This is a genomic window from Streptomyces sp. CA-179760 (assembly GCF_050937045.1).
Classification (GTDB): Bacteria; Actinomycetota; Actinomycetes; order Streptomycetales; family Streptomycetaceae; genus Streptomyces.
Genome location: NZ_JBNJLZ010000001.1, coordinates 7,335,415 through 7,391,223, shown reverse-complemented (window position 1 = coordinate 7,391,223; position 55,809 = coordinate 7,335,415). Strand labels below are relative to the sequence as shown.

The 55,809-nt window shown below is 71.4% G+C and carries 46 protein-coding genes, 8 pseudogenes and 4 riboswitches (1 of these 58 only partly in view); of the genes and pseudogenes, 30 read left to right on the top strand and 24 right to left on the bottom strand.

Annotated features, from left to right (window positions below; all coding sequences use genetic code 11):
• The 3 genes and pseudogenes from aceB to metE all read left to right on the top strand — a co-directional run.
• Positions 1-1,292: pseudogene (gene aceB / locus ACQEV8_RS33685) on the top strand (malate synthase A) (it extends 300 nt beyond the left edge of the window).
• Complete coding sequence (locus tag ACQEV8_RS33680; protein WP_432967830.1) at positions 1,289-2,158, top strand: 3-hydroxybutyryl-CoA dehydrogenase; 870 nt, start codon at positions 1,289-1,291, stop codon at positions 2,156-2,158. The pseudogene aceB and the gene ACQEV8_RS33680 overlap by 4 nt, the downstream one beginning before the upstream one ends.
• A gap of 187 nt (positions 2,159-2,345) precedes the next feature.
• A riboswitch (cobalamin riboswitch) is annotated at positions 2,346-2,571 on the top strand.
• Between the two features lie 167 nt (positions 2,572-2,738).
• Complete coding sequence (metE, locus tag ACQEV8_RS33675) at positions 2,739-5,057, top strand: 5-methyltetrahydropteroyltriglutamate--homocysteine S-methyltransferase (protein ID WP_432967827.1); 2,319 nt, start codon at positions 2,739-2,741, stop codon at positions 5,055-5,057.
• A gap of 317 nt (positions 5,058-5,374) precedes the next feature.
• On the opposite strand, the gene ACQEV8_RS33670 is transcribed toward metE, so the two are convergent.
• Positions 5,375-5,779, bottom strand: coding sequence for a (2Fe-2S) ferredoxin domain-containing protein (locus ACQEV8_RS33670; protein WP_432967826.1), 405 nt, complete (start codon positions 5,777-5,779; stop codon positions 5,375-5,377).
• A 42-nt stretch (positions 5,780-5,821) separates the two neighbouring features.
• Positions 5,822-6,010, bottom strand: a riboswitch (cobalamin riboswitch).
• Positions 5,993-7,021 (bottom strand): ferric reductase-like transmembrane domain-containing protein, encoded by a 1,029-nt coding sequence (locus tag ACQEV8_RS33665; RefSeq protein WP_432967823.1) that lies wholly within the window; start codon positions 7,019-7,021, stop codon positions 5,993-5,995. (Overlaps the previous riboswitch by 18 nt.)
• A gap of 205 nt (positions 7,022-7,226) precedes the next feature.
• Positions 7,227-7,456: riboswitch (cobalamin riboswitch) on the top strand.
• 213 nt (positions 7,457-7,669) lie between these two features.
• Between ACQEV8_RS33665 and ACQEV8_RS33660 the strand changes: the two genes are divergently transcribed.
• The 8 genes from ACQEV8_RS33660 (at position 7,670) to ACQEV8_RS33625 (ending at position 15,992) form a co-directional block, all read left to right on the top strand.
• Positions 7,670-8,566: a hypothetical protein gene (locus ACQEV8_RS33660; RefSeq protein WP_432967820.1), complete on the top strand. Its 897-nt coding sequence runs from the start codon at positions 7,670-7,672 to the stop codon at positions 8,564-8,566.
• Positions 8,563-9,585 carry a cysteine synthase family protein gene (locus ACQEV8_RS33655; RefSeq protein ID WP_432967817.1) on the top strand — a complete coding sequence of 341 codons (1,023 nt, stop codon included), beginning with the start codon at positions 8,563-8,565 and terminating at the stop codon, positions 9,583-9,585. Before ACQEV8_RS33660 ends, ACQEV8_RS33655 begins: the two co-directional genes overlap by 4 nt.
• Complete coding sequence (locus tag ACQEV8_RS33650) at positions 9,582-10,835, top strand: ATP-grasp domain-containing protein (protein ID WP_432967814.1); 1,254 nt, start codon at positions 9,582-9,584, stop codon at positions 10,833-10,835. The genes ACQEV8_RS33655 and ACQEV8_RS33650 overlap by 4 nt, the downstream gene beginning before the upstream one ends.
• Positions 10,828-12,093, top strand: a complete 1,266-nt coding sequence (locus ACQEV8_RS33645; RefSeq protein WP_432967811.1) for an MDR family MFS transporter — start codon at positions 10,828-10,830, stop codon at positions 12,091-12,093. Before ACQEV8_RS33650 ends, ACQEV8_RS33645 begins: the two co-directional genes overlap by 8 nt.
• Complete coding sequence (locus tag ACQEV8_RS33640; RefSeq protein ID WP_432967808.1) at positions 12,062-12,811, top strand: class I SAM-dependent methyltransferase; 750 nt, start codon at positions 12,062-12,064, stop codon at positions 12,809-12,811. Before ACQEV8_RS33645 ends, ACQEV8_RS33640 begins: the two co-directional genes overlap by 32 nt.
• Before the next feature lie 55 nt (positions 12,812-12,866).
• Positions 12,867-13,044, top strand: a riboswitch (cobalamin riboswitch).
• A gap of 28 nt (positions 13,045-13,072) precedes the next feature.
• Positions 13,073-14,098 carry an ABC transporter substrate-binding protein gene (locus ACQEV8_RS33635; protein WP_432967805.1) on the top strand — a complete coding sequence of 342 codons (1,026 nt, stop codon included), beginning with the start codon at positions 13,073-13,075 and terminating at the stop codon, positions 14,096-14,098.
• Positions 14,095-15,210 (top strand): FecCD family ABC transporter permease, encoded by a 1,116-nt coding sequence (locus ACQEV8_RS33630; RefSeq protein WP_432967802.1) that lies wholly within the window; start codon positions 14,095-14,097, stop codon positions 15,208-15,210. The genes ACQEV8_RS33635 and ACQEV8_RS33630 overlap by 4 nt, the downstream gene beginning before the upstream one ends.
• Complete coding sequence (locus ACQEV8_RS33625) at positions 15,207-15,992, top strand: ABC transporter ATP-binding protein (protein WP_432967799.1); 786 nt, start codon at positions 15,207-15,209, stop codon at positions 15,990-15,992. The genes ACQEV8_RS33630 and ACQEV8_RS33625 overlap by 4 nt, the downstream gene beginning before the upstream one ends.
• 58 nt (positions 15,993-16,050) lie before the next feature.
• On the opposite strand, the gene ACQEV8_RS33620 is transcribed toward ACQEV8_RS33625, so the two are convergent.
• Entirely contained in the window at positions 16,051-16,476 is a 426-nt protein-coding gene (locus ACQEV8_RS33620; RefSeq protein ID WP_432967796.1) for a hypothetical protein, read from the bottom strand.
• On the opposite strand from ACQEV8_RS33620, the gene ACQEV8_RS33615 reads away from it, so the two are divergent.
• A complete protein-coding gene (locus ACQEV8_RS33615; protein WP_432973184.1) occupies positions 16,439-16,723 on the top strand; it encodes a hypothetical protein in 285 nt (94 codons plus the stop codon). The two genes, ACQEV8_RS33620 and ACQEV8_RS33615, sit on opposite strands and share 38 nt — an antisense overlap.
• A 187-nt stretch (positions 16,724-16,910) precedes the next feature.
• Here ACQEV8_RS33615 and ACQEV8_RS33610 read toward each other — a convergent pair whose 3' ends face one another.
• From ACQEV8_RS33610 to ACQEV8_RS33600, 3 genes are read right to left on the bottom strand one after another with little or no spacing between them, the layout of a single operon-like run.
• Positions 16,911-17,741, bottom strand: a complete 831-nt coding sequence (locus ACQEV8_RS33610) for an ABC transporter ATP-binding protein (RefSeq protein ID WP_432967793.1) — start codon at positions 17,739-17,741, stop codon at positions 16,911-16,913.
• Positions 17,742-17,744: 3 nt separating this feature from the next.
• Positions 17,745-18,710, bottom strand: coding sequence for a FecCD family ABC transporter permease (locus ACQEV8_RS33605; protein ID WP_432973181.1), 966 nt, complete (start codon positions 18,708-18,710; stop codon positions 17,745-17,747).
• Between the two features lie 56 nt (positions 18,711-18,766).
• The gene (locus ACQEV8_RS33600; RefSeq protein ID WP_432967790.1) at positions 18,767-19,807 is read right to left on the bottom strand and encodes an ABC transporter substrate-binding protein; all 1,041 of its coding nucleotides are present in this window, start codon (positions 19,805-19,807) and stop codon (positions 18,767-18,769) included.
• Between the two features lie 485 nt (positions 19,808-20,292).
• On the opposite strand from ACQEV8_RS33600, the gene ACQEV8_RS33595 reads away from it, so the two are divergent.
• Complete coding sequence (locus ACQEV8_RS33595) at positions 20,293-20,688, top strand: TOBE domain-containing protein (protein ID WP_432967787.1); 396 nt, start codon at positions 20,293-20,295, stop codon at positions 20,686-20,688.
• 44 nt (positions 20,689-20,732) lie between these two features.
• On the opposite strand, the pseudogene ACQEV8_RS33590 reads toward ACQEV8_RS33595, so the two are convergent.
• Positions 20,733-21,005 (bottom strand): annotated as a pseudogene (locus tag ACQEV8_RS33590) (NAD-dependent formate dehydrogenase); the annotation flags it as partial.
• A gap of 423 nt (positions 21,006-21,428) precedes the next feature.
• On the opposite strand from ACQEV8_RS33590, the gene ACQEV8_RS33585 reads away from it, so the two are divergent.
• The 4 genes from ACQEV8_RS33585 to ACQEV8_RS33570 are packed head-to-tail and all read left to right on the top strand — an operon-like array spanning position 21,429 to position 24,657.
• Positions 21,429-21,815 carry a TOBE domain-containing protein gene (locus ACQEV8_RS33585; protein WP_432967784.1) on the top strand — a complete coding sequence of 129 codons (387 nt, stop codon included), beginning with the start codon at positions 21,429-21,431 and terminating at the stop codon, positions 21,813-21,815.
• A gap of 36 nt (positions 21,816-21,851) precedes the next feature.
• On the top strand, positions 21,852-22,661 hold the full coding sequence (modA, locus tag ACQEV8_RS33580) for a molybdate ABC transporter substrate-binding protein (RefSeq protein WP_432967781.1): 810 nt from the start codon (positions 21,852-21,854) through the stop codon (positions 22,659-22,661).
• Between the two features lie 23 nt (positions 22,662-22,684).
• Complete coding sequence (gene modB, locus ACQEV8_RS33575; RefSeq protein WP_432973178.1) at positions 22,685-23,566, top strand: molybdate ABC transporter permease subunit; 882 nt, start codon at positions 22,685-22,687, stop codon at positions 23,564-23,566.
• A complete protein-coding gene (locus ACQEV8_RS33570) occupies positions 23,563-24,657 on the top strand; it encodes an ABC transporter ATP-binding protein (protein WP_432967778.1) in 1,095 nt (364 codons plus the stop codon). The genes modB and ACQEV8_RS33570 overlap by 4 nt, the downstream gene beginning before the upstream one ends.
• A 57-nt stretch (positions 24,658-24,714) precedes the next feature.
• Here the strand turns inward: ACQEV8_RS33570 and ACQEV8_RS33565 are convergent, their stop codons facing one another.
• Positions 24,715-25,392 (bottom strand): phosphotransferase, encoded by a 678-nt coding sequence (locus ACQEV8_RS33565; protein WP_432967775.1) that lies wholly within the window; start codon positions 25,390-25,392, stop codon positions 24,715-24,717.
• Here ACQEV8_RS33565 and ACQEV8_RS33560 point away from each other — a divergent pair.
• Positions 25,372-25,842 (top strand): TOBE domain-containing protein, encoded by a 471-nt coding sequence (locus ACQEV8_RS33560; protein ID WP_432967772.1) that lies wholly within the window; start codon positions 25,372-25,374, stop codon positions 25,840-25,842. The two genes, ACQEV8_RS33565 and ACQEV8_RS33560, sit on opposite strands and share 21 nt — an antisense overlap.
• 296 nt (positions 25,843-26,138) lie before the next feature.
• Here the strand turns inward: ACQEV8_RS33560 and ACQEV8_RS33555 are convergent, their stop codons facing one another.
• Positions 26,139-26,759, bottom strand: coding sequence for a hypothetical protein (locus ACQEV8_RS33555; RefSeq protein WP_432967769.1), 621 nt, complete (start codon positions 26,757-26,759; stop codon positions 26,139-26,141).
• 272 nt (positions 26,760-27,031) lie between these two features.
• Between ACQEV8_RS33555 and ACQEV8_RS33550 the strand changes: the two are divergent.
• From ACQEV8_RS33550 to ACQEV8_RS33520, 7 genes and pseudogenes are all read left to right on the top strand, one after another.
• Positions 27,032-28,266 (top strand): annotated as a pseudogene (locus tag ACQEV8_RS33550) (serine/threonine-protein kinase); the annotation flags it as partial.
• On the top strand, positions 28,267-28,470 hold the full coding sequence (locus ACQEV8_RS33545) for a hypothetical protein (RefSeq protein ID WP_432973448.1): 204 nt from the start codon (positions 28,267-28,269) through the stop codon (positions 28,468-28,470). It begins immediately after the preceding pseudogene.
• A gap of 98 nt (positions 28,471-28,568) precedes the next feature.
• A pseudogene (locus ACQEV8_RS33540) lies at positions 28,569-30,023 on the top strand (Y4yA family PLP-dependent enzyme); the annotation flags it as partial.
• Between the two features lie 7 nt (positions 30,024-30,030).
• Positions 30,031-31,349 (top strand): annotated as a pseudogene (locus ACQEV8_RS33535) (pyridoxal-phosphate dependent enzyme).
• 5 nt (positions 31,350-31,354) lie between these two features.
• A complete protein-coding gene (locus ACQEV8_RS33530; RefSeq protein ID WP_432973175.1) occupies positions 31,355-32,551 on the top strand; it encodes an aminotransferase class V-fold PLP-dependent enzyme in 1,197 nt (398 codons plus the stop codon).
• A gap of 91 nt (positions 32,552-32,642) precedes the next feature.
• Positions 32,643-33,407, top strand: a complete 765-nt coding sequence (locus ACQEV8_RS33525) for a class I SAM-dependent methyltransferase (protein WP_432967766.1) — start codon at positions 32,643-32,645, stop codon at positions 33,405-33,407.
• A gap of 309 nt (positions 33,408-33,716) precedes the next feature.
• Positions 33,717-34,016, top strand: a complete 300-nt coding sequence (locus ACQEV8_RS33520; protein WP_432967762.1) for a hypothetical protein — start codon at positions 33,717-33,719, stop codon at positions 34,014-34,016.
• 36 nt (positions 34,017-34,052) lie between these two features.
• Here the strand turns inward: ACQEV8_RS33520 and ACQEV8_RS33515 are convergent, their stop codons facing one another.
• The 6 genes and pseudogenes from ACQEV8_RS33515 to ACQEV8_RS33490 form a co-directional block, all read right to left on the bottom strand.
• Positions 34,053-34,706: an ABC transporter ATP-binding protein gene (locus ACQEV8_RS33515; RefSeq protein WP_432967759.1), complete on the bottom strand. Its 654-nt coding sequence runs from the start codon at positions 34,704-34,706 to the stop codon at positions 34,053-34,055.
• Positions 34,699-35,624 (bottom strand): annotated as a pseudogene (locus ACQEV8_RS33510) (ABC transporter ATP-binding protein). Before ACQEV8_RS33510 ends, ACQEV8_RS33515 begins: the two are co-directional and overlap by 8 nt.
• Positions 35,625-35,719: 95 nt before the next feature.
• Positions 35,720-36,619, bottom strand: coding sequence for an ABC transporter permease (locus ACQEV8_RS33505; protein ID WP_432967755.1), 900 nt, complete (start codon positions 36,617-36,619; stop codon positions 35,720-35,722).
• Positions 36,609-37,577, bottom strand: coding sequence for an ABC transporter permease (locus ACQEV8_RS33500; protein ID WP_432967752.1), 969 nt, complete (start codon positions 37,575-37,577; stop codon positions 36,609-36,611). The genes ACQEV8_RS33505 and ACQEV8_RS33500 overlap by 11 nt, the downstream gene beginning before the upstream one ends.
• A 20-nt stretch (positions 37,578-37,597) precedes the next feature.
• Positions 37,598-39,183, bottom strand: a pseudogene (locus tag ACQEV8_RS33495) (ABC transporter substrate-binding protein).
• Positions 39,184-39,300: 117 nt separating this feature from the next.
• Complete coding sequence (locus tag ACQEV8_RS33490; protein ID WP_432967749.1) at positions 39,301-39,741, bottom strand: DUF6299 family protein; 441 nt, start codon at positions 39,739-39,741, stop codon at positions 39,301-39,303.
• Positions 39,742-39,984: 243 nt separating this feature from the next.
• Between ACQEV8_RS33490 and ACQEV8_RS33485 the strand changes: the two genes are divergently transcribed.
• Complete coding sequence (locus ACQEV8_RS33485) at positions 39,985-40,176, top strand: DUF5999 family protein (protein ID WP_432967746.1); 192 nt, start codon at positions 39,985-39,987, stop codon at positions 40,174-40,176.
• Positions 40,177-40,183: 7 nt separating this feature from the next.
• Here the strand turns inward: ACQEV8_RS33485 and ACQEV8_RS33480 are convergent, their stop codons facing one another.
• Both ACQEV8_RS33480 and ACQEV8_RS33475 read right to left on the bottom strand, forming a co-directional pair.
• Positions 40,184-40,582 (bottom strand): RidA family protein, encoded by a 399-nt coding sequence (locus tag ACQEV8_RS33480; RefSeq protein WP_432967743.1) that lies wholly within the window; start codon positions 40,580-40,582, stop codon positions 40,184-40,186.
• Positions 40,579-41,717 (bottom strand): annotated as a pseudogene (locus ACQEV8_RS33475) (acyl-CoA dehydrogenase family protein). Before ACQEV8_RS33475 ends, ACQEV8_RS33480 begins: the two are co-directional and overlap by 4 nt.
• 127 nt (positions 41,718-41,844) lie before the next feature.
• Here ACQEV8_RS33475 and ACQEV8_RS33470 point away from each other — a divergent pair.
• From ACQEV8_RS33470 to ACQEV8_RS33460, 3 genes are all read left to right on the top strand, one after another.
• Positions 41,845-43,467, top strand: coding sequence for an AMP-binding protein (locus ACQEV8_RS33470; protein WP_432967740.1), 1,623 nt, complete (start codon positions 41,845-41,847; stop codon positions 43,465-43,467).
• 15 nt (positions 43,468-43,482) lie between these two features.
• Positions 43,483-44,295 carry a PaaX family transcriptional regulator gene (locus ACQEV8_RS33465; protein ID WP_432967737.1) on the top strand — a complete coding sequence of 271 codons (813 nt, stop codon included), beginning with the start codon at positions 43,483-43,485 and terminating at the stop codon, positions 44,293-44,295.
• Between the two features lie 80 nt (positions 44,296-44,375).
• A complete protein-coding gene (locus tag ACQEV8_RS33460; protein WP_432967734.1) occupies positions 44,376-44,945 on the top strand; it encodes a cysteine hydrolase family protein in 570 nt (189 codons plus the stop codon).
• Here ACQEV8_RS33460 and ACQEV8_RS33455 read toward each other — a convergent pair.
• Together ACQEV8_RS33455 and ACQEV8_RS33450 are read right to left on the bottom strand one after the other, a co-directional pair.
• Positions 44,942-47,356: a bifunctional salicylyl-CoA 5-hydroxylase/oxidoreductase gene (locus ACQEV8_RS33455; protein WP_432967731.1), complete on the bottom strand. Its 2,415-nt coding sequence runs from the start codon at positions 47,354-47,356 to the stop codon at positions 44,942-44,944. The two genes, ACQEV8_RS33460 and ACQEV8_RS33455, sit on opposite strands and share 4 nt — an antisense overlap.
• A complete protein-coding gene (locus ACQEV8_RS33450; RefSeq protein ID WP_432967728.1) occupies positions 47,356-48,183 on the bottom strand; it encodes an enoyl-CoA hydratase family protein in 828 nt (275 codons plus the stop codon). Before ACQEV8_RS33450 ends, ACQEV8_RS33455 begins: the two co-directional genes overlap by 1 nt.
• 309 nt (positions 48,184-48,492) lie before the next feature.
• Between ACQEV8_RS33450 and ACQEV8_RS33445 the strand changes: the two genes are divergently transcribed.
• Positions 48,493-48,960 carry an ATP-binding protein gene (locus ACQEV8_RS33445; RefSeq protein WP_432967725.1) on the top strand — a complete coding sequence of 156 codons (468 nt, stop codon included), beginning with the start codon at positions 48,493-48,495 and terminating at the stop codon, positions 48,958-48,960.
• Between the two features lie 7 nt (positions 48,961-48,967).
• Here the strand turns inward: ACQEV8_RS33445 and argF are convergent, their stop codons facing one another.
• The 5 genes from argF to ACQEV8_RS33420 form a co-directional block, all read right to left on the bottom strand.
• The gene (gene argF, locus ACQEV8_RS33440) at positions 48,968-49,975 is read right to left on the bottom strand and encodes an ornithine carbamoyltransferase (protein WP_432967722.1); all 1,008 of its coding nucleotides are present in this window, start codon (positions 49,973-49,975) and stop codon (positions 48,968-48,970) included.
• Between the two features lie 98 nt (positions 49,976-50,073).
• Positions 50,074-51,297, bottom strand: a complete 1,224-nt coding sequence (locus tag ACQEV8_RS33435; RefSeq protein ID WP_432967719.1) for an arginine deiminase — start codon at positions 51,295-51,297, stop codon at positions 50,074-50,076.
• A gap of 93 nt (positions 51,298-51,390) precedes the next feature.
• The gene (locus tag ACQEV8_RS33430) at positions 51,391-53,100 is read right to left on the bottom strand and encodes an HEXXH motif domain-containing protein (protein ID WP_432967716.1); all 1,710 of its coding nucleotides are present in this window, start codon (positions 53,098-53,100) and stop codon (positions 51,391-51,393) included.
• Positions 53,101-53,484: 384 nt separating this feature from the next.
• A complete protein-coding gene (locus ACQEV8_RS33425; RefSeq protein WP_432967713.1) occupies positions 53,485-54,594 on the bottom strand; it encodes an effector-associated domain 2-containing protein in 1,110 nt (369 codons plus the stop codon).
• A 44-nt stretch (positions 54,595-54,638) separates the two neighbouring features.
• On the bottom strand, positions 54,639-55,790 hold the full coding sequence (locus ACQEV8_RS33420) for an alpha/beta fold hydrolase (RefSeq protein ID WP_432967710.1): 1,152 nt from the start codon (positions 55,788-55,790) through the stop codon (positions 54,639-54,641).
• Between the last annotated feature and the right edge of the window lie 19 nt (positions 55,791-55,809).

Genomic DNA, 55,809 nt, shown 5'->3' with positions numbered 1-55,809 from the left:
CGCACGACCGTCAACGCGCTCAACTCCGGCGCCCAGGTCTGGCTGGCCGATTTCGAGGACGCCACCTCTCCCACATGGGACAACATCGTCGGCGGGCAGCTCAACCTGCTCGACGCCATCGAGCGGCGCATCGACTTCACGACGCCGGAGGGCAAGGAGTACCGGCTCGGCGATCAGCTCGCCACCATCGTGGTCCGCCCGCGCGGCTGGCACCTGGATGAGGAGCACCTGGAGTTCGACGGCCGGCCCGTGCCCGCCGCGCTCGTCGACTTCGGCTTGTACTTCTTCCACTGCGCACAGCGCCAGATCGAAGCCGGGTACGGCCCGTATTTCTACCTGCCGAAGCTGGAGAACCGCTACGAGGCCCGCCTCTGGAACGACGTCTTCGTCATGGCCCAGGACTTCCTCGGCGTCCCCCGCGGCACGATCCGGGCCACCGTCCTCATCGAGACGATCACCGCGGCCTTCGAAATGGAGGAGATCCTCCACGAACTGCGTGAGCACAGCGCCGGGTTGAACGCCGGTCGTTGGGACTACCTCTTCAGCCTGATCAAGACCTTCGGCCACCGCACGGACTTCCTGCTGCCCGACCGGGCCAAGGTCACCATGACCGCCCCTTCATGCGGGCCTACACCGAACTCCTCGTCCGCACCTGCCACAAGCGCGGCGCCCACGCCATCGGGGGCATGGCCGCCCAGGTGCCGAGCAAGGACCCGGCCGCCAACGAGGCCGTGCTCGCCACCGTCCGGCTGGACAAGGAGCGGGAGGCTGAGGACGGCTTCGACGGCTCCTGGGTCGCCCACCCCGGGCTGGTCCCGGTCTGCCGCGAGGCGTTCGACGCCGCCCTCGGCGACCGGCCGCACCAGCTCGACCGCTCGCGGGACGACGTGGAGGTGACGGCGGCCGAGCTGCTCTCGGTGCGCCGTATCAGCGGTCCTCCGACCCAGGAGGGCCTGCGCACCAACATCGCCGTCGCGCTGCGCTACTTCGCCGCCTGGCTGCGCGGGCGGGGCGCGGTCGCCCTGGAAGGCCTGATGGAGGACGCGGCCACCGCGGAGATCGCCCGGGTACAGATCTGGCAGTGGCTCCGGCACCGGGTCATCGACCGGGAATCGGTCCAGCGCCTCCTCGACGACGAGATCGCCGCACTCGGCGCCGAGTACCCCTGGGCTCCCGTCGACGAGATCCGCGCCCTCTTCGAACGGACCGCGCTGACCGGCGAGTTGCCGCTGTTCTTCACCCCGGGGGCGTACACGCGCCACCTCGTTCAGCGGACGGAGACCAGGGCATGAGCGACAGCATCGTACGCGTGGGGGTGGTCGGTGGCGGCCAGATGGGCGCGGGCATCGCGGAGGTGTGCGCGCGGGCCGGCCTCGACACCGTGGTGTGCGAGGCCGACACGGTCGCCGCCCGCGCCGCCCGGGACCGGGTCGCGGCATCACTCGACGGGGCGGTACGACGGGGCAAGCTGACGCCGGGAGCCGCCGGTGACGCCCTCGCCCGGCTCGTCTTCACCGGCAGCCTGGAAGCTCTGGCCGACCGGCAGCTCGTCGTCGAGGCCGTCGTCGAGAACCCCGACGCCAAGACCGAGGTCTTCGCCGCGCTCGACAAGATCGTCGAGGACCCCGCCGCCGTCCTGGCGACCAACACCTCCTCCCTCCCCGTCATGCGCCTCGGTATGGCGACCAGCAGGGCCGACCGGGTCGTGGGCCTGCACTTCTTCAACCCCGTGCCCGTGCTGCCGCTGGTGGAGGTCGTGACCTCCCTGCACACGTCCGGCACGACGACCGCAGCCGTCGAGGGCTTCGCGACCCGCACACTCGGCAAGACCGTCATCCGCTCCCAGGACCGGGCAGGCTTCGTCGTCAACGCCCTGCTCATCCCCTACCTGTTGTCCGCGATCCGGATGGCCGAGTCGGGCTTCGCCGGCGCCGCCGACATCGACACGGGTATGGAGCTCGGCTGTGCCCACCCCATGGGCCCGTTGAGGCTCGCCGACCTGATCGGACTCGACACCGTCGCCTCGATCGCGGAGTCCCTGTACGTCGAGTTCCGCGAACCGCTGTACGCGCCGCCGCCGCTGCTCCGGCGCATGGTGGAGGCTGGACTTCTCGGCCGGAAGACCGGCCGCGGGTTCCACACCTACGACCAGGACTGAGGGCCTGGTACGACGCGGGCCGAGGGTCCCGCAGCGCCACCGGGGTGAGGGTCCCGGGCGGCGTCACAGGGGAAAGGGCGGGGAGCGCGACTGCCGCTTCCCGCCCTGTGGCGTTTCCGGGCCTTGGTGTCCCGGACCACCTTCCGGATGCTGGACGCACCACTGACCTCAGACGTATCCACCCCGTAGGCTGTCCGGTGCAGCTGGTTCGCCCCGTCCGCCAGGCGGGAGCGTCGTAAGAGGGAACCCGGTGGGAATCCGGGACTGCCCCGCAGCGGTGAGCGGGAACGACCGCCGTCATACGCACTGGGACCGAGATACCGGGTCTGGGAAGCGACGGCCAGTAGGTGTCCGCCGGGAGACCGGAGGATGTGCCCGCGAGTCCGAAGACCTGCCCGTTGCCCGTGCGCGAACCATTCGCACACGGATATTCCGGTGACCTCGAGGGCGGGTCGGCGTACATACCAGGCGGAAGACCGCGCCGTGCCGCGCGAGAGTCGTTTCCGCCCGGTTCCGTCACCCTTCGCGTTCTCGTCCCGTCTCCGGGATCCCAGGGATTCATCTCGCGAAGGAGATCTCCGTGACCAGCAAGCCCGCAGCCGCGGCAGCACGGGCCACCGTGTACGGCTACCCCCGCCAGGGACAGAACCGGGAACTCAAGAAGGCCATCGAGGGCTACTGGAAGGGCCGCGTCACCGCCGACGCCCTCCGGTCCACCGCCGCCGGCCTGCGCGCCTCGAACTGGCGGCAGCTCGCCGACGCCGGCATCGACGAGGTCCCCACGGGTGACTTCTCGTACTACGACCACGTCCTCGACACCACCGTCATGGTCGGCGCGACCCCCGACCGCCACCGCGACGCCGTCGCCGCCGACGCGCTGGACGGCTACTTCGCCATGGCCCGCGGCACCCAGGACATCGCGCCGCTGGAGATGACCAAGTGGTTCGACACCAACTACCACTACCTGGTGCCCGAACTCGGCCCGGACACGGTGTTCACCGCCGACTCCACCAAGCAGATCGCTGAGCTGAAGGAGGCCCTCGCCCTGGGCCTGACCGCCCGGCCCGTGCTCGTCGGCCCGGTCACCTACCTCCTGCTCGCCAAGCCCGCCCCGGGCGTGCCCGCCGACTTCGAGCCGCTCACCCTGCTGGACCGGCTGCTGCCCGTGTACGCCGAGGTCCTCGCCGACCTGCGCGCGGCCGGCGCCGAGTGGGTCCAGCTCGACGAGCCCGCCCTGGTCCAGGACCGGACCCCGGCCGAGCTGAACGCCGCCGAGCGCGCCTACCGGGACCTCGGCGCCCTCACCGACCGGCCGAAGCTGCTGGTCGCCTCGTACTTCGACCGGCTCGGCGACGCCCTGCCGGTGCTGGCGAAGGCCCCCGTCGAAGGACTGGCCCTGGACTTCACCGAGGCCGCCGCCGCCAACCTGGACTCCCTCGCCTCCGTCGGCGGGCTGCCGGGGAAGCGGCTGGTCGCCGGTGTCGTCAACGGCCGCAACATTTGGATCAACGAACTGTCGGCCTCACTGGCCACCCTCGGCACCCTGCTCGGCCTGGCCGACCGAGTCGACGTCTCGGCCTCCTGCTCTCTGCTCCACGTGCCACTCGACACCGGTGCGGAGCGGGACATCGAGCCGCAGCTCCTGCGCTGGCTCGCCTTCGCCCGGCAGAAGACCGCCGAGGTCGTCACCCTCGCTCGCGGCATCGCCGAGGGCACCGACGCGATCACCGCCGAACTCGCCGCGAACCGGGCCGACCTCGCTTCCCGCGCCGGCTCGCCGATCACGCACGACCCCGGCGTACGGGCCCGGGCCGCCGCCGTCACCGAGGCCGACGCCCGCCGCTCCCAGCCGTACGCCGAACGCGCCACGGCCCAGCGCGCCCACCTCGGACTGCCGCTGCTGCCGACCACCACGATCGGCTCCTTCCCGCAGACCGGCGAGCTGCGCACCGCCCGAGCCGACCTGCGAGCGGGCCGTATCGACACCGACGGCTACGAAGAGCGCATCAAGGCCGAGATCCAGGAAGTGATCTCCTTCCAGGAGAAGAGCGGCCTGGACGTCCTGGTGCACGGTGAGCCCGAACGCAACGACATGGTCCAGTACTTCGCCGAACAGCTCACCGGCTACCTCGCCACCCAGCACGGCTGGGTCCAGTCCTACGGCACCCGCTACGTCCGCCCGCCGATCCTGGCCGGCGACATCTCCCGCCCCGAGCCGATGACTGTCCGCTGGACGACCTACGCCCAGTCCCTCACGCACCGCCCGGTCAAGGGCATGCTCACCGGCCCGGTCACCATGCTCGCCTGGTCCTTCGTCCGCGACGACCAGCCCCTCGGCGACACCGCCCGCCAGGTCGCCCTCGCCCTGCGCCACGAGGTGGCCGATCTGGAGGCGGCCGGGACGTCGGTCATCCAGGTCGACGAGCCCGCCCTGCGCGAGACGCTGCCCCTGCGGGCCGCCGACCGCGCGGGCTATCTGGCATGGGCGACGGAGGCCTTCCGGGTCACGACCGCCGGTGTGCGTCCGGACACGCAGATCCACACGCACATGTGCTACGCCGAGTTCGGCGACATCGTCCAGGCCATCGACGACCTCGACGCCGACGTCATCAGCCTGGAGGCCGCACGCTCCCACATGCAGGTAGCCCGTGAGCTGGCAGCCCACGGCTATCCGCGCGAGGCCGGCCCGGGTGTCTACGACATCCACTCACCGCGGGTGCCGAGCACCGAGGAGGCCGCCGCACTGCTGCGCACCGGGCTGAAGGCCATCCCGGCCGAGCGACTGTGGGTCAACCCGGACTGCGGTCTGAAGACCCGCGGCTGGCCCGAGACCCGGGCCTCCCTGGAGAACCTGGTCGCCGCCGCCCGCACCGTCCGTGAGGAGCTCCCGGCATCCTGAGACCAGGCCCCGGCAGGGCCGGGGAGGGAGGACCCGCCTCCCTCCCCGGCCCCTGACGGGGGGGAGGGTGCACCAGCAACCGCTGCAGGTCGAGATCGGCGGCCGGTGTGGGCCACGACATGTGCTGATGCCCTGTGCGGAATGGCCGCCGAACGCACACGCACCGGAATCCTCCGTCCTCCCGTAGTGGACCGCGATCCGAATACTGGAAGCTCCGGCCCCTACTTTCCTGTTGGTGAGGGCTGCGGTGACGGACGCGGCTGAACACGGGCGTCACGCACGCTTCCTGCCCTCTCTCCGGCTCTCCGTCCAGACCGTCAGGAGGCCGTACGCCGTCGCGGTGGCCTGAAGGTGTACAGGTCGAGAATGTCCGGCTGGGGTGCGACGCCCGGTCCGCCGGCGCGCGCCCAGGCGGCGATGTCCTCGGTTGCGTCCGGGTCGTTGACCAGCCCCAGCCAGACGGGCCGGGCGCCGGCGGCCCGGCCTTTCGCGGAGGGCTGGACGACGATGACGTTGGCCTGGTCGCAGACGTCCAGGCAGGCGGACACCCGTACGGGCACCTGGGCGCGCAGACGTGCCGTCTGGGCCGCGTGGTCGATGCCGGTCACCTTCGGGGTGCCGCAGCAGCAGTCGCGGCACACGACTATGCGGCACGGCACGGGGCCGGCCGCCGTTGCGGTCCTGGGGCCGTCGGTCGTTCGTCCGGTCGGCGTTGCGGGCATGCGGTGCCGTCCCTCTCTCCGGGGAGATCCGCCCCGGTGGTCCGTCGAGGAGGCGACCGCGTGAGTCTCCTGGCTCTCGGGTCGATGCTCGTCCCGGCCTTCCCACCCGCTGCCGGGCAGTGGCCTGTCGGGACTCGCTCGCCGATCACAGTGGCGGGACCGCTCCGGATTCACACCGGCTTCCTCGTTCCGCCGTCGCCTTGTCGCCGGCCATCATCCCATCCCAGGGCACCTCCCGCCCGTCCGGTTCCGGCCGTCAGTCCGTCTCCTGGGCGTGGGGGCCGTCGCGGGCGGATGGGTCGGGCGGTCGCGTCCGCCGTCACGGCCCGACACCACCACGAGGACAAGTCCGACGACGACGGCTCCGACAACGACCCGTCCCGCCATGCGCATCCACCACCCCGGCCGGGCCGTGCCCCCGCGCCCGCCCGGGGATCCCAGTCGTTCGACCCGCCGAGCCGGTCTCAGCAGACGGAGCAACAGCAACAGCGCTACCGGCAGTTGCAGCAGCCACAGCAGGGTGCGCGGCCACTCCCCGTACCAGACGTTGGTTCCGTACAGCAGCGAGTGCCACACGCTCAGCACATACACGACGATCACGAAACGGTGCAGCCGTCGCCAGGCGTTCGCTCCGATGCGGTGCCGGACGTAGAACAACAGGCCCAGCGGAATCGCCAGGTACAGGGCACCCTGTCCGAGCGGGATGGCGATCTTGCCGGTGCCGGAGTCGTACCAGCCCGGCACGAAGGTGTCCGCGAAGCCCACCCACAGACGTTCCGCCCACGCCAGCTTCGTTTCATAGCGCACGAGTTCGGCCGCGAACATCAGCGCGTGCGCGAACATCAGCGCCATCGTCGTCAGGCTCGTGGTGCGGTGCCAGCGTTCCAGTACGTTTCGGGAGACCGGCAGCCGGGTGGGGCGCGGTCCCGACAGCAGCAGACCGAGCACGACCGTGCCCCAGGCCCACAGCAGCCCCGACCAGCCGAACGCCTGGCTGAGCAGGTACATCCAGTAGGTGCGGGGGTCGTCCATGAAGGGCATGACCGCGACGGTGTCCGAAGCACCTGATTCCATGCGCGCGTAAAGGAACGCGAAGACAAGCGCGGTGACCACCGCCGCCGCGGTGGCGTCGGGCAGAGCGGATCGCAGGTCGCCGCGCAGCGCGACGCGGTCACCGGGAGGCCGTTGCCGTCCGGGCGGGGCCGCTGCCCCGTCTTCGTCCGACCTGGCATCTGACAGCATCAGGGCCTCCCGGGCACCGAGGGCACCGCAGGGACGGTGCCCATGTTGCGTGAGGCAACAAGTCTGGCCGAGGGCGCGGTGATCACCGAGGGTGGATCCGGCCAGAGTCGCCGCGACGAGTGGGCGGGGCCCTCCTGGTTCTGACTCGCCCGCACATTCAGGACAACCGTCGAAGGCCCCCTGTCGCGGGGGTACGAGCGCCTCTACGCTGATGCACGCAGTCGGTTCGCGCCTCCCGTCCGTCCGGACGCCCGGTAGCGCGACGCAAGAGGGAACCCGGTGCGAATCCGGGGCTGTCCCGCAGCGGTGAGTGGGAACGAAAGCCGTCATGTCACTGGGCCCGCGTCGGGGCCGGGGAAGAGACGGCCAGTAGGGGTCCGCCCTTTCGGCGGACGTGCCCGCGAGTCCGAAGACCTGCCACTGTGCCCGCGTCCCACGCGGGCTGTGCACGTGACCTCGTGGACTGGGTCGGCGGTTGTGGGCGGTCGTACATCGTGCGTGTGGCCGCGCCTCCTTCCCTGTCGATGTTCAAGGACCGGGACGGAGGAGGGATGTGTGCGTCACCACCCAGTCGGTTCTCTTCGGTTACGCCGCCCCTGGGCCGACGCGCGAACCGGCAGGCCGGGGCCGGCGATGCCAAGGCCAGGCATGCGCCCCCGCCAGGAGCACCATCCGTCGGGCCGCACCGTGTCGGGTGTATGCCACGGCACGCTGGGCGAGCTGTACCAGGGCCCGTTGCGACCAGGCACCGAACCTGAGATCGCGGTGGTGTCCTTTCCCGTGGACCGCCACTCCTGGGTGTACTTCACTCCGAGCGCGGCTGCCGGTCATCCACCGCATGCGCCGCCGCTCGGGGAGAAGTCGGTGGAAGCGGCCCGGCTCTTCCTGGACCACTACGGCCTCGCCTTGCCGCCGGGCGACTGGCGCACCCACTCCGAACTGCCGGTGGGCGTGGGTATGGCCAGTTCCACAGCGGACATCGTGGCGACGTTGCGCTGCCTGTTCCGCGTCTTCTCCCTGCCGTACGACACCGACGTGGTCCTCGGCATCCTGGCTGACATCGAGCGCGCCGACAGTGTCTTCCTCGACGAGTTCGCCCTGTATCTCAGCGGCCGGCACCGGGTAGTGCGGCGACTGGGCCCGGACGTCGGCTTCCACACTGCCTTCGTCACGGAACCCGGCACGGTGGACACCGCCGCCGTCACTCCCCTGCTGCTGGACCACTACCGGCGTCGCGGCGAGGAGTACCAGCGGTGCCTGACCGATCTGGTCAAGGGCTTCGACTCGGGCGACCCGGCTGCTGTCGCCCGTGCCGCCACAATCAGCGCCGCGTTGTCCCAGGAGGTGCTGCCCAAGGCGACCTTCGGCAGCCTGCGACACCATCGTGAGCGGTTCGGCGCCGACGGCGTCTTCGTCGCCCACACCGGGTGCCTGGTCGGCTATCTCTTCGCCTCGCGCCCGCGGGCCGAGGTCAAGTCCGAACTGTCCGCGTTCTTCCACTCGCTCGGCCACCAGTGCACCTTCGCCCAAGGAGGCTACGGGTGATCCACCCCCACATCGCCGACGCCCTGAAAGTCCCGGACCTCGTCCGGCTCACCGATGGCCTGGTCCTGCTGCGGTTCGAGTCGATGAAGATCTACTCGGCCCTGGCCGCCGTCCGCCGTCTGCTGGAACGGGGCACGGTCCGTCCGGGCCAGACGCTGATCGACAGCTCCAGCGGGATCTACGCCTACGCCCTCGCACTGGCCTGCCACCGGTACGGCATGCGGTGCCACATCGTCGCGTCCACCACCGTCGACGCCATCACCCTCGCCCAGCTGGAGATCCTCGGCAGCACGGTGGAACAGGTCAGACCGTCGCGGAACCTGAAGCTCGACCAGGAACTCCGGGTGCGAAGGGTGCGCGAGATACTCGCCGAGCGCCCCGGCCACCACTGGATGCGCCAGTACCACGACGACGTCCACTTCCTCGGTTACCACGAGGTCGCCGACCGGATCGCGGCGGAGTTCCCGGCCACACAGCTGACCGTCGTCGGCGGGGTGGGTTCCGGAGCCTCGACCGGCGGCATCGTGGAACGCCTGCGCACCAGGGACCCCTCCGTGCGTCTGGTCGGCGTCCAGCCCTTCGGCAGCGTCACCTTCGGCAGCCAGGACCATCACGATCCCGAAGCGATCATCGCCGGCATCGGCTCGTCGATCGTCTTCGACAACGTCCGCCACCATCTCTACGACACCGTGCACTGGCTGGACTTCACCCACGCCATGTCCGGCGCTGTCGCCCTGCTGCGCGAGCACGCCGTGTTCGCCGGACTGTCCACCGGTGCCGGCTACCTGACGGCGACGTACGAGGCCCGCCGCCACCCCGACCGACTGCACGTGGTGATAGGGGCCGACACCGGACACCGCTATGTGGAGCGTGTGTTCGGTCGGCACTCCGAGGCCCTGGATCCGGCCGCGCTGAAGCCCGTCGAGGTCCGCGGTCCGCAGGAGATGACCATGCCGTGGTCGAGGATGACGTGGCAGCGCACTCCCTGCCCGGCAGACTGGAAGGAGAGTGCCGCATGACCGTGGCCTGCCTGGAGTCACTCACCTTCGGCCTCGGAAATCTGGTCCGCGCCGCCGACCTGCTCGACGAGCGCCTGTTGCTCCTGACCCGAGACCCCGGCTACTACGCCTACGAACTGGACAGACTGCCCGCCGACGCCCTCGACGTCGTGGTGACCGACACCTTCGACGTGGAGCGGGTCGCCGCTCTGCTGCGGAGCACCCCGGGGCTGCACGGGCTGATCAGTTCCACCGACACCTGGACCCTGGCCGGCGCCGCCCTCACCGATCGCCTCGGCCTGCCCGGACTCGATCCAGCCGTCCTGCGGCTGACCCGGGACAAGGCCGCCGTACGCAACCGGCTCCACGACGCGGGTCTCACACGCGGAAGGGCCGTCGAAAGCGCAGGCCCGGACCGCGAGGCACGCGGGCTGCTGCTCAAGGAGGTGGAACTGCCACTCGTACTCAAGGACACGGCGGGCACCGGGAGCCAGAACGTTTGGCTGGTCCGTGACGAGGGCGAACTCGACGCGGCGCTGGCCGAGGCGGTCGGCCGGGACCTGAAGGGACGGTTGTTCGCCGAGCCCTACTTCAGCGGCCCGGTGTACAGCGCCGAGACGCTCACCTGGGCCGGTCGCACCCGGCTGCTGGGCGTCTCCAGCCGGCTCATGTCACCGGAGCCGCACTTCCGGGAGGAGATCACCGCCTTCCCCGTCGCCTTCCCTGACCCGCAGCGGACATCGCTGGAGCGTTGGCTCGATCGAGTACTCGCCGCCATCGACTACACCGACCGGTTCGCACACGTGGAGTTCGTGCTGACCGCCGACGGCCCGGAGGTGGTGGAGGTCAATCCCCGCATCGGGGGCGCGCTGGTCGGGGAGGGCATGTGCCGCGCACTCGGCGTCAACGTGTACGAGGCGATGATCGAGGCCGCACTCGGCCGCCGCCCCCGCCTCATGGACGCGGACCTGCCCGGTGGCCCGGCCGTCGCCTTCGTCCTCGGCTATCCGGCCGCACCCGGCCTGTTTGCCGGCGTCGCCGGGCTCGACCGGTTCGCCGGCATGCCGGGAACGCCCGCCTGGTATCCGGTCAAGCAGTCCGGCGACCGCATCGAGCACCTGAGCGACAGTCGTGGCTACGCGGGCATCGTGTACGCCGAGGCGGAGACCGCCGAACTCGCCACCCACCGCGCGGTGGCCGCCGCGGGCGCCCTGCGTGTGCTCACCGACCCGCTCCCCGACCCGGCCGGCCGGGAGGCGCCCGGTGGGTGAGCGCACCACCCCTGAACCCGGTCTGCGGGCCTCGCTGTTCCCGCTCACCGGCCCGCTGCGGTTCCTCCTGCTCAGCTCGTTCGTAATTCCGCTCGGCAGCTTCATGGTCCTGCCGTTCATGTCGGTGTTCCTGCACGAACGGCTCGGGATGGGGCTCGGCACGGTCGGCGTCGTCCTGGCCGTGGCATCGCTCGTGCAGTTCTCCGGCGGCATCGTCGGCGGGGCCCTCGCGGACCGGATCGGGCTGCGCCGCACGATGCTGTGGGCACTCGTCGTACGCACCGCCGGTTTCGCCGGGCTCCTGCTGGCCCTGCGCTGGCCGCCCCTCGCCATCTGGGCGCTGGTCCTCACGTGCTGTGGTGCCGCGCTCTACCTGCCCGCGAACAAGGCATACCTGGTGCACGGAGTCGACGACGAGCGCCGCCCGGCGTTCCTGTCGGCGGGCAACGCGGCACTCAACGCGGGGATGGCCGTCGGCCCACTGATCGCCGGGCCGTTCGTTCTTTCGTCGCCCGGCTGGTTGTTCGCGGCGGTAACGGCCCTGTTCCTCGCGGTCAGTGCGGGACACGCGCGGCTGCCCACAACAGACGGGGAACGTACCGATTCGCGCGAAACGGCCCCCTCGGGTCTCCTGGCCGGGATGGCACTCCTGCCGTTCGCCGCCAACGCGCTGGCCTTCTACCTCTACTTCCACTTCCAGCACTTCCTGGCGGTGTACGCCGTGGAGCGCGCCTCCAGCGCGTTCTACAGCGTGGTGCTGCTGCTCTGCTTCACGCTGGTCATCGTCGTACAGCCGCTCGCGTCCGGTCTGATCCGGCGCATGCCGTACGCCCTCGCCCTCGCGGTCGGGTTCGTGGGCCTGGCGGCGGGCATGGCCGTGCTGGCGGCCGGTACCCGGGCGGCGCTGCTGGCGGGCGGGGCACTGATCACCCTGGGCGACATCGTGCTGTTCCTGAAGAACGACCTGGAGGCACTGCGCCGCAGCCCCCGCTCCGACGCCGTTGTTTTCGGTCAACAGCGGATGGCCGCGGGCCTGGGGGCCTGCGCGAGCGGCGTGCTGGGCGGGCAGTTGTACGACTTCGGCGAACGGGCGGGACACACCGGCTGGTTCTGGCTGCTGGCAGCCGCCCAGTGCTTGCTGCTTCCCCCTCTGCTGCTCACGCTGCGCCGTCGCACGGCGCGGCGCCCTGTCCCCGACGGCGACCATGAAGGAGCACTGACGCGCGATGACACGGACGGGCGGATTCCAGGACGATGACTTCTGGACCGAGTTCCACGACTTCCTCTTCTCCGAACAGCGCCATGAGCAGGCCGAGGAACTGCTGGACACCTCTCACCTGCTGGCCTTCCCCGAGGGATCACGCGTGCTGGACCTGTGCTGCGGGCCCGGGGTGTTCACCGTGCCGCTCGCCCGCCGCGGTCACCGCGTGACCGGAGTGGACCTGAGCCCGGCCATGCTGGACCGGGCACGCAAGCGGTCGGCCGACGCCGGTGTCGAGGTGACGTACGTGCGGGCCGACGCACGCGAGTACGAGGCAGCGGGCGGGTTCGATGTCGTCCTCAACATGTTCACCTCGTTCGGGTACTTCGAGGACCCCGCCGACAACGCGCGCGTGCTGCGCACCATGTACACCTGCCTGGCTCCCGGCGGAACGCTCCTCCTGGACCTCGCGGGGAAGGAGCTCCTGGCCCGCAGGGTCACCCCGCCCAAGGTGGTGCGACGGGGCGACGACGTGATGGTGCAGACCGACACCGTGCTGGACGAGTGGGCGCGGCTGTGCAGCGAGTGGGTGCTGGTCCGGGGCGAGCGGGTGACGCGGGCCACGTTGACGTGGTTCGTGTACAGCGCCGTGGAGCTGCGGCGGATGGCCGAGGAGGCGGGGTTCGGCCGCGTGCAGGTCTTCGGCGGATTCGATGGGCGCCCTTACGACGAGAATGCCGAGCGACTCGTCCTCCGGGCCGTCCGCGAAGCGTGAGGGAGGCGCGGGGCGTGCGGCCGGGGTCCGCGCGCCCTTTGCCGTCGACTCGGGGAATCGTAGGATCACCTGGTCATCGCCGCGACGGGAGACAGGAAGCCGGTGCGAATCCGGCACGGTCCCGCCACTGTGACCGGGGAGCGCCCCTCCGACACGCCACTGCGCACCGCGCGGGAAGGCGGAGGAAGCGTCGATCCGGGAGTCAGGACACTGGTCCGTCGCGGGCCCGATCCGAGGAGCGCGGACTCCAGGAGGCTTCACGTGTCCCAACTGTTCACCCCTGCCCGCACGCGCGGGTTCCTTCGTGCCACGGCCGCTGCCGTGGCCCTGTCGTCGGTGCTGCTGACCACCGGCTGCGGTGCGACCGACGAGAGCGCCGGAGACACGAAGGCCACCGCAGCCGTGCCCGCGGGTTTCCCGGTCACCATCGACAACTGCGGCGTGAAGACGACGTACGACAAGCCGCCGTCACGCGTGGTCACCATCCACCAGCACCCGGCGGAACTCATGCTCGCCCTCGGTCTGAAGGACCGCATGGTCGGCACGGCCTTCCCCGACTCCGCCGTCCTGCCCGAGCTGAAGAAGGACTACGAGGCGATCCCCGAACTGGCGGAGAAGGAACCGTCGTTCGAGAAGGTCCTGGACGCCGAACCCGAACTCGTCTACGGCGGCTACGGCAGCGCCTTCGCCGAGAAGGAGGGCCGCTCCCGCACAGCCTTCGCCGACGCGGGCATCGACACTTACCTCAACCGTGAGTACTGCGGCAAGAAGAAGGTGACGATGAAGGACACCTACGACGAGGTCCGCACCATCGGCAAGATCTTCGGTGTCTCGGACCGGGCCGACAAGCTGGTCGCCGATCTCGAGGACCACGTCGGCAAGGCCGCCGGCAAGGTCGAAGGCGAGCCCGAGGTGCCCGTCTTCGTGTACGACAGCGGCGACAAGACCGCCTTCACCGCGGGCGGCAAGAGCCTGGGCACCGAACTGATCCGGCTGGCCGGCGGCGAGAACATCTTCGCCGACCTCGACGACGTCTTCGGCGATGTCTCCTGGGAGCAGGTCGTCGAGCGCAGACCGGAAGTCATCGCCATCTACGACTACGCGGGCGCCGGAAGTGTCGAACAGAAGAAGAAGTTCCTGCTCTCCCAGCCCGCGCTCGCCGACGTACCCGCCGTCAGGAACAAGCGGTTCGTCGTTCTGCCGCTGACCGCCACCCTGGTGGGAATCCGCTCGGCCTACGCGGTCGACGACCTGTCCCGCGGACTGCACCCCGAGAGCTTCCGGTGACCCAGACCGCCACCGGCACGTCCGCCGAGGGGACGGTTCAACGGCGGAAGACCACCGAGCCAGGAGCGGGCCGTACACGGCTGGCCGTCACGCTGGTCGTACTCACCGCCCTGCTCGGCGCCTCCATCACGGCGGGACTTGCGATCGGCTCCGTCCAGGTGCCACCCGGCCAGGTGTGGGGCATCGTGACGCACGCGCTGGGTGCCGACTGGCAGCAGCCGGACTGGTCCCGGGCCCGGGAGACCATCGTGGTGGACGTGCGGGCGCCGCGGGTGCTGCTCGGTGCGGTCACCGGCGCCGGCCTCGCGGTGATCGGCACCGCCCTACAGGCCCTGGTGCGCAATCCGCTCGCGGAACCGTACCTGCTCGGCGTCTCCTCGGGGGCGTCCCTCGGCGCGGTCTCCGTCATCGTGTTCGGGGTCACCCTCTTCGGTCCCGTCTCCCTGTCGGTGGCCGCCTTCGTGGGCGCCCTGGGCGCGCTCCTGCTCGTGTACGCCACGGCCCGCACCGGCGGACGCATCACCTCATCGCGTCTCGTGCTCTCCGGGGTGGCGATCGCCGCGATGCTCACCGCGGTCCTCGATCTGCTGTTGCTCACCACCGACCGGGGCAACGAGACCCGCGCGGTCCTCGCCTGGACCCTCGGCGGCCTCGGCGGGGTCAACTGGGGCACGCTGTGGCTGCCGAGCACGGCCCTGCTTCTCGGTGTCGGCGTCCTCATGGTGCAGGCCCGCGATCTGAACCTGCTGCTGGCCGGCGAGGAGGCGGCCACCACGATGGGGCTGGACGTGGCCCGCTTCCGCGCCCGGCTGTTCGTCCTGCTCTCCCTCGTCACGGGCGTGCTGGTCGCGGCGGCCGGACCGATCGGCTTCGTCGGCCTGATGATGCCCCACATCGTGCGGCTGTTCGTCGGCGGCGACCACCGCCGGGTCCTGCCGACGGCGGCGCTCGGCGGAGCGGTCTTCCTCCTCTGGGCCGACATCGCCGCACGGACGATCGCCGCGCCGATGGAGATACCCGTCGGCGTACTCACGGCCCTGTGCGGCGGGCCGTTCTTCCTGTGGCTGATGCGCCGGGACGCCCGGCGCGGCACCGACCGAGGAGTGGCATGACCGCGACCGAACTGAGCGTCGACGGCGTCACGCTCACCGCCGGAGCCCGCCACCTGGTGCGCGACGTCTCCCTGACCGCCCGCCCGGGCGAGACCATCGGGCTCGTGGGGCCCAACGGCAGCGGCAAGTCCAGCCTCCTGCGCACCGTCTACCGCGTCCTGCGCCCCGACGCGGGTGAGATCCGGGTCGACGGAGGCGACGCCTGGTCGCTGCCGGTGCGGCAACTGGCCCGCACCGTGGCGGCGGTGGTCCAGGACTCGGCAGCCGACCTCGACCTCGCCGTCCGCGAGGTCGTCGCCATGGGCCGCACCCCGCACAAACGGCTCCTGGCCGGTGACACCCCCGAGGACGCCGAACTCATCGACTCCGCGCTCCTGGCGGTCGACGCCGTCCACCTGGCCGACCGTCCTTTCGACCGGCTCTCCGGCGGCGAACGCCAGCGCGTCCTCATCGCGCGCGCCCTCGCCCAGGAGCCCACCCTCCTCGTCCTCGACGAACCCACCAACCACCTCGACATCCGGCATCAACTGTCCGTGCTCACCACCCTGCGCCGCCTGCCCGCGACCGTGCTGCTCGCCCTGCACGATCTCAACCTGGCCGCCTACTACTGCGACCGCCTCTACGTCCTGCACGACGGCGAAGTCACCGCCTCCGGACCGCCCGCCGAGATACTCACCCCCGGTCTCCTGGCCGAGGTCTACGGAGTGGCGACGGAAGTGGCCACCCATCCGCGCACGGGCGCCCCGCAGGTGACGTTCCTCCCTGAAGAACCACGCGGCTGAAGGACACACCCGCTACTGCCCCGTGCCCGTGCGCGCCACCTGCCCCGGAACGGGTGTCCTACGCGGCTGCCAACACCAAGATCTCGGCGTCCATCCGCCCCGACGCATCGTCGCGCGGCACGACCGGGATGCTCTCGGTCACCTGGAGGCCGGCCTCGCGGATGTGCGGTGTGAGTGAGGCGGGAGTCCACAGGCGTTCTCGGACGGCGGCGAGGTAGGACACCGGTTCTCCCCGGCCGTCGCGGGCGGTGTCCGGCAGGAAGAGGGTGCGGGAGAAGTACGGGCCGTCGGGGTCGTGGCGCATGGCTGCGAAGAGGAGGTGGCGGTTGCCGTGGTCGTCGGTGAAGTCGGTGGCCAGGACGCCGTTGCGGCGGGTGTAGGCGCCGAGGGCGGGCTCGGTCAGGGCGGGGAGACAGCTCTCCGGTGGCCAGCGCCAACGCCTCGCGATCGCCCGCGCCCTGCTCGCCGACGCACCACTGCTCATCCTGGACGAGGCCACCTCCAGCGTGGACGTCGCCGCCGAACACGCGGTCACCGAGGCCCTGGAGCGGTTGCGCACCGGCCGTACGGTCCTGGTCATCGCCCACCGGCTCTCCACCGTGGCCGACGCCGACCACCTGGTCGTCCTGACCAACGGTCGGGTCGTCGAGGCGGCCGAGCCCCGCCAACTCCTCTCCAGGAACGGCGCCTACGCGCGCCTGGTCGCCCGTCAGCGCGAAGGAGCAGCATGACCACCGCGTCGGTGTTCAAAGCCGAGGAGAGGAACCACGGGCGGCGGTCTGCCCACCGAACGCCTACGGCTTGTCCTCGAACGGTGAGGGCGGGCCCGACGTGGCCAAGTCCACGCGGTCGAGGATCCGGTACGAGGCCCCGGAACCCTTCCGGGCTTCCAGGGCCTGATGCTGACTCAACGCCGGTTCAGCCCTCGGCTGCGCCGGCGGTGAGGGGGGCGCCTTCGCCCTCCGGGTCGCCGTCCTTGGCGAGGGGCCGGGCAGCGTAGGTGATCCGGACGATGCCGTCGGCGTGCCGCTCGGTGCTCGCACGGACGCCGAAGACGTCGGCGAGGAGGCCCGGGGTGAGCACCTCCAGGACCGGGCCCGCTGTCGCCACGGCTCCGTCCCGCAGGACGACCAGGTGGTCGCAGAGGCGGGCTGCGAGGTCGAGGTCGTGCAGCACGGCGAGTGTGGTGACGCCGGTGGCACGGATCAGGTCCAGGAGTTCGAACCGGGCCCGGATGTCGAGGTGGTTGGTGAGCTCGTCCAGCACGAGCAGCTCCGGGCCCTGGGCCAACGCCCGTGCGAGCAGGACGCGTTGGCGTTCTCCTCCGGAGAGGGAGGCGTAGTCGCGGTCCGCGAAGGGCCGTACGCCGCAGCGGTCGATGGCGTGCGACACGGCTCCGTGGTCCTCGGGTCCGTCACGGCCGAGCAGACCGTGGTGGGGGGCGCGGCCGAGGGCCACGATCTCGGCGACGGTCAGGCCGGTGGTGTTGCCTCCGGCGTCCTGCAGCACGGCGGCCGTACGGCGTGCCGCGGCGCGCGGGGTCAGTTCCCACACGTCGTCCTCGCCGACCCGGACCACTCCGTCCGCCGGGCGGAGTGAGCGGTAGACGGTGCGCAACAGGGTGGACTTGCCGCTGCCGTTGGGGCCGACGAGGCCGACGATGTCGCCCTTGCGGGCCTCAAGGCTCACATCGCGCAGGATCGGGTTGCGGTCCAGGGTGACGTGGAGTCGGTCGACGATGAGTTTCATGCTTCAGTCCAAGCCCTTGTTGCGGCGCAGCAGCCACAGGAAGAAGGGAGCGCCGAGCAGGGCGGTGAGGATGCCCAGCGGCAGTTCGTTGGGGCGGTTGAGGGTGCGGGAGAGCAGGTCGACGAGGACCAGGTAGACGGCTCCGAGCAGAGCCGTCAGGGGCAGCAGTCTGCGATGGTCGGCGCCGATGGTCAGCCGCACCAGGTGCGGGATCATCAGGCCGACGAAGCCGATGCTGCCCGCGACCGCGATGACCGTGCCGGTCAGCAGCGCGCTGAGGACAAGCAGGGCGGCCCGCAGCCGGTTGACGTCGACGCCGAGCGCGGTGGCCGACTCGTCACCGGCCAGCAGCACGTTGAGCCGACGGCCGAACAGGGACAGCAGTGCGGTCGTGGCGAGCACCACGGCGGTGACCGTGGGCAGCTGGTCCCACTGGGCCCCGGCGACACTGCCCAGCATCCAGAACATCACCGTCCGCAGCTCGGTCGGGGTCGCCTGGAGTTGGACGTAACTGGTGGCGGAGAGGAAGACGTAGCCGATGGCGACGCCCGCCAGGACCAACCGGGTCGGAGCCATCCGTCCCCGCCGCTGTCCGAGCGCGAAGACCAGCGCGCCGGCGGCGACCGCGCCGAGGAAGGCCGCCGCCGACACCCCGAGCCCGGCCAGCGCCGCGCCGCCGCCCAGCGTGATGACCAGCACCGCGCCGAGCGTGGCGCCGTAGGAGAAGCCCAGCACGATGGGATCGGCCAGTGGGTTGGACACCACCGTCTGCAGCACCGCCCCCGACACGGCCAGGCCCGCGCCGACCAGGGCGGCCAAGACCACGCGCGGGGTGCGGAAGTTCCAGACGATCTGGTCCAGAGCCGGGTCGGCCGGCGCCGGCCCCGCGCCGGTGACGTGGTGCAGGACGATCCCCCACACGTCACCGACGGGTACGTTCACCGCGCCGATGCTGATCGCCACGATCATGGTGGCGGCCAGCGCGAGTGGCAGCAGCGTGAACGCCAACGGGACCTTCAGCCGGGTCAGAGGGCGTCCGGGTGCAGCATCTCGGCAACCTTCTGCACGGCCAGGTCGTTGCTGGGGCCCAGGTACATCGAGTCGGACAGCGTCACGTACGTGTTGTTCTTGGCGGCCGGCCACTGGGGGAACTCCTTGAGCAGCTTCTTGGCGTACGCCGCCGGGTTGGGGTCGTTGTAGGCGATGACGACGAGGGCGTCGACGTCCGTGGCGGCCACCTTCTCCTTGCTCAGGTCGGCGAAGGTGGTCTTGGAGGCGTTCTCGAAGGCGTTGGCGCCGCCGGCCTTGGTGAGGATGTCGTTGATGATGCCCTTGGCCACGACCGAGCTGAAGTCGTTGCCGCCCATGGCCATGTTGGAGAAGAGCACCATGACCTTCGGCTTCTTCTCGCCCTTCACCTTCCCCGAGACCGCCGCGATGCTCTTCTCGGAGGCCGCGATCAGCTTCTCGGCCCTGTCACTGACGTTGAAGATCTTCCCCATGTCGCGCAGCAGCCGGTAGCTGTCGTCGACGGTCATCTTGGAGGGGTCGTCGTCACAACCCTGCGGGGAGACGTAGCTGTTGGCTCCTACCTGCTTCAGCTGCTCGCGGGTGGCGAAGCCGTTCTTCTGGTCGAAGCCGTACGTGGTGACGGACAGGACGAAGTCGGGGCGCAGGCCGAGCATGGCCTCGCGCGGGATGTCGTAGGCGTCGTTGACTTCGACGTTCCCGGTGGGCAGCTTCTTGATGGCCTCGGCCCGGCCCGGTACCTCGGACATGCCGTAGCCCTGCTGGTTGGCGACGACCTTGTCCTCCAGACCGAGGGCGAGCAGCGTGGAGACCTCGGCCACCGAGGCGCCGTTCATGACCACCACCCGGCCGGGAGCCTTCTCGAAGGTCTCCTTCCGGCCGCAGTTGTCCAGCGTGACCGGGTAGCCGGACGTCACGGCGGCGGCATCGGCCGAGTTCGCAGCCGCCTTGCCGTCGGACGAGGCGCCACATGCCGCCGTGAGCAGACAGAGGGCTGCTGCGGCCAGGGCGGCAGCGGCCGGCCGGTTCATCTGCATGGAGGCTCCTTGCGTGAGGGACGAGCTCATGAGCTCAAAGACTCTGTTGCAGGAGTCGATGCGAAGTGGCCTTGAGTTCCCGGCAGTTGGAGAGATTCTGTCAGCGATTCGACCGGCCATCAGACGACCGCCGACCTACGCGCCACATGACGCGCCGCTCGCACTCCATGATGGAGCTGTTCCGGCGCTGACCGGCACCGCTGGGAAGCCACTCAGCCCAGCAGGTCACGGAGCCGCCCGGTCCCTTCCGGGACATCTGAGGAGTGAGGGCCGCCGCACCCGTTCCGAGCTGACCTGATGCCGGTTCGGAGAGGGCGCGGCGGCACCTGCGGGACTTCTCTGGGACTTCGCGCCGGGAGGCGCGGAGACACCTGCTCGGAGGCGCAAGCGCCGCGGGGCATGGAGGCCGTGCTCCCGGGACGGTTCCCACGCCTGGGTCACGGGCCTGTGAGCCGGCTCCGACCCGGACGCCTATCTTGGCGCTCATGCAGTCATACACGATCGGCCAGGCAGCCCGGCTGCTCGGCGTGAGTCCGGACACCGCGCGACGGTGGGCGGACGCGGGACGGATGGCGACCCATCGCGACGAGAGCGGGAAGCGGCTCATCGACGGGAAGGACCTGGCCGCCTTCTCCGTGGAGCTCGCCAAGGGCGGGAGCGGCGAGGAGGACACTTCCCATACGTCCGTGCGCAACGCGTTTCCCGGCATCGTCACCGCGATCAAACTCGGTGACGTGGCCGCCCAGGTGGAGATCCAGGCAGGGCCGCACCGGCTTGTCTCCCTGCTCACCCGGGAGGCCGTCGAGGAACTGGGGCTGGAGGTCGGTATGGAGGCCACCGCCCGGGTGAAGTCGACGAACGTGCACATCGACCGCGTCTGAGCCGCCGCGTCCGAGCGGGGCGAGCCGGGCGGTGACCTCCACGGTCACTCGGTGACCGAGTAGGAGTGGGCGCCCGTTCCGGCCAGGGCTCCGCCGTCGACGATCAGGTACTCGTCGCGGATCGGGCGCCCCGCGAAGAACGACTCCAGGATCTCTCGGGTGCCGGCCGCATAGCGGGCCTTGGGCGGAGAGGGAGGAGCCGGAGATGTGCGGGGGGTCATGCCGTGGTGGGGCATGGTGCGCCAGGGGTGGTCGGCGGGGGCCCGCTGGGGGTACCAGACGTCGCCCGCGTAGCCCGCCGGCTGCCCGCCGCGCAGGCCGAGTGCGCCGGAGACGCTGCCCAGCAGGTGACCAGGGGTGAAGTCGAGCGCCTCCGGGCTCGGGATGGTCTGGCCGCCGGGGTGGCTGTCGATCGCGGGGACGTCGTCGCGTGCGTACGTAGTCGGGTATCCGTGCGAGATCACGCTGGACCAGCGGGCACCCCGGCAGGTGCGCGTAGAGCGGGGACGGTCAGGCGGGCCGGGCGGTCCGGATCACCGGCGAGGACGAATTCCGCCGCTGGTCCGGCGGCCGTACGGGCAGCTGCGAGGGACTGACTCGCGGGCTGCCACCTCCCGGAGGACCGTACCCGAAGAGGGGGTCCCGTACAAACGCACATGCCATGCAAGTAGTTCCACGATCCGGCTCATGCGAATCGACTAGGGACTTTCGCCTCGCACATGCGGCAGTATCATCGCCGCATGCACACCTACCGGATCGGTGACGCGGCGGCGTTACTCGGCGTCAGCACCGACACCGTGAGGCGTCTGGTCGACGGCGGCAAACTCACCGCCCAACGCGACGAGCTGGGCCACCGGATCATCCCCGGCCCCGGCCTCGCGGCCTACGCCCGGCAGCTGCACCGGGCCGAGCGGGAGTCCACCGGCTCCTCGGCCCGCAACCGCTTCTCCGGCATCGTCACCGACGTGATCCTGGGCGACGTGTCGGCGCAGGTGGAGATCCAGGCCGGTCCGTACCGGGTGGTGGCCATGGTCAGCCGTGAGTCGGCTGAGGAACTGACGCTGGAGCCCGGTGTTCCGGCGGTTGCCGTGATCAAATCGACCAACGTGGTCGTCGAGAAACCGTAGATGAGTCCGTTCAGGACCAGAGGAAGTGGACCCGTGATGACCCGTTCCGTGCGCCGGACCCGCCGGATACTGCAGGTGACCGGCGTGAGTGCCGCCGCCCTGCTGGCCCTGAGCGCCTGCTCGTCCTCCGACTCGGACTCCTCTGCTTCCGCCTCCGCCTCGGGCAAGCTCTCCGGCGACGTGACCGTCTTCGCCGCCGCCTCGCTGAAGGAGAGCTTCACGACGCTGGGCAAGGAGTTCGAGAAGCAGCACCCGGGCACCAAGGTGACCTTCAGCTTCGGCGGCAGCGACTCGCTGGCCGCGAGCATCACCGGCGGGGCCCCGGCGGACGTGTTCGCCTCGGCCAGCCCCAAGACGATGAAGATCGTCACGGACGCGAAGGACAACGCCACCGAGCCGGCCACGTTCGTGCGCAACCAGCTGGAGATCGCCACCCTGCCGGGCAACCCCGACAAGGTCGCCTCCCTGAAGGACCTCACCAACTCGGATCTGAAGGTCGTGCTGTGCGACAGGACGGTGCCGTGCGGTGCCGCCGCCCAGAAGGCCCTGGACGCGAGCAAGCTGAAGCTCACCCCCGTCTCCTACGAGGAGGACGTCAAGTCCGCCCTCAACAAGGTGGTCCTCAAGGAGGCCGACGCGGCGGTCGTCTACAAGACCGACGTGAAGGCCGCGGGTGAGAAGGTGGAGGGCGTGGAGTTCCCCGAGTCCGCCGACGCCGTCAACGACTACCCGATCACGCTGCTCAAGGAGTCGAAGAACCCCGAGACCGCCAAAGCGTTCATGGCGCTGGTGCAGTCCGCCGAGGGCCAGAAGGTCCTGAACGAGTCCGGGTTCCTCAACCCGTGACCTCCCCCTCCCCGTCCCCGTCGATGGGCAAGGCCGACGCCGCGGACACCCTCACCGGTGGCCCGCGACGCCGCCGCGTCCGCGTTCGTCCCGACGGCCGTCAGGGGCATGGGAGCCGCGGGACTCGCGGTGGCGCTCCGCTGCCGCTGCTCCTGCCCGCGCTGATCGGCCTGGCGTTCCTGGTCCTTCCGCTCGTCGCGCTGTTGATCCGGGCTCCGTGGCGGAGCATGCCCGACCTGCTGACCAGCACCGAGGTGTGGCAGGCGCTCCAGCTCTCCCTGGTCTGCGCCACGGCCGCGACCGCGGTGAGCCTGGTCATCGGCGTGCCGCTGGCCTGGCTGCTGGCCCGGGTCGACTTCCCTGGACGTGGTCTCGTACGGGCCCTCGTCACGCTGCCGCTCGTGCTGCCGCCGGTGGTCGGCGGTGTGGCCCTGCTGATGGCGCTCGGCCGCAACGGCGTCGTGGGACAGTGGCTGGACTCCTGGTTCGGCATCACCCTGCCGTTCACGACCACGGGGGTCGTGGTCGCCGAAGCCTTCGTCGCGATGCCGTTCCTCGTCATCAGCGTGGAGGGCACGCTGCGGGCCGCCGACCCGCGCTACGAGGAGGCCGCCACGACCCTGGGCGCCTCCCGCTTCACGGCGTTCCGCCGCGTCACGCTGCCGCTGATCGCGCCCGGGATCGCCGCCGGTGCCGTGCTCGCCTGGGCCCGGGCGCTCGGCGAGTTCGGCGCGACCATCACCTTCGCCGGCAACTTCCCCGGCCGAACCCAGACCATGCCGCTCGCCGTGTACCTCGCCTTGCAGAGCGACCCGGAGGCGGCCATCGCCCTCAGCCTGGTGCTGCTCGCCGTGTCCATCGCGGTCCTGGCCGGGCTCCGCGACCGCTGGATGACCCCCTCATGACCGACGCCGAGATGACCCCTCAGGACGCCGTCGACGCAACCGGGCCGGCCGGCGAAGGACTCGACGCCCGGCTGCTGGTCGAGCGCGGCACCTTCCGCCTCGACGTGAAACTCACGGCGGCGCCCGGCGACGTGGTCGCCCTCCTCGGCCCCAACGGCGCCGGCAAGACCACCGCCCTGCGTGCCCTCGCCGGACTGGTGCCGCTGTCCGGGGGCCACCTCTGGCTGGACGGGGCGGAGTTGGACCGTACGCCGCCCGAATCCCGCCCGGTCGGCGTCGTCTTCCAGGACTACCTCCTCTTCCCCCACCTCACCGCCCTGGACAACGTGGCCTTCGGACCGCGCTGCCACGGCGCCACCAAGGCGGAGGCCCGTACCCAGGCCGCCGAGTGGCTGGAGCGCATGGGCCTCGCCGCCCACGCCGGTGCCAAGCCCCGCCGCCTCTCCGGCGGCCAGGCCCAGCGCGTCGCGCTCGCCCGTGCCCTGGCCACCCACCCACGCCTGCTGCTCCTCGACGAACCCCTCGCCGCCCTCGACGCCCGCACCCGCCTCGACGTGCGCGCCCAACTCCGCCACCACCTGGCCGACTTCGAGGCGGTCGCCGTACTCGTCACCCACGACCCCCTCGATGCCATGGTCCTGGCCGACCACCTCGTCGTCATCGAGGACGGCCGCATCGTCCAGGACGGCACCCCCGCCGACATCGCCCGCCACCCCCGCACCGACTACATCGCCCACCTGGTCGGCCTCAACCTCTACCGGGGCGAAGCCGAGGGCCACACCGTCCAGGTCGACGACGGCCCCGCGATCACCACCACCGAGGACCTCACCGGCCCGGTCTTCGTCGCCTTCCCGCCCGGCGCGGTCACCCTCCACCGCGACCGCCCCACCGGCTCCAGCGCCCGCAACCTCTGGCGCTGCGAGGTGTCCGCCCTGGAAACCCACGGCGACCAGATCCGCGCCGCCCTCACCGGCGAACTGCCCCTGGCGGCCGACCTCACCACCATCGCCGCCGCCGAACTCGACCTCCGCCCCGGAGCCACGGTCTGGGCGACGGTCAAAGCGACCCAGACCCATGCGTACCCCGCCTGAAGGCGCCGCTGACGAAGGCCACCTCAGGGCCCCCACGGCAGTGCGCTCGGCGGCGCCTCAGCCTGTGAGCAGGGCGCGCGCCCACTGGTCCTCGCGCTGTTCGATGTACTCGGCGTCGCTCCGCCAGGCGTCGCCGTGCCCTTCGGACCACAGTCTCGCCCAGGGCTGGACGCCCAGGGCGGCCTGGTCGCGCAGGAAGTCGTACATGCAACGCGTACGGCGCCCCAGCAGAGGCACCAGCCGGCGGCGGTCGGCTTCGTCGAGCCCATAGGCGTCGGCGAAGACGCGCAGCCGGGCCGCCGCGCCGGGGTGCTGCCAATCCGGATGGGCGGACAGCGGGACGAACCCGTGGATGGCGTACGCGACATCCCACAGGCGGGAACCGGGGCCCGCGGCGTCCCAGTCGATGAAGGCCCACTGCTCCTCGTCCGCGACCACGAGGTTCCACGGGGCCAGATCGTGATGGGCGATGATGTCGCAGCCCTCGGCCGGGATCAGCACCTTCCACTGCGCGTCCGCAGGAGGGCTGAAGCCCTGCACGGCATCATGAAACTCTCTGATCAGCCGTGCCACGCGGGCCAGTTGCCGAGCGGGCTCCAGCAGCGAGAACCGCTCGGGCCAGACCACGTGTCCCGGCATGAAGGTCAAGACCTCGCGCCCCTGCTCGTCGATGCCGAGCGGGCGTGGCGCCGCGCCGAAGCCCACGTCGTGCAGGTGGCCGAGCAGAGCATGCACTGCGGGAGTCCATGGCCCGGCCGGGCGGCGGACGGTATCTCCGACACGGACGACACCCTCGCTGACGTTGCCACCGGACAATGGTCGTTCTTCATCGGGCTGCATCGAACCACTGTGCCGGATCAGCCCATCGTGATCACGCGGTTAAAGGAGGCGCCAGACCAGAGACGGAGGATCCGCAACCGGCTGCCCGGCACGGTGCGCGAGGTCGCGACGGGCGCCGCCATGGCTTCGGTCAGGGTCTCGGTCGAGGACGGCGAGCTGACCGCCGCGATCACCAAGGACGCGGTCACCGATCTCGGCCTGGCGGAGGGCTCCGCCGTCACGGTGCTTCTCAAGTCGACCGAGGTCTCGCTCGCGACCGTACGAGCCCAGTGCGACACCGGAAAGGGTGAGCCATACGCTGCCCGGAGGAAGACCGGCACGAGGCGGAGGGGGACCAGGACGTGACAGGCAGCCGCCCGGAGGCACCCCACCGCATACCACCGGGCCAACGTCTGGCGCAGGGCTCCATGGACGCACGCCACTCCGCGTTCCGCCCCGAACCGCAGGCCGTCTTCACGGCCGTCGCGTGACGCCTGGCCGAGAACACGGCGCTCGTGATGTCGGAGTCCCTGCGGCAGGACACCACCCCGCACACGGCCGCGCGCACGATCGCGCAGGACCGGGTCCGCGAGGCGATGCGCCTGAAGGGCCGACCGCCGCGATGAACCTCTCTCCGGGACCTCTGAGACCGCCGGGGCGGTTCAGTACAGCTTGTTGACCGCCGTGACGGTGGTCCTCTTGAAGTCGGCCACCTGGGCGTGCTGGAAGTTGCCCATCTGGCTCCAGCGGACGACCGTCACAGTCCGGCCGTCGCGGCCGACGGCGAAGAGGCCGATGTCGGAGGAACCCCAGGCGGAGGCGGTGTGGAGGCCGTAGACGTCGGCGCCCTCCTCGACGTTCAGCCGACCGTAGGACTTCTGCGTCGCCGTGATGTCCGGGTCCTGCTGCATCAGCTTCTTCGCGCAGCCGGCGAGGTCCTTGCGCAGCAGTGCCGCGAAGTCCTTCGCCCGCTGTTCGCTGCGCTCCACGACCGTGATCTGCTGGGCGCTCGTGTCGTACTCCGTCCAGTACTCCCGGTGCGTGGTGGTGGACGGCAGCGCGTCGCCCACGCAGATCGGCAGCGGGTCGGGCTGACCGGCGGTGACCGGACCGGCGTACCAGGGCGAGGTCGGGTGCGGCGGCAGTTCGGCCGGCTCCAGGAACCGGGGCGTGCCGGAGGCCGGTGTGGTGGCGGCGGCAGCCGGTACGGCGACTGCGGCGACACCGGCCACGGCCGCCAGCGCGGCCACGGTGGTACGGATTCCTCGGGCACGGATCTGCATGGTCTCCCCATTGGTTTCCCCCGGTTTCCCCGGTCGGATGCGCGGGCTTCTGCCCTTGCCCCCTCTACGACCCGTCACCGCCCGCATCCGTTGCCCTCCGCGCCTGCTACGGATCCGTCCCGAATGTCACCGGCGTGCAACCGGTGCGAAGGCGAAGGGCACCCGGCCCGTGATCCCCCTCACTCCCGCCCCAGGTCGCCCCCGGTTCGGCGGTTATGGTGACCAGGGCGCATCAAGGTGCCCAACACGGACAAGGTGGCGGAGGGCACACGGTGTCGGACCAGGGGCGACTCGTCGCCGGGCGCTATCGGCTCGCAGAGCGGATCGGCCGGGGCGGCATGGGCACGGTGTGGCTGGCCGATGACGAGGTGCTGGGGCGCCGGGTCGCGCTGAAGCGGCTGCACGAGCAGTCGCACCTGTCGGCCGGCGAGCTCGGCACGCGCGACGAGCGCATGCGCCGTGAGGCGCGCAGTGCCGCGCGGATCGTCCACCCCAACGTGATCGTCGTGCACGACGTCGTGGAGGACGAGGGCCGGCCCTGCGTCGTCATGGAGTACGTCCCCGGCCACACACTCGCCGACCTCCTCCAGGAAGGCCGCACCCTCACGCCCCACGAGGCGGCCCGGATCGGCCTGGCCATGATCTCCGCCCTGCGAGCCGCGCACGAGGCCGGAGTCCTGCACCGCGACGTCAAGCCCGGCAACGTCCTGCTCGGCACGGGCGACCGGGTCGTGCTCACCGACTTCGGCATAGCCACCACAGCCGGCTCGCCCACCCTGACCAGGACCGGCGAGATGGTCGGATCCATCGACTACATGGCCCCGGAACGCGTCAGAGGCCTCACCCCCGGCCCGGCCTCGGACCTGTGGGCCCTGGGCGCGACCCTCTACCAGACGCTGGAAGGACGCCCCCCGTTCCGCCGCCCGACGGCGATGGAGACGGCGTACGCCATCGCCACGGATCCCACACCTTCACCGACCCAGGCCGGCCCCCTGGCCCCACTCATAGAGTCCCTCCTGGCCAGGGAGCCGGAAGGGCGCCCGTCAGCGGAGGAGACAGAACACTCCCTACGGGCAGCAGCGAACAGCGCCCCAAAGAGGCGCGGGGAACTGCGCGATCAACCACAGGCGACCCGCACCCGCCGTCGCCGCCGCGTCACCACCACCGTCGCCGCACTCACCGCAGCCCTCGCCGCGGCCGCCACGCTCTACACAACAACACCGCCCCAAACCGACAAAACGAACAAACCAAACAAAACAGCAATCCCTGCCCCTGTCCCAAGGGCTACCACCTGGTCCAGGAAAAGAAGCTCGGCATCTCCTTCCCCATCCCGAACGGCTGGACCGCCCGCACCCGCACCGCGGACCAGGTCACCTACGCCGACCCCACCGGCCTCGTCGGCATCACCATCGGCACCGTCACCCCGGCGGGACCGAACCCGGCCGACCACTTCGCCGACATCGAGGCGAACACGAAGCTCAACTACTCCACGTACCGCAGGCTGCGCATGCAGCGGACGACCTTCCGCGAACAGCCCGCCGCGATATGGGAGTTCACCTTCCAGGGCCGGGCCCGCCCGTTCCGCGCCATCGACCTCGGCTACGGCCGTGAGGGCGGACGCGAGTACGACATCTACCTCTCGGCACCCGAGGCGGAGTGGGACACCCACCGCCCCGTCTTCGACCATGTCAGGGACGGCTTCAGGGCGTAAAGCGACCGAAGAATGGATAGGGGGTATACGGCGAAAACGCGGGGAGTGTCCGACGTGCCCGGATGCCGCGCGCAGCGGCTTCAGGGGAGGGAGCGCGCATGGACGGCCGGCCCTTATACCTCGAACCGCGGCTGGAGCCACGGCTGAGGTCGCTCGTGGCGGCGACCGGGACATCGCACTCACTCATCGACGCGCTCGGTTCACCGCTGCACGTGGTGGTGCCGGACCAGATCGCCGAGAATCTGGAGCGCTTCCGGTCGGTGTACCGCGCGCATCATCTGTCGGGCCAGGTCTTCTACGCCCACAAGGCCAACCGGTCCAGCGCCCTGCTGCGCCGCCTGGCCGCCACGGACGCGGGCGTGGACGTCGCGTCGCTGGGCGAGTTACAGGACGCGCTCGGTGCCGGTTTCACCGCCGACCGGATCACGGCCACCGGGCCCAAGAACCCCGAGTTCCTGTGGCTCGCGGCCCGTGCTGGAGTCACGGTCAGCGTCGACGGCGTGGGCGAGCTCGACCAGCTCGCCACGCTGGTGCGCAAGCACGCCCTCGCCCCGGTGCGGGTGCTGCTGCGGCTGTCGGGGTTCGAGACATCGGGGGTGAGAGTGCTCAGCCGGCGCAGCCGGTTCGGCACGCCCGTACGGGAGTTGGAGTCGCTGCTGGAGGCGGTCGAGCGGCACGGTGACGCGGTGGAGGCGACGGGCGCGGCCTTCCATCTGGACACCACCAGCGTCGCGGAGAAGGCGACCGCCCTCGAAGGGTGCCTGGCCGCTCTGGAAGCGTGCCGGAGCCGGGGACTCAGGCCCCGGGCCGTGGACGTCGGCGGCGGGTTCGGGGTCAGTTACCTCGCCGAGCGGGAGCAGTGGGAGGCGTACACGACGGCGCTCACGGCCGCCGTCCTGGGCCGTCGCCCGCCCCTGACGTGGGGCGGGCACGGCTACGGGCTGCGGAACGAGTCCGGCACCCTGCGCGGCACGCTCGGCCTCTACCCGGCCCACCGGCCCGTCGCCGGCGCGGCCTACCTGGACGAGCTGCTGGGCCGGCCCGCCGCCTCGCTCGGCGGGCGTCCGCTGGCCGGACTGCTGCTGGAGCACCTGTACGACCTGTACACCGAGCCCGGCCGGGCGCTGCTGGACCAGTGCGGGCTGACGCTCGCGAAGGTGCTGGAGGTCCGCGAGCAGGAGTACGGCGGCGAGCTGCTCGTGCGGCTGGCCGCGAAGGCCGACGACATCGCCCTGGAGGACCACGGGGTGCTGATGGACCCCGTGGTCGTCCCCCGAAGTGGCGCCGGGCCGGGCGAAGGGCCCGTCGCCGTCCACCTCTTCGGCAGCCTCTGCCTGGAGACCGACCTGATCACCCGGCGCACGGTCTTCCTGCCGCGCCGTCCGGCCCCCGGCGACCTGCTGGCGTTCGCCAACACCGCCGGGTACGCCATGGACTTCCACGCCACCCGCGCCCAGCACCAGCCCGCCGCCCGCAAGGTCGCCGCCTGGCAGGACGGCGACGGGTGGCGCTGGTGTCTCGACGACCAGTTCTGGCCGATCACGCCCTCGGGGGAGCCCAGTGAGGTACGACAGCATCACGGAGGCGATAGGCAACACCCCGCTGGTACGGCTGGACCCGGCCGTGCACGGACTGCGGAACATCGACCTGTTCGCCAAGCTGGAGATGCTCAACCCCTGGGGCTCGGTCAAGGACCGGGCGGCCTGGAGCATGGCCGGCCCGCTGCTCTCCGAGGCCGTCGAACACGGCAGCCAGGTCGTGGAGTTGTCCAGCGGCAACACGGCGAAGGCGCTGGCGGTCGTCGCGGGCATGCACGGGCTGGGCTTCAAGAGCGTCACCAACCGGATGCGGGTGCCGGAGATCAAGGACCTCCTGCTGCTGCTCGGCGCGGAGATCGAGGAGCTGCCGGGGCAGAGCGAGTGCCTGGACCCGACGGCGACGGACGATCCGCTGACCCTCTTCCACCGGACGCTGTCCGCCTCCGGCGGCGCCTATCTGCACACCGACCAGTACTTCAACCCGCGCAACACCGAGGCCCATCTGACCGGGACCGGGCCGGAGATCGTCAAGGACCTGGACGGCCGGGTGCCGGACTGGTTCGTCGCCTGTGTGGGCACGGCCGGTTCCTCCACGGGCGTGGCCCGCGCCCTGCGGGCGGAGGACCCTCGGTGCGGGTGGTCGGGCTGGTCGCGGCCAAGTCGGACTTCATCCCCGGGATCCGCACCATCGACGAGGTGCAGGAGGTCGGCCTGTTCGATCCGGAGACCTACGACACGATGGAGTCGGTGAGCGCCGAGGAGGCCATCGAGGGGATGCTGACCCTGAACCGCCGCTGCGGCATCCTGGGCGGCCCCACCGGAGGGGCGGCCTATTTCGGCGCCGTCCGCCATCTGCGCGCCTTCGACGAGGAGTCGAGCGAGCGCAGGACGGCCGTGTTCATCGTCTGCGACCGGGTCGAGAGCTATCTGAGCTACGTCCGTCAGCGACGGCCCGACCTGCTGGGCCGGCCCGCCCGGAAGAACTCCCCGGCCGACCTGACCGAGGCCGAGGTGCGCGGGGCTCCGTCGGTCGGCGTGGCGGACGCCCAGCGGTGGATCGACACCGACCGGCCGCTCGTGGTCGATCTGCGCAGTCCGTTCGCGTACGCGGCGCTGCACATCGACGGTTCGGTCAACATCGTCGACGAGCTGTTCGCCGAACTCCTGCGGGGCGGCCTGCCGTTCAGCCGGAGCAGGCCGGTGCTGCTGGCGTGTCCGGTGGGCGAGCAGTCCGCGCGGTACGCGGCGCTGCTGACCCGGATGGGACATGCCGACGTGCGCAGCCTGACCGGCGGCATCATCGCCTGGCGGGACGCGGGCGCGCCCCTGGTGCGGGACTGACGGCCATGACCGCACCGATCACCCGCGAGGACCTGTCGCAGTGGCAACGGGCGCTGCGCGCCCAGTTCCCGATCGTCACCGGGCACCCGGAGCTGGCGTACCTGGACAGCGCGGCCACGGCCCAGAAGCCACGGGCCGTCCTGGACGCCGTGCAGACGTACCTCACCACCAGCAACGCCAATTCCGCGCGTGGCACCTACACCTGGGCCAACCGGACCACGGAGCTGGTCGAGCGGACCCGTGAGCGCGTCGCCCGGTTCCTCGGGGACGCCGGGCCTGAGCGGTCGGCCGTTCATTTCACGAGCGGCACGACCGAGGGGCTGCGGACGATCGCCCGCGACTGGCTGCCGGGGTTCCTGCGCGACGGCGACGAGATCGTCGTACCCGACGCGGACCACCAGGCCAACATCGCGCCCTGGCTGGAGGCCCAGCGGCTGCTCGCCCGGGAGGGCGTGCACATCCGGGTGCTGCCGATGCCGTACCAGAGCGGTTCCGGGGACTACGACCACACCGCGCTGGCCGAGCGGGCCGGGCCGCGCACCCGGTTCGTCGCCACGACTCATGTGCACCACGTGTACGGCGGCGACATGAACGTGCACCGCATCCGCGAGGCGGTCGGACCGGACGCGGTCATCTGTCTGGACGCGGCCCAGAGTGTCGGGCATCTGCCGGTGTCCGTGGCCGAGTCGGACGTCGACTTCGTCGTCTTCTCCGGGCACAAGGCGCTGGCCCTGCCGGGATCGGGCGCGGTGTGGGCCCGGCAGGCTCGCGGTCCGGCGCTCGCGCCCGGCGGGTGGAGCGGCACGCCGAACACCGTGGGCATCGCCTCGCTGGAGGCCGCCCTGGACTGGCTGGACACCGCCGGTGTGGAGCGCATCGAGCGGTGGACGGTCGCCCTGGCGGCACGGCTCACCGACGGGCTGCGCCGACTGGACGCCTACGAGATCCTGGGCTGCCCGCTCAGTCTGGCGGCCGACTCGACCGTGCAGCGGCGCCAGAGCATCGTGACCCTGCGGCACCGGGCCATCGACTCGGGCGACCTGGGCTTCATCCTCTTCAGCCACGGTCTCATGGTCCGCTCCGACCACCACTGTCAGGGCGACGCGGGCGAGAAGACCGGTTCGGTGCGGGTGAGTCTGCATGTGTACAACACCGTCGAGGAGATCGACCGGCTGCTGACCGTCCTTGCTTCGCTCCAGTGACTCCGCCGACTATGCGTAATGGGAACCGTTTCCACCTGTAAGCTCGGGCCCGGCAGGAGTCAGGTGCGAGACGGCGAGGTGGCGCGACCGGATGGGGCTGAGTCTGGCGACGGCGGAGCGGTGGGTGGAGCGCTGGGAGCTCCAGCAGCAGCGGTACGCCGTCGACCGCGAGGAGCGGTTCACGGTGATCGCCGATGTCGTCGAACACGTCACGGCGGGGCGCGCGGGCCGGCCGCTCGTCGTCGACCTGGGCTGCGGGCCCGGCTCCCTGGCGGCCCGGCTGGTCCGGCGGCTGCCGGACGCGGAGATCGTGGCCGTGGACCGGGACCCCGTCCTGCTGGAGCTGGGCCGGACCCACCACCCGGACGCGGCCCGCTATGTCGACGCGGAGATCGGCGCACCCGGCTGGACCGACGAACTGGACCTGGACCGGCCCCTGGACGCGGCCGTCTCCACGACGGCCCTGCACTACCTCGACCGCGACACCCTGCTGCGCACCTACCGGCAGGTCGCCTCGCTGCTGCGGCCCGGGGGCGTCCTCGTCAACGGCGACCATCTCCCCCAGGACGCCGCGGGACCGGCCGGGTTCGCCGCCCATGTCGGCCGGTGCCGGGCCGCACGGCAGCGGGTGTTCGCCCATGAGGACTGGGGCTCCTGGTGGGCCGCCCTCTCCCGCGACCCCGAGCTGACCGACCTCCTCGCGGAGCGCCGCCGCCGGGAGGAGCCGCCGGCCGCCGGCCGCCCGGCCGAGCTTCCCCTCTCCACCCATCTGGAGCTGCTGAGGCAGGCGGGGTTCGGCACGGCGGGGCCGGTCTGGCAGTACGGCGACAGCTGCGTGGTCGTCGCGGTCCGCTAGGGCCTGTCGTTTGGATCAGGTCGCAGGAAACTGACGGTTCCTGGAAATCGCCGGTGAGCGGGGTCTGGTGCGTGCAGCTGCAAGGCGGAGGAGGGCGGCGATGCGGAGCATCGGCAACCGACGACAACGCGGCAGATGCGCGTGCCAAACCCCAGCCAGCCGCGTCACCAACCTCTCCGAACAGCACACCTAGAGCCCGCATCACCCCTTCACGCTCCCTCGGATGGCCGATGGCGGCGAGTGCTCGGACAATACACTCAGAAATCGCCATATGTTCCTGCCGTCGTCCCCTACTGAGGAGCCACTCCCATGACCACCGCCGAGCACATCACGCACGACGACCACCCCCACGCCCACGGCGAGGACTGCGGGCACGTCGCCTTCACCCACGGCGACCACACGGACTTCGCCCATGACGGCCACATCCACCGGATGCACGAGGGCCACGTCGACGAATGCGCGAACGGCGGCCACACGGTGCACCAGAACCACGACCACCAGCACGGCGACGACTGCGGCCATCTCGCCGTGCGGCACGGCGACCACACCGACTACGTGCACGACGGTCACCGGCACGCCGGCCACGAGGGTCACTGGGACGACCACTGAACCGCGACCGGACGCCTCAGCCGTGAGCAGGGCGTCTCAGGACAGGCTGTCCCAGTCGACCGTGCGGTCGCACCAGCGCCCGAGCAGGGTGCGGTCGTGGCCGACGGCCAGCAGGGCGGCGCCGTTCGCGGACCGGTAGTCCTCGACGGCCGCGACCAGCGCGGCCGCGGTGGAGGCGTCGAGCATGGCGGTCATCTCGTCGCACACCAGCAGGCGCGGGCGCAGCACGAGGGCGCGGGCGAGGCAGGCGCGTTGCAGCTGGCCGTCGCTGACCTCGTGCGGCCGTCGGGTCAGCAGGTCCGGGGTGAGACCGACGAGAGGGGTCAACTCGGCCACGCGGTCGGGGATTTCCTTGCTGCGGCCGGTGGCGCGCAGAGGTTCGGCGATCAGGTCGGTGAGCGGCAGCCGGGGGTCGGCGGAGAGTCTGGCCTGCTGGAAGACGACCCCGAAGGCGGTGCGCAGGTCGCGCGGGGCGCGGTGGCGCCAATGCCGTACGGGGTCGCCGTCGAGGACGACGCTTCCGGAGTCGGGACGGTGCAGCAGCGCCGCGACCCGCGCCAGAGTCGACTTGCCGCAGCCGCTCGGGCCGAGCAGGCCAACGGACTCGCCCGGTGCCACGGTCAGGGAGACGTCCCGGACCACCGGCGCGTTCCTGAGGTATCCGGCGGTGATGGAGCGCAGTTCAAGCACGGACGTCCTCCGGCGGATGCGGGTGGTGGCAGGCGACGGGGCCCGGGGCGGCGGGGCGGCACAGATGCCGGTGGCCCGGTCGCAGCGGGCGGCGAAAGCGCAGCCGTCGGGGAGGTCGCCGAGTTCGGGCGGCATGCCGGGGATGGGCGTGAAGGCCCGGTCGGGGAGGGCCTGGAGCAGACCGCGGCTGTAGGGGTGGCGTGGCCCTGGTGAGCCGAAGAAGTCCTCGGCGGACGCCAGTTCGACGATCCGGCCCGCGTACATCACGGCGACCCGGTCGGCGATGCGCTCGGCGGCTGTCAGGTCATGGGTGATCATCAGCAGGCCCCTCCCCCGGCCGCCGGTCTCCCCCGGCTCGTCGACGTGCCGCCGCAGCTCGTCGGCCGTACGGTCCACCAGGTCGCGGTCGAGCCCGGTGGTCGGTTCGTCGGCGAGCAGCAGGGGCGCGCCGCCGACGAGGGCGAGGGCGGTGGCGGCGCGCTGGGCCAGGCCTCCGGAGAGCTGGTGGGGGTGGCGGTCGAGGTGGTCCGCGGGGAACGCGGCCCGTTCGGCGGCGGCCTCGGCGGCGGCGCGCAGGGCGGCGCGTCCCCGGGTCGCGGTCAACGCGGCGACCGTCTCCTCCAGTTGGGAGCGGACGGTGCGCACGGGGGTGAGGTGGGCGGCCGGGCTCTGCGGTACGAGGCCGATGAGCCGGCCGCGTACGGTACGGGCGAGGGTCCGCTCGTCGGCCGCGAGCAGGTCCAGGTCGCCGAGGTGAGCCGACCCGGCCGTCCGGGCGTTGCCTGGGAGCAGTCCGAGCAGGGCGGAGGCCAGTACGGACTTGCCGCAGCCGCTCTCCCCGATCAGCGCCAGACACTCACCGGCCGCCACCTCGAACCGGGCGTCGGTGACGGCGGCGACACGACGTCCGCCGGGCATGAGGAACCGCACGGAGAGGCCGCGCACCGCCAGCACGGGTTCGTCTGCGGCGGGCACCGCGGCGACGTCGCCCGGCCCGGTCTCGACTCCGGTGCTCACAGCATCAGCTCCGATCGGTGGCGCGGGTTGATCCGCTCCCGCCAGGCTCCGGCGAGGCCGGCGATCGCGAGGGTGGGGACGATGAGGAACAGGCCCGGGAACAGGGTCGGCCACCACTGTCCGGCGAGCAGGGAGCCGCGGGCCGTCTGGATCAGGGTGCCGAGGCTCGCCGTGTGGGTGGGCAGCCCGAGTCCGAGGAAGGACAGCGCCGACTCGTGCCACATGGCGTGCGGCACCATCAGCACGGCGGCGAGCGCGGCTTGGGGCAGGACGGCGGGCAGCAGATGCCGTACCGTCACCCGCCACCGGGACGCCCCACCGGAGACGGCGGCGTCGATGTACGGCCTGGAGCGCAGGGACAGCACCTCGGCACGGACGATCCGGGCCGTGGACAGCCAGTGGGTGAGCGCGACCGAGATCACCACCGGCCAGACACCGGGGCGGAACATCGCGACGATGAAGATGCCGAGCAGCAGGTGCGGCACGGACGAGAACGCGTCGACCACCCGCATCAGGGCGCGGTCGGCCCAGCCGCCCAGGGCACCCGCCGTCGCGCCCACGGCGGTGCCGACCACCGTCGCCGTCAGCGCCGCCGCCACCCCGACGAGCAGCGAGACGCGCAGGCCGTAGACGCAGCGCAGCAGCAGGTCGCGGCCGACGTCGTCGGTGCCGAAGGGGTGAGACCAGGACGGCGGCCGGAGCTTGGCGGCCAGGTCGACGGCCTGCTGGTCGAGCTGGACCAGGGGCGGTACGAGCAGCACGGCGAGGACGGTCGCGCCCACCAGTACGGCGGAGGTGCGCACGCGCAGGGCGCGGGTGGAGCGGCGTTTGGGGCCGTGCGAGCGCCACTCGGACTCGGCCGGGGCGCCGGCGGGCGCCGGTGCGTCACATGTCACTGAGCTTCACCCTCGGGTCGAACAGTCCGTAGAGCAGGTCGGCGAGCAGGTTCCCGGCGAGGACGGCGGCCGTGGCCAGGGTCGTCAGGGCGGCGAGCAGCGGGAAGTCGACCGCGGTGGCCGCCTCGACGGTGGCGGCGGCGATGCCCGGCCAGCTGAAGACGCTCTCCACCAGGAGGGCCCCGGTGATGAGTTCGGGCACGCGGGATCCGATCAGGGTGAGCACCGGCAGCACTCCGGAGCGCAGGGCGTGGTCGAGCAGGACGGTGCGTTCGCTCAGGCCGCGTGCGCGGGCGCCGCGTACGGGGTCCTCCGCCAGGGCGTCGCCGACGCCCTGGCGGACGTAGAGCGTGAACCAGGGCAGCTGGGAAACCGCGAGGACACCGGCCGGCAGGACGAGGTGGCTCGCGACCTGTCCCGCCGTGACCTGTTCGCTGGCGGTGTCCGTCAGGCCGCCCGCCGGGAGGACGTCCCACTGGAGGGCGAACAGCCAGACGGCGAGCAGGGCGATCCAGAAGACCGGGGCCGCCTCCAGGGTGTAGGCGAGGGAGGTGACGGTCCGGTCGGTCAGCGACCCGGGCCGGCGGGCGGCGAGCACGCCGAGGACCGTGCCCACCAGCACGGCGGCGGCGAAGGCGACCGCGCACAGCAGCGAGGACCACACGAGCCGTTCGCCGATCACCTGGGCGACCGGCTGCCGCAGCACGCTGGAGTGACCGAGGTCGCCGGTGAGCGCGGAGGTCAGCCACTGCCACCAGCGTGCGGCGAAGGGCTGGTCCGCGCCGAGGTTCTCGCGCAGCCGGTCCAGGGTCTGCTGGTCGGCGCCGAGCGCGGCGGTGCCGGCGTACGCCTTGACGGGGTCGAACGGGGAGGCGGCGGCGATCGCGAACACGCCGAAGGTGACGACGAGCAGGACGGGGACGGCGAACAGCGCCCGCCGCCCCGCCAGCCGTGCCATCGCTCCCCAGGGGAGTCGGTTCACTTCTTCGGCTGCCAGTCCTCGATGTTCCACCAGGGGCCGCTGGCGAAGCCGTGCTCGTGCGGCTCCAGCTGGGTGCTGAGGCCGTCCCAGCGGTCGGCCAGGACGTAGAGGTGGTCGATGTGGGTGAGGAAGGTGTAGCCGGGGTCCTGGACCAGGGCGCGCTGGAGCTTGTCGTAGGCGGCCCTGCGCTGCGCCGGGTCCTGGCCGCGGCGGCCGTTGTCGAGGGCGCGGTCCACTGCCGGGTTGTCGTAGCGGGCCATGTTGTTGAAGCCGTCGCCGGCGAGGGAGGAGTGCAGCAGGGTGTACAGGCCGAAGTCGGGGTCGCCGGTGGATCCGAAGCCCGCGAGGACGGCGGTGTTCTTCATGCGCGGCTCGATGACCTCCCAGGTGGCGCTCTCCGCCTTCACCTCGATGCCGGCCTTCTTGGCGTCGGAGGCGTAGGCGAGGGCGTGGTCCTGGCGGACCTTGTCGCCGGAGGGGTAGAGGAGGGTGAAGGACGCCCGCTGTCCGTCCTTGGCGCGGATGCCGTCCCCGGCGGGCTTCCAGCCGGCCTCGTCCAGGATCTTCCTGGCCTTGCCGAGGTCCTGTTCGCGCTCGACGGCCTTGGCGAAGGCGGGGTCGTCGACGGGCAGCGGCCCGTAGGCCGGGCGCCCGGCTCCGTCGAGGATCTTGTCGACCATGGTCTCGCGGTCCACGGCGGCGTCGAGGGCCTGGCGGATCGCGCGGTCGCCGGTGACCTTGTTCGGGGTGGGGAGGGTGACGGCCCGGAAGTCGTAGGACCTGGCGTCGTACGTGCGCCTGCCGTCGTCGCCCTTGAACGTGGCGGCGAGGTTGGGCGGGAGGACCGCGCCGTCGAGGTCGCCGGAGCGCAGCCGGGTGGCGCGTACGTCGTCGTCGGCGATGACCGCCATGGTGAAGGTCTTCACCTTCGGCTTGCCGCCCCAGTAGCGGGGGTTGGCCTTGAAGGTGAGCTTCTCGCCCTTGCTCCACTTGGAGAGGACGTACGGGCCGGTGCCGACCGGCTCGGTGTTGAAGGCGCCGGTGTTGGGGTCCTGCTCGCCGGCGACGTGCTCGGGGACGATGGGCAGCACGGTGCGGGCGGCGAAGGCGGCGTAGGGGTACTTGAGCGTGAAGACGACCTTGTCGTCGCCGCTCGCCTCGACCTCCTTGACGGCGTCCAGCTCGCTCTTGAAGGTGTTGTTGGTCTTGGCGTCCAGGGCGGTCCGGTACGTGTAGACGACGTCGGCGGCCGTCAGCGGCTCGCCGTCGCTGAACTCCACCCCGTCGCGCAGCGTGTAGGTGTACGTGCGCCCGCCGTCGGCGATCTCGGGGAGCGCCGCCGCGAGGGCGGGTTTCAGTTTCAGGTCGGCGTCGCGGGCGAGCAGCCCGTCGAAGATCTTGGAATTGCCGTCCTTGCCGTAGCCGAGGAGCGGGCTGAGGGTGTCCGGCTCGGACGCCACCCCGATGACGACGGATCCGGACTTGGCGTCGCTCTGGCCGCCGCTGCTCGGGCCGAGCAGGCGGTGACCGCCGCGGCCAGCGCCGCCGTGGCGGCGGCTCCTCGTATCCGACGGGTCGACATATGACCTCACCCCGTTGTTGCTGTAGTCAAGTTCTTGCACAGACCTCGCAATTAAACAGTCAAGGGGGGCCTCCGCGCACCACCGCGGTGCGGGAGGCCCAGGTCACCGGCTCGTGCTCAGGGCCGGGTCAGGGTGATGTCCCGTCCGTGGACGGCGTGGAAGCTGGGCAGCGGCAGGCCGCTGAAGGTGCGCAGTTCCATCAGGGTGGCCTCGACGTGGGCCGCTCCGGGCGCGAGCGCGCCGGGCTTGGGGCGGCCCGTGTTCACCCAGCGGTGCTTCACGCCGTCGCACACGGCCCGGGTGCCGCCGATGCCGTAGCGGGTGGTGGAGGTGCCCTGGCTCACGGAGGAGCTGACGAAGACCGGGCCGACGGCGCTCCGGCAGCGGTACGTGCCGGAGAGGGTGACGGTGCCGTCGGCGGTGATCCGGCCCACCGCGTCGACGGTCACGGCCTCGTACGGGGCCGCGGCGGACGCGGTGGCGGGTGCCGCGGTGGCACCGGTGAGCAGGAGCAGCGCGGCACCGGCCGTCGCTCCGAGCAGGGGACGAACACGCATGGGGGGAACCTCCCGAAAGGAGTGGTTTTTTGTTCCACTCGTACCCGGCGCCCGGGCCGACGCCCGCACTCCTCACTCCTTCGGTGGCGCATCCGCGCCGGCCGTCGTGGAACGGTCCGGGGAATGTCCTGGGCGTGTCACGCTTCCTGACGGGCCGTTCCGATGAGTTCGAGTCAGGAGCATGGTCTGTACGTAAGAGTCATACGAATCCTCCGGATGGCCCTACCGACGTGGAGGTGCGCCATGTGTGCCCACCAGACCCAGTGCTCCGCGACCGACTCCTTTGCGGCGCATGTCGTCGCCGCCCACCCCGAGCAGGGCTGGAGCCTGCTGTGCGACGGGGTGATCGTCTTCGACGACACCGGTGAGCTGCTGCCGGACGGCCGCGTGGTGGAGCCGCACCGGGTGACGGCGGGCCTGACCGTCGCGGCCTGAGAGCGGCCTACGGCAGCACCGCGAAGCCGTCGAGCTCGACCAGCGCCTCCTCGTCCCACAGCCGGACGACCTGGACGACCGCCATGGCGGGGTAGTCGCGCCCGGCCGCCTCGCGCCACAGCCGCCCCAGCTCGGGGGCGTACGCGCGGTACGCGGCGACGTCCTTGGCGTACACGGTGACGCGGGCGAGGTCGGACGGGGTGCCGCCGGCCGCCGTGAGAGCGGCCAGCAGGTTCGTCAGCGCCTTCTCGAACTGCTCCGGCAGGGTCGCGCCCACCACCTTGCCGTCGGCGTCGAGGGCGGTCTGGCCCGCGAGGAACACCACCCTCGACCCGGAGGCCACGACAGCGTGGGAGAAGCCGGCCGGCGGGGACAGCTCGGGCGGGTTGACGCGCTCGGTGGTCACCGGGCCTCCTGGTGGGCGTACGACGTGCCGTACAACTCCTTGGCGATGATGCCGCGTTGCACCTCGCTGGCCCCCTCGTAGACGCGTGGGGCGCGCACCTCGCGGTAGAGGTGTTCGAGCAGGTGCCCGCGTTGCAGCGCCCGGGCGCCGTGCAGCTGGACGGCCGTGTCGACGACGTACTGCGCGGTCTCGGTGGCGAGCAGTTTCGCCATGGCGGAGCGCTGGGGCACGTCCGGGGCGTCCTCGTCGTAGGCGGTCGCCGCCGCGTAGACCATCAGCCGGGCCGCCTCCGTGCGCAGGGCCATCTCGGCGACCTGGTGGGAGACGGCCTGGAGGTCCCTCAGCTTGCCGCCGAAGGCGTCCCGACCTGCGGTGTGGGCCAGGGTCGCTTCGAGGGCGGCCCGGGCCATGCCGACCGCGAAGGCGCCGACGCTGGGGCGGAACAGATTGAGCGTGCCCATCGCGACCCGGAAGCCGCGGTCCACCTCTCCGAGCACGTCCTCGGCCGTCACCGGCACGGCGTCGAAGTCGAGCGCGCCGATGGGGTGCGGGGAGAGCATGTCGAGGCCCGTTCCGGTCAGGCCCGGGCGGTCGGCGGGCACCAGGAAGGCCGTGACGCCCCGGGCCCCGGCGTCGGGGGCGGTCCGGGCGAAGACGGTGTAGAAGTCGGCCTCGGGGGCGTTGGAGATCCAGCACTTCTCGCCGGTGAGGCGCCAGCGGGCCGGGCCGTCCCGGTCCGCCCGCAGGGTCAGAGCCGCCGCGTCCGAACCCGCTCCCGGCTCGCTCAGCGCGAACGCCGCGACGGCCGTGCCGTCGGCCACCCGGGGGAGCCAGCGGGCGCGCTGGGGTTCGGTGCCGTGGGCGTGGACCGGGTGGGCGCCGAGGCCCTGGAGGGCGAGGGCCGTCTCGGCCTCCGTGCAGCCGTGGGCCAGCGACTCGCGCATCAGGCACAGATCGAGGGCGCCGGACGTGAAGAGCCGCCCGAGCAGGCCCAGTCGGCCGAGTTCGGCGACCAGCGCGCGGTTCACATGCCCCGGTTCCCCTTCTCGGCCAGCGGGCGGAGCCGCTCGGCGGCCAGGGTGCGCAGCTCGGCACACCAGGCGAGTTGTGCCGGTTCGAGCGAGAATGCGGTCATTGCCGGTCCCTTCTCCGCCACCCTGCTTGCCGGCTGGGCCACTCCGAGGCTATCGCGGACCGTTGACTGTCGTCACCAACACGATACGCTCCAGGGGCGAGCCCACCACGCCAAGGGGGCGAACCGTATGAATCCACGGGACACGGCGCACGTCGACACCTTCACCCGCGACCATCTGCCGCCCCCGGACCACTGGCCCGAGCTCCGCTTCGACCTGCCGGAGCTGCGCTACCCCGAACGGCTCAACTGCGCCGCCGAACTGCTCCACGGCCCTGACGACGACCGGCCCGCGTTCCTCTCCCCCACCGGTGAGCCATGGACGTACGGCGAGCTGCGCGCCCGGGTCGACCGCATCGCGCATCTGCTCACCGGTGACCTCGGCGTCGTCCCAGGCAACCGGGTGCTGCTGCGCGGCCCCACCACACCGTGGCTCGCCGCCTGCTGGCTTGCCGTCCTGAAGGCGGGGGCCGTGGCGGTCACGGTGCTCGCCCAGCAGCGCCCGCACGAGCTGAGCACGATGTGCGAGATCGCCCGGGTCCGGCACGCGCTGTGCGACATCCGGGCCGTCGACGACCTCGCCAAGGCCGAGGTCCCGGACCTGCGGATCACCACGTACGGCGGTGACGCCCCGGACGACCTGCTCAACCGGCAGGCGCCCGGCACGCCGTACCAGGCCGTCGGGACGGCGGCCGACGACGTGGCGCTGATCGCCTTCACCTCCGGTACCACCGGCCGCCCCAAGGGCTGTATGCACTTCCACCGCGATGTGCTGGCGATCGCCGACACCTTCTCCCGGCACGTGCTGCGGCCCCGCGCCGACGACGTCTTCACCGGCAGTCCGCCGCTGGGCTTCACCTTCGGGCTGGGCGGACTGGTGGTCTTCCCGCTGCGGGCCGGGGCGAGCGCTCTGCTGCTGGAGCAGGCGGGCCCGAAACAGCTGCTGCCCGCCATCGCCCGGCACCGGGTCTCCGTGCTGTTCACCGCGCCCACGGCGTACCGCGCGATGCTCGACGAACTCGACGGCCACGACGTCTCGTCCCTGCGCCGCTGCGTCTCCGCCGGCGAGAACCTGCCCGCGGCCACCTGGCGGGCCTGGCACGAACGCACCGGCGTGCGCGTCATCAACGGCATCGGCGCGACCGAACTGCTGCACATCTTCATCTCCGCTGCCGACGAACGGATCCGGCCCGGGGCGACGGGTCTTCCCGTACCGGGCTGGCACGCGCGCGTGCAGGACACGGACGGCCGACCGGTGCCCGACGGGCAGCCGGGCCTGCTCGCCGTGCGCGGACCGGTCGGCTGCCGCTATCTCGCCGACCCGAGGCAGCGGGAGTACGTCCGCGGCGGCTGGAACATCACCGGCGACACCTACGTCCGCGAACCCGACGGCTACTTCCGGTACGTCGCCCGCGCCGACGACATGATCATCTCGGCCGGGTACAACATCGCCGGACCCGAGGTCGAGGACGCGCTGCTGAGGCACCCGGACGTGCTGGAGGCGGCGGTCGTGGGACGGCCCGACGAGGCGCGCGGGCAGGTCGTGGTGGCCTACGCCGTCCTCAAGGAGGGCGCGGAACGGGACGCCCGGGCGCTGCGCGACTTCGTGAAGAGCGAGCTGGCCCCGTACAAGTGCCCGCGCGAGATCGTCTTCCTGGACGCACTGCCGCGCACCGCCACCGGCAAGCTCCAGCGATTCCGCCTGCGCACCGCAGGGCCCCCGCTCGGCGGCACCGAAGACCACCGGGATTGAGCCGTACGACCTAAGATGATCAACGTGTCCGACCAGCATGCACCACGGTCTCTCATCGTCACGCTCTACGGCGCGTACGGCCGCTTCGTACCGGGCCCCGTGCCGGTAGCCGAACTGATCCGGCTGCTGGCCGCGGTCGGTGTGGACGCCCCGTCCGTCCGCTCCTCGGTGTCGCGGCTCAAGAGACGCGGACTGCTCGTGCCCGCCCGCACCGATCAAGGTGCCGCCGGGTACGAACTGTCCTCGGACGCCCGGCAGTTGCTCGACGACGGCGACCGGCGCATCTACGCCACAGCCCCGCCGGAGGACGAGGGCTGGGTGCTCGCCGTGTTCTCCGTGCCGGAGTCGGAGCGGCAGAAGCGGCACGTGCTGCGCTCCCGGCTGGCCGGCCTCGGTTTCGGCACGGCCGCTCCGGGCGTGTGGATCGCGCCCGCGCGGCTGTACGAGGAGTCGCGGCACACCCTTCAGCGGCTGCGGCTCGACGGGTATGTCGACTTCTTCCGCGGCGGCCACCTCGGCTTCGCCCCGACCGCCGAGGCCGTCACCCGCTGGTGGGACCTGGCGGCCATCGCCAAGGAGCACGAGGCGTTCCTCGACCGCCACGCGCCCGTGCTGCTCGGCTGGGAGAAGCGCGAGGACACCCCGCCAGAGGAGGCCTACCGGGACTACCTCCTCGCCCTGGACTCCTGGCGCCACCTCCCCTACACCGACCCCGGCCTGCCGTCCGCCCTGCTCCCCCGGGACTGGCCCGGGGAGCGCTCGTCGGCGGTGTTCCGGGGCCTGCACGAGCGGCTGCGGGACGCGGGGGCGGAATTCGTGGGGCTGTAGATCGCGTCCCCTCGTTTGGGCCCACCGGGCCACCGGGTACTCGGCAGCGCGATGACAGCACCGGACGGACGGCGGAGGCAATGGAGCGGCGGGCAGGTCCGACGCGGCCGGCTCTGATCGTGATCGACATGATCAACACGTACGACCACGAGGATGCCGAGCTGCTCGTGCCGTCCGCCGAGCGGGTCGTGCCCGTCATCGCCGAGCTGATCGGCCGGGCCCGCGAGGCGGACGTGCCGGTGGTCTACGCGAACGACAACTTCGGACTGTGGCGCTCCCACCACGGAGAGCTCGTGGACACCGCGCTGGCCCGGCCGCACGCGGACCTGATCGAGCCGATACGACCGGACGACGAGTCGCTGTTCGTGGTGAAGGCCCGCCATTCGGCCTTCTTCGAGACTCCGCTGTCCTACCTCCTGTGGAGCCTGGACGTCGGTCATGTCGTCCTGACCGGCCAGGTCACCGAGCAGTGCGTCCTCTACTCCGCCCTCGACGCGCACATCCGCCACCTGGAGGTCACGGTGCCCAGGGACGCCGTCGCCTCCATCCACCCCCATCTGGCGTCCGCCGCCCTCGAGATGATGGAACGCAACATGGGCGCCCGGATCACCGCGGCCAAGGAGACGGATTTCGCGCCCGCCGCGGGCTAGATGCTCAACCGCGGCTTCGGTGCGTCCGTGCGGCCCGTCTGGGGCCGGCGGCTTCCCGCGCGGTACGGGGCCGGCCAGGTGGCGCCCGGGCCCGTGTAGCCCTGTTCGGCCGCCGCGTGCAGGGTCCAGTGCGGGTCGTAGAGGTGCGGGCGGGCCAGGGCGCACAGGTCCGTGCGACCCGCCAGGATCAGGGAGTTGACGTCGTCCCAGGAGGAGATCGCGCCGACCGCGATCACCGGGACACCGGTGGCGCGCCGGATACGGTCCGCGAACGGCGTCTGGTACGACCGCCCGAACTCCGGCCGCTCGTCCGCCACGACCTGCCCCGTCGACACGTCGATCGCGTCGGCGCCGTGCGCGGCGAACGCCCGGGCGATCTCGACGGCGTCCTCGGCCGTGGTCCCGCCCTCGGCCCAGTCGGTGGCGGAGATCCGCACGGTCAGGGGCCGCTCCCCCGGCCACACGTTCCGTACGGCGTCGAACACCTCCAGCGGGAAACGGAGCCGCTTCTCCGGCGAGCCGCCGTAGGCGTCGGTCCGCCGGTTGGTCAGCGGGGAGAGGAATCCGGAGAGCAGGTAGCCGTGGGCGCAGTGCAGTTCCAGCAGATCGAAGCCGGCCCGGGCGGCACGGCAGGCGGCTGCCGTGAACTGCTCACGGATGTCGGTGAGCTGGGCACGGCTCAGCGCGCGCGGGGTCTGGCTGTCCGGCTTGTAGGGGAGCGCGGAGGCGGCCACGAGCGGCCAGTTGCCCTCTTCAAGGGGCTCGTCCATGCCCTCCCACATCAGCTTCGTGGAGCCCTTGCGGCCGCTGTGGCCGAGCTGCACGCCGATCGCGGTGCCGGGAGCCCGGTCGTGCACGAAGTCGGTGATACGCCGCCACGCCTCGGCCTGCCGGCCGGTGTAGAGGCCGGCGCAGCCGGGCGTGATCCGGCCCTCCTCGCTGACGCACACCATCTCGGTCATCACCAGCCCGGCCCCGCCCAGCGCCCGCGCGCCGAGATGGACGAGGTGGAAGTCGCCGGGGACGCCGTCGACCGCCGAGTACATGTCCATGGGCGAGACGACGACCCGGTTGCGCAGGGTCAGACCGCGCAGCCGGAACGGGGTGAACATCGGGGGCGTGCCGGGCGGGCAGCCGAACTCGCGCTCCACGGCCTCCGTGAAGTCCGGGTCGCGCAGCCGCAGGTTGTCGTGGGTGACGCGGCGGCTGCGGGTGAGCAGGTTGAAGGCGAACTGGCGGGGCGGCTGGTCCACGTACAGGCCGAGGTTCTCGAACCACTCCAGGCTGGCGCGGGCAGCGCGCTGCGTGGAGGCGACGACGGGCCGCCGCTCCGCCTCGTACGCGGCCAGGGCCTCCTCCAGCGAGTCCCGTTCCTCCAGGCAGGCGGCGAGGGCCAGGGCGTCCTCGACGGCGAGCTTGGTGCCGGAGCCGATGGAGAAGTGCGCGGTGTGGGCGGCGTCGCCGAGCAGGACGAGGTTGCCGTGTGACCAGCGGTCGTTGACGACCGTGCGGAAAGTCGTCCACGCCGAGTTGTTGGACCGCAGGGGGCGGCCGCGGAGTGCCTCCGCGAAGATCTTGCCGCAGCGTTCGATCGACTCGGCCTCGCCGAGCTCGTCGAAACCGGCCCGCTGCCAGACCTCCTCGCGCATCTCGATGATCACGGTGGAGGCGCCGAGTTGATTCTGCGGCCCGGAGGGCCTCGTTGAGGGGTGGTGGTCGGGCGACGGGCGGGCGTAGGGGTAGCCGTGCAGCTGCATCACGCCGTGTTCGGTCTCGGCGATGTCGAAGCGGAAGGAGTCGAAGGGGAAGTCGGCGGCGAGCCAGATGTAGCGGCAGTGGTGTGTGGTGACCTGGGGGTGGAAGACGTCCGCGTAGGTCTCGCGGGTGGTGCTGTGGATGCCGTCCGCCGCGATGACCAGGTCGTGGGTCTGCGGGAGGTCCTTCGGGGCCTCGGTGTGGAAGCGGAGGGCCACGCCGAGGTCGCGGCAGCGGGTGTGGAGGATTTCGAGGAGCCGCTTGCGGCCGAGGGCGGCGAAGCCGTGGCCTCCGGAGGTGTGGCGGGTGTTGCGGTGGGTGATGTCGATGTCGTCCCAGCGGATGAAGTCCCTCTGGAGGGCCTCGTAGACCTGGGGGTCCGCGTGCTCTATGCCGCCGAGGGTCTCGTCGGAGAGGACGACTCCGAAGCCGAAGGTGTCGTCGGGGGCGTTGCGTTCCCAGACGGTGATGTCGCGGGACGGGTCGAGGCGTTTGAGGAGGGCGGCGGCGTAGAGGCCGCCGGGGCCGCCGCCGATGATCGCCACGCGTAGGGGGTGGCTGTCGTCGTGGTGCGGGTGCGGGTCGTCTGTGGCTGATCGCGCCCCGCGGCGGAGCCGCAAATCGACACAGCCCCGCGCCCCTGAGGGGGTTGTCATCACCGTCCGCTCCACTTGGGAGGGCGCTTCTCTGTGAACGCCGCGTGGAACTCTGCGTAGTCCGCGCTGTTCATCAGCAGCGCCTGGGTCGACGCGTCCAGTTCCACCGAGGCCGCCAAGGGCATGTCCAGCTCGGCCGTCAGCAGGGCCTTCGTCTGGGCGTACGCGAGGGCGGGGCCTTCTGCCAGGCGGTGGGCCAGTTGCTGGGCCACCTCGTCCGCTCTGCCCTCATCCGTCAGTTCGCTGATCAGGCCGATGCGCTCGGCCTCGGGGGCCCGGACCGGGTCGCCGAGCATCAGGAGGCGGGTCGCGTGGCCCAGGCCCACGACCCTGGGCAGGAGGTAGGCCGCGCCCATGTCGCCGCCGGAGAGGCCGACCCGGGTGAAGAGGAAGGCGAAGCGGGCCGAGGGGTCGGCGACGCGGAAGTCCGCCGCGAGGGCGAGCACCGCTCCGGCACCGGCCGCCACGCCGTGCAGCGCCGCGATCACCGGGAAGGGGCACTCCCGGATGGCGCGCACCACCTGGCCGGTCATGCGGTTGAAGTCCAGCAGCCGGGCGGTGTCCATGCCGAGGGTGGCGCCGATGATCTCGTCGACGTCGCCGCCGGAGCAGAAGCCGCGTCCCTCGCCGGCCAGCACCAAGGCCCGTACGGACCGCTCCCGGGAGAGCTCGGCGAGCAGGTCGCGCAGGTCGGCGTAGGCGCCGAAGGTGAGCGCGTTGAGCTTCTCGGGGCGGGCCAGGGTGACGGTGGCGACGCCGTCGGCGAGATCGACGCGCAGGTGCTCCCAGCGGGGGGTGCGGGCGGCGGAGCCGGTGAAGGGACTCATGACGTGCGGCCTCCTCGGGCGGGCACTGTCTCACTGAGCTCTACCCCACAAAGCTATCACTCATCTGTGACTGTCGTCATGAGTGCGCGATAGGCCGTCCGGGTAGGACTTCTGTGCGGAGCCCGGGTGACCCGGGCCGGTCACATCCGTCACAGATCATCCACACCGGCGTAACGGCGGGAGCAGCGGCGCGCGGCACCGCGTTCACCTGGGTAAGCCGTCAGACGAGGGGGCGAAGGCGCCCCCGACCACGGCCCCTCGGACGCCCCAGAAGAGCGGCGCCGTACCATTCATCAGGTTGAAAGCAGGATGTCCTGCTCCATGAACGGACCCGCCTTGTACGAACTCCCCTCAGCCCCCGCCTCCTGGCGCATCGCGCTGCCGCACACCGTCGCGGCGGTGCCCGTGGCCCGTGCTCTGGTCCGTACGGCGCTGGCCGAGCTGGAGTACGGGGCCGACTGCGACACGGCGGAGCTGCTCACGGCGGAGCTGGTGGCCAACGCGGTGGAGCACACCACCGGTGAGGCTCCGATAGAGCTGGTCGTGGAGCTGATGCCGGCGGGATGTCAGGTCGAAGTGCACGACACCGATCCGGCCCCGCCCGGCGACCTCACCCGCCCGGCCGGCGGGCCGCCCGACCCCTGGCAGGAGCACGGGCGCGGGCTGCTGCTGATCCGCGCTCTGAGCTCGTCGTGCGGGCACCGGCCGACCGAGTCCGGCAAGGCGGTGTGGTTCAGGCTGTCCGCGGTACCGGAGCAGCGGCGCCCGTCGGCGTGAGGCCTGTTCAGGCCAGGGTCGCGACCAGGACCGCCTTGATGGTGTGCATCCGATTCTCCGCCTCGTCGAAGACCACCGAGTGAGCCGACTCGAAGACCTCGTCGGAGACCTCGAGGTACCCCAGGCCGTGCGACGCGTGGATCTCGCGGCCGACCTTGGTGCCCAGGTCGTGGAAGGCGGGCAGGCAGTGCAGGAACCTCACGTCCGGGTTGCCGGTGGCGCGCAGGACGTCCATGGTCACGGCGTACGGGCCGAGGGCGGTGATGCGCTCGTCCCAGACCTCCTTGGGCTCGCCCATGGAGACCCAGACGTCCGTGGCGACGAAGTCGGCGCCACGGACGCCGTCGTCCAGGATCTCGGTGAGCGTGATGCGAGCGCCGCTGGACTCGGCGAGCGCGCGGGCCCGGTCGACGACCTCCTCGGCAGGCCAGTAGGCCTTCGGCGCGACCAGACGCACATCCATGCCGAGCAGGGCGCCGGTGATCAGGTAGGAGTTGCCCATGTTGAAGCGGGCGTCGCCCAGGTAGGCGAAGGCGATCTCCGTCAGCGGCTTGGCGCAGTGCTCGGTCATGGTCAGCACGTCGGCCAGCATCTGCGTGGGGTGCCAGTCGTCGGTGAGGCCGTTGAAGACGGGCACCCCGGCGTGCGCCGCCAGCTCCTCGACCTTCTGCTGGCTGTCACCCCGGTACTCGATCCCGTCGTACATCCGGCCCAGCACCCGCGCGGTGTCCCTGACCGACTCCTTGTGACCGATCTGGGAGCCTGACGGGTCGAGGTACGTGGTCGAGGCACCCTGGTCGGCGGCCGCGACCTCGAACGCGCAGCGGGTGCGGGTGGAGGTCTTCTCGAAGATCAGCGCGATGTTCCGGCCCCGCAGGTACTGGGTCTCGGTCCCGGCCTTCTTGGCGGCCTTCAGCTCTGCGGCCAGCTCGACCAGACCGCGGAACTCCTCCTCGGTGAAGTCCAGCTCCTTGAGGAAGTGGCGGCCGGCGAGGGCGCTCGGGGCTGTCGCCATGGGGGCGCTCCAGAGATACGGGGACACAGACTCCTGGAATACTATACGAAGCTCAGCATGTCTATACGGGGCCGGACCGGCAAGCCGGTGGGATCCCTCTACACGGGCTCCCGTTCGACCGGGCAGCTCATACAGCGCGGCCCGCCCCTCCCCCGCCCGAGCTCGCTGCCCGGGATCTCTATCACCTCGATGCCCTGCTTGCGCAGGTGGGTGTTGGTGGTGGCGTTCCGCTCGTAGGCGACCACGACGCCCGGTTCGACGGCCAGGACATTGCAGCCGTCGTCCCACTGCTCGCGCTCGGCGGCATGCACGTCCTGGGTGGCGGTCAGCACCCGGATCTCGTTCAGGCCGAGCGCGGCGGCGATCGCGCGGTGCATGTGCTCCGCCGGATGATCGGTGACCTTCAGCTCCTTCTCGCCGACGCCCGGCTCGATGGTGTACGAGCGGAGCATGCCGAGGCCCGCGTACTGGGTGAAGGTGTCACCGTCGACCATGGTCATCACGGTGTCGAGGTGCATGAAGGCTCGCCGCTTGGGCATGTCGAGGGCCACGATCGTCTCCGCGGAACCGGCGGCGAACAGCTTGTGCGCGAGCATCTCGACGGCTTGCGGTGTGGTGCGCTCACTCATCCCGATGAGGACGGCCCCGTTGCCGATGACCAGGACATCCCCGCCCTCGATGGTCGACGGGTAGTCGGCCTGTCCCTCGGACCACACGTGGAAGGCCTCGTCCCGGAACAGCGGGTGGTACCGGTAGATCGCCTCGAAGTGCACGGTCTCGCGCTGCCGGGCGGGCCAGCGCATGGCGTTGATGGAGACGCCGTCGTAGATCCAGGCGGACGTGTCGCGGGTGAAGAGGTGGTTGGGCAGGGGGTCCAGCAGGAAGTCGTCCAGTTCCATGACGTGGAAGCGCACCGAGGTCGGCTCGGGGTGCCCGTCCAGGAACTCGCGTTTCGTCATGCCGCCGACCAGGAGCTCGGCCAGTTCCCGCGCGGGCAGGTTCTCGAAGGCGGCTCTGAGGTGGTCGGTGGCCAGGGGGCCGTACTCCTTCTCGTCGAAGACCCGGTCCAGGACGAGGGTTCTGGCCGCCTGGACCTGAAGCGTCTCGGCCAGGAGATCACCGAAGAGGTGGACGGCGACGCCCCGGTCGCGCAGCACGTCGGCGAATCCGTCGTGCTCGGCGCGGGCCCTGCGCACCCACAGCACGTCGTCGAAGAGCAGCGAGGTCTTGTTGCTGGGGGTGAGCCTTTTGAGCTCGAGATCGGGCCGGTGCAGGATGACGCGGCGCAGCCGCCCGGCCTCGGAGTGGACGTGGTATGCCATGCCTCCATCCTGACCATCGCGGCGCCCGTTGACTCGCTGCTCGCGCGTTTCCGCGAACTCTTGTTTGCGTCTGTGTGACGACAACCGGGGCGGTCATCCGCTGGGCAGCGGCTGGAGCAGTTCGGGCCGGGCCAGCATCCGCCGGGTCGTCCGCCCCGGGTCGAGCACGGAGCGCGCGACGATCCAGCCGGCGAGGGCGTGCGGTTCGGCGGGATCGGTGGCCAGCTGGTCGGCGTACCGGGCGAGCGCGGCGGCGGCGTCCCCGGCGGCCAGTTGCTCGTCGGCGGTGTGCGGGGCGACGGGCCGGGCGGCGAACGCGTGGGTGCGGACGTCGGGCCAGGAGGTGCGGCCGGGGCGGAAGCGGGGGCCTGAGGAACCGGAGGACGGCGGGGCGACGTTGCGCAGACGCCACTCGGCGCGGTGCAGCGCCGCGGCCGTCCGGGCCCGGGTGAGCGCGGCGTACGGCACCGGCTCGCGCAGCCAGCCGTCGAGCGTACGGGCGAGTCCCGACACGAGGGCCCGGCCCTGCGGGGTGAGACGCCCCTCCACCAGCAGGGTGCGTACGACGAGCCGGCTCTGCAGACGGCGCAGCGCGAAGTGGTACCCGGCCGTGTCGGCCGCCCCGTCGTCCCGCGCCACGGCCAGGCGGTCCCGCCAGAAGCCCGCGACACCGGTGAAGGCGTACGCCCCGTGCAGCAGACCGGTGAGATGCCGCGGGTCGGGCCGCCAGGGTGCGTAGTAGCGCTCCTCCCGGTCGTCGTCGAGCAGCGGGAACAGGTGCAGGAGGGCTGCCAGTTTGCTGTGCTGGAACTCGTGGACGAGGGTCTCGGCGAGGGCGAGCGGGCAGGAGGGGCGGGCGACGACCATGGCGCCGAAGGAGTCGCCGCTGGTGGCGGACACCCGCACGGTCGGCGGGGCGGGGGGCGTCGTGCTGGTGCGGCCCCAGGGCACTATGGCGCGGATCGAGGCCGGGTCCAGCCTCCCGGGCCCGCTCCCGCCCGGCCGGGCGAGCAGAGCGACCGCCTCTTCGAACAGCCGTTGCCAGGCTTCCGCCTCCGCCGCGTCCAGCCTTGCGGGCGGCAGCGGGTCGTCGAGGTCGCGGTAAGGACCAAGATCGTCGAGAGGGATGGAGGCGGGGCCTCCAGGGCCGCTGTGGGTCAGAGTACGCAGGGGGAGGAAGGACGTCGTGGGTCTCGGAGACGGCCCGGGGGTGCCGACCGGTAGTGGTAACGAGCTCGGGCGGGTCGTCAAGGACGTGGTACGACCATCCCGGTCCTTTCCCGTGAGGGTCAGTTCTCCGTCACCGGTACGTGCCCGACCGACCGACAATCCGGATGCTGCGTCCGGGAGGCCGGCGAGCCCCAGGCCCGGCAGGTACAGCTGCCCGTCCGTGAGAGGGACTCGGAGGTCGGCCACCGTACCGGCATGCAGGGCCGCGGTAACAGCCAGCGCGCAGAGCTGTCCCGCTTCCGCCCAGACCGGGGGACCGTCCCCGGTGCCGTGCAGCCGGCGCAGCAGGTGGGCGATCCAGCCTCCGGTGGCGGGCGCCAGCAGCATCCGGTCGACGGGCTCCGGCACCAGCGTGGCCGACTCCTTGATGACGCGCCAGGCCTCGGCTGGCGGAGTCAGCGGCGATGGCAGTCCTTCGAGGCGGTCCAGCAGCGTGCGCAGAAGCAGCAAACGGCGTGCCCGCTCAGCCTGTTCGAGAAAGGCCACGGCCTGCTCGGATCCGCCCCCGTCGGCCAGCTCCGTGAGCAGCCGCACAGGCATGCGAAACGGCGACCCTGTCAGCTCGCTGGTCATGGGCAGAAACCTCCGGCAGGACAGGCGCACTTGGCCCCGTCAAGGTACTCGGGTCCGATGACGGTCCAGCGCGGCGGACGGGGGCTATTCGGCCCTGGCGGTCCCTTCGCCGCCACCTGTCATGCTGCTGCGCGCCCGCAGGACCTCAGTGAGAAGACGCGCATCGGACCGGAGCGGAGGCAATGCGTCCACATCGGTGAGGGGCAGGCCCGACAGATCAGTGAGATCCGATACCCATTCATGGGCTTGGCCCGTACCGGAGGACGACGACTCGGGGACGGCGGTATCAGCCCTGTGGTGGGTGGTCGAACGCTCCACGGTGTCTCCCCCTTCTCGGTCCATGGTGGCACACAGGGCGCCAGGGCCCGTACGCAGTCCGCCAGATCATCGCACATGGCGTCCCCTGTCTCCGTGTCTGCTGCCCGACCGGGCGAGCAGGCGCAGCGCGGTGAACAGTTCGGACTGTCTCTCGGGGTCGTCATCGACGAGAGTCACGGCGTCGTACAGCTCCCAGAGCGCGTCAGGCCGTCGGCGGGCGAGCGACGTGAGGATGCCGACCGCGTCGGTCCGGGCCTTGCTGTGCCGAGGCAGCGACCTGACGAGGGACGGGCTCAAAGCCGCGACCACGGCCTGCCGTTCGATCGGGTCCTCCATCAATGGGTAGGCGAGCAGCGCTTCAACCGCCCGGAGCAACGCGGGGACCGACCGCTCCCCCGGCCCCGGGGCGTCGTCCGAGACGGCCAGATCCTCCGTGCGCCCTGGACCGCGGAGTTGTATCTCGGGGTGCTGGAGGGTCCGCCCGGCTTCCCGGAGCACCGCGATCCGCTCCCGCACCTCGTCGAACAGTTCCTCCGGGTCGGGCACAGCGGGCAGGACGTCCGCATGACGTGCCAGGATGTCGAGGAGTCCGTCCGAGAAGAGACCGGTGGCCCGGACGGGATCGTTGGCGGCTCTTCTGCCCCGGCCCGCCGCTCGTATCAGCGTCTGCCGGTGGGTGAGCGTGCGCCGTCCGGCCGGCAGAGCGTCGGAGGGCAACGGGTCGCGGAAGGCAAGAGCTTCCTCGAACGTTTCGCACGCGTCCACGATCCAGAGCTGCTCGGTGAATCCCGGCACGGAGTCACTGGCGTAACGGTCGAGCGCGGACTCCAGGTCGAGGCAGACCTTGTCGCTCGTGGTGGCATCCGAGCAGAACAGCCGAGTGTGCCCGGCCCGGTCGAGGACCCCGTGCCCACCCCACCACACCCAGAGAACCTCTCCGTGAGATCGCGCCAGTTCCCGCACCAGGGTGCGGCGCAGCGTGGCATGGTCCGCGGGCCGGTATTCGACCTGCGGTTCGTAGGACGGCAATGGCGCTAGGTGCAGGCGCAGCTGATGCTCGGGCACTCCCGCCGAACGCAGCATCCGATGGAAGGCGACGGCGTCACGGGCGGGCCCTGGCAGATCCCAGGCGGAGCCTGCCTCGTACGCCTCGATGCCTACGATCAGGGCGTGCACCCTGGCAGGGTCCACAGGCAGTACCGCCGGCCGGTCACGGCCGGTCACGGGAGACGCTCCGCGATCCTCCGGTACACATCCAGGTTGGTCCAGTAGGCGCTGTGGGCCGCCGGGAAGGGCTGGCCGTTGTCGACGGGCGTATCGGTGATCCGGCCGGGAAAGAGACGAGCCCCGACGTAGCTCAGCAGGTCTCGGGGGTCGTACAGGTTCAGCCAGCCGGGGACGTGCGCGGGCAGTTCCTGGGGGTGAGTGAGAGACGGCAAGGAGCCGGACTCGTAGAGGAAGGGAGCCTGGGAACCGACGGTCACCAGGAGCCGCACCTGCGGCAGTGGAGCGACTACGAGCGTGTCGAGGGCGATGATCCCGCCGAGACTGTGCCCGATGAGAGCTACCGGGGGGTGCAACTCCCCGACCAGGTCGCGCAGTTCCGTGCGGACGCCCTCCCCTCGGCAGAGGTAGCGCAGCACGTCGCCCGCCGCCGGATGGGCAGCTTGGGTGAGCGCGTGACGGCGCGAAAGGAGGGCTCGCGAAGCCACCGCTCCTGCCGTCCCCAGCACGAACGTGCGCAGGCCGCGTTCGGACCCTCTGGGCCCCGCGCCGAGGTACCGCGCGAGGCTGTCGAGGAGTTCATCACGGCTGCGGCTGTCCGGAACGAGCGGATGACCGGCGTCGAGGGCGGTGGTGACCGCCTCGGCGACGAGGGCCCGGGCCACGAGGACGGCGAGTTCGTCAGCGGATACGGACGCGGCGGCGGGTCCGAGGAGTGGGTGACCGTGCAGACGCGCGGCGGCGTCGGCCACCCCGGTGGCCGACTCGGGTACGAGGTTGCCGGCTTCGGCTCTCAGTGTGGTGAGGCGGTCCTGGAGCCGCTGTTCCGGAAGTACTGAGCCCGGTGGCCGCTCACCGGGCCGGTGCGCCGCCGCGAGACGCAGTTCGGCGTCCGGGTCGGCGTAGAGGGCGGCCCAGGCCGCCGCCGAGTCGTCAGGTGAGCCGCCGATCCCGCGGTCACCTCCTGCCTCCGGCGGGATGCTGGCTCCTCCGGCGGCGAGTTCGGCGCCGTGGGTATCGCCCCAGTAGTAGGGCACGAAGCGCAGGTCGTCGCGCAGAGCGGTGAGCCCGGCGGTGACACGTCCGGCCAGCACCGAAAAGCCTGTCCGGCGCACTCCTGTCCCGTGCACGAGCACCACTGTCGTCATGAGCCTTCTCTCCGCTCTT

What these genes read in the sequence shown, in the direction of transcription:
- ACQEV8_RS33555 (WP_432967769.1), bottom strand. Translation starts at nt 26,759, where the DNA reads ATGCAGATCCGTGCCCGAGGAATCCGTACCACCGTGGCCGCGCTGGCG.
- ACQEV8_RS33585 (WP_432967784.1), top strand. Translation starts at nt 21,429, where the DNA reads ATGCACACCTACCGGATCGGTGACGCGGCGGCGTTACTCGGCGTCAGC.
- ACQEV8_RS33450 (WP_432967728.1), bottom strand. Translation starts at nt 48,183, where the DNA reads ATGAGTCCCTTCACCGGCTCCGCCGCCCGCACCCCCCGCTGGGAGCAC.
- ACQEV8_RS33420 (WP_432967710.1), bottom strand. Translation starts at nt 55,790, where the DNA reads ATGACGACAGTGGTGCTCGTGCACGGGACAGGAGTGCGCCGGACAGGC.
- ACQEV8_RS33485 (WP_432967746.1), top strand. Translation starts at nt 39,985, where the DNA reads ATGTGTGCCCACCAGACCCAGTGCTCCGCGACCGACTCCTTTGCGGCG.
- ACQEV8_RS33460 (WP_432967734.1), top strand. Translation starts at nt 44,376, where the DNA reads ATGGAGCGGCGGGCAGGTCCGACGCGGCCGGCTCTGATCGTGATCGAC.
- ACQEV8_RS33500 (WP_432967752.1), bottom strand. Translation starts at nt 37,577, where the DNA reads ATGGCACGGCTGGCGGGGCGGCGGGCGCTGTTCGCCGTCCCCGTCCTG.
- ACQEV8_RS33660 (WP_432967820.1), top strand. Translation starts at nt 7,670, where the DNA reads ATGCGCCCCCGCCAGGAGCACCATCCGTCGGGCCGCACCGTGTCGGGT.
- ACQEV8_RS33470 (WP_432967740.1), top strand. Translation starts at nt 41,845, where the DNA reads ATGAATCCACGGGACACGGCGCACGTCGACACCTTCACCCGCGACCAT.
- ACQEV8_RS33650 (WP_432967814.1), top strand. Translation starts at nt 9,582, where the DNA reads ATGACCGTGGCCTGCCTGGAGTCACTCACCTTCGGCCTCGGAAATCTG.
- ACQEV8_RS33600 (WP_432967790.1), bottom strand. Translation starts at nt 19,807, where the DNA reads ATGCAGATGAACCGGCCGGCCGCTGCCGCCCTGGCCGCAGCAGCCCTC.
- ACQEV8_RS33610 (WP_432967793.1), bottom strand. Translation starts at nt 17,741, where the DNA reads ATGAAACTCATCGTCGACCGACTCCACGTCACCCTGGACCGCAACCCG.
- ACQEV8_RS33530 (WP_432973175.1), top strand. Translation starts at nt 31,355, where the DNA reads ATGACCGCACCGATCACCCGCGAGGACCTGTCGCAGTGGCAACGGGCG.
- ACQEV8_RS33430 (WP_432967716.1), bottom strand. Translation starts at nt 53,100, where the DNA reads ATGACCAGCGAGCTGACAGGGTCGCCGTTTCGCATGCCTGTGCGGCTG.
- ACQEV8_RS33525 (WP_432967766.1), top strand. Translation starts at nt 32,643, where the DNA reads ATGGGGCTGAGTCTGGCGACGGCGGAGCGGTGGGTGGAGCGCTGGGAG.
- ACQEV8_RS33445 (WP_432967725.1), top strand. Translation starts at nt 48,493, where the DNA reads ATGTCCTGCTCCATGAACGGACCCGCCTTGTACGAACTCCCCTCAGCC.
- ACQEV8_RS33620 (WP_432967796.1), bottom strand. Translation starts at nt 16,476, where the DNA reads ATGAGCAGTGGTGCGTCGGCGAGCAGGGCGCGGGCGATCGCGAGGCGT.
- argF (WP_432967722.1), bottom strand. Translation starts at nt 49,975, where the DNA reads ATGGCGACAGCCCCGAGCGCCCTCGCCGGCCGCCACTTCCTCAAGGAG.
- ACQEV8_RS33465 (WP_432967737.1), top strand. Translation starts at nt 43,483, where the DNA reads ATGATCAACGTGTCCGACCAGCATGCACCACGGTCTCTCATCGTCACG.
- ACQEV8_RS33455 (WP_432967731.1), bottom strand. Translation starts at nt 47,356, where the DNA reads ATGACAACCCCCTCAGGGGCGCGGGGCTGTGTCGATTTGCGGCTCCGC.
- modB (WP_432973178.1), top strand. Translation starts at nt 22,685, where the DNA reads ATGGGCAAGGCCGACGCCGCGGACACCCTCACCGGTGGCCCGCGACGC.
- ACQEV8_RS33680 (WP_432967830.1), top strand. Translation starts at nt 1,289, where the DNA reads ATGAGCGACAGCATCGTACGCGTGGGGGTGGTCGGTGGCGGCCAGATG.
- ACQEV8_RS33670 (WP_432967826.1), bottom strand. Translation starts at nt 5,779, where the DNA reads ATGCCCGCAACGCCGACCGGACGAACGACCGACGGCCCCAGGACCGCA.
- ACQEV8_RS33625 (WP_432967799.1), top strand. Translation starts at nt 15,207, where the DNA reads ATGACCGCGACCGAACTGAGCGTCGACGGCGTCACGCTCACCGCCGGA.
- ACQEV8_RS33665 (WP_432967823.1), bottom strand. Translation starts at nt 7,021, where the DNA reads ATGCTGTCAGATGCCAGGTCGGACGAAGACGGGGCAGCGGCCCCGCCC.
- ACQEV8_RS33435 (WP_432967719.1), bottom strand. Translation starts at nt 51,297, where the DNA reads ATGGCATACCACGTCCACTCCGAGGCCGGGCGGCTGCGCCGCGTCATC.
- ACQEV8_RS33490 (WP_432967749.1), bottom strand. Translation starts at nt 39,741, where the DNA reads ATGCGTGTTCGTCCCCTGCTCGGAGCGACGGCCGGTGCCGCGCTGCTC.
- ACQEV8_RS33545 (WP_432973448.1), top strand. Translation starts at nt 28,267, where the DNA reads ATGCAGCGGACGACCTTCCGCGAACAGCCCGCCGCGATATGGGAGTTC.
- ACQEV8_RS33570 (WP_432967778.1), top strand. Translation starts at nt 23,563, where the DNA reads ATGACCGACGCCGAGATGACCCCTCAGGACGCCGTCGACGCAACCGGG.
- ACQEV8_RS33605 (WP_432973181.1), bottom strand. Translation starts at nt 18,710, where the DNA reads ATGATCGTGGCGATCAGCATCGGCGCGGTGAACGTACCCGTCGGTGAC.
- modA (WP_432967781.1), top strand. Translation starts at nt 21,852, where the DNA reads ATGACCCGTTCCGTGCGCCGGACCCGCCGGATACTGCAGGTGACCGGC.
- ACQEV8_RS33520 (WP_432967762.1), top strand. Translation starts at nt 33,717, where the DNA reads ATGACCACCGCCGAGCACATCACGCACGACGACCACCCCCACGCCCAC.
- ACQEV8_RS33595 (WP_432967787.1), top strand. Translation starts at nt 20,293, where the DNA reads ATGCAGTCATACACGATCGGCCAGGCAGCCCGGCTGCTCGGCGTGAGT.
- ACQEV8_RS33640 (WP_432967808.1), top strand. Translation starts at nt 12,062, where the DNA reads ATGACACGGACGGGCGGATTCCAGGACGATGACTTCTGGACCGAGTTC.